This window comes from Streptomyces sp. NPDC048417, assembly GCF_040651615.1.
In the GTDB taxonomy this organism is placed as follows: domain Bacteria; phylum Actinomycetota; class Actinomycetes; order Streptomycetales; family Streptomycetaceae; genus Streptomyces.
In genome coordinates, this window is sequence record NZ_JBEZKI010000022.1 from 55,758 (window position 1) to 113,428 (window position 57,671).

Here is a 57,671-nt window from a genome sequence, read left to right on the forward strand (position 1 = left end):
CGGGCGCGGCGAGCACACCGACCGCCTGAGCAGGCTCGCAGGCGGCCGGCTCAGGCCAGGGCGAAGTACCGCAGCCACAGGTACAGGGCGCTGATCAGCACGGTCGCGGCCGTGACGACGAGGCCGTACTTGGTGAACTGCCAGAAGGAGATGGGCTGGCGGTTGCGTTCGGCGATGCCGAGGACGACGACGTTGGCGCTGGCGCCGATCGCGGTGGCGTTGCCGCCCAGGTCGGCGCCCAGGGCCAGCGCCCACCACAGCACGTGATGGCCGTCTGCCGCGCCGCCCATGTCCTTGACCAGGTCGGCGGTGATGGGCGCCATGGTGGCCACGTAGGGGATGTTGTCGACGACTCCGGACAGGACCGCCGAACCGCCCAGCAAGGTGAGCGTGGCGCCCAGTTCCCGGCCGCCGGTGGCGTCCGCCAGGGCGCGGGACAGATCGCCGATGACCCCGGTCTCGATCAGGGCGCCGACCATCACGAACAGACCGGCGAAGAAGGCGAGGGTGGGCCACTCCACCTCGCCCAGGACCTCCCGGGTGTCCACCTTCGACACGGCAACCAGCAGACCGGCGCCGAGCAGGGCGACCACGCTCGGTTCGTAGTGCAGCACGGGGTGCAGGACGAAGCCGGCGACGACGAGCGCCAGGACGGCCAGCCCCTGCCACAGCAGCCGTGGGTCGCGGATGGCCTCGCGTTCCGTCAGTGTCATGACCTGTGCGGCGCGCTCCTCGTCGTACACGAACACCTTGCGGAACATCACCCGGCACAGCGCCAGCAGCACCACTGTCAGGACGGCGGCGATGGGGGCGAGGTGGACCAGGAAGTCGTTGAAGGTCAGTCCGGCCCGGCTGGCGATGATGATGTTGGGCGGGTCGCCGACCAGGGTCGCGGTGCCGCCGATATTGGAGGCGAACACCTCGGCGATCAGGAACGGCGCGGAGGGGAGGGCGAGGCGCTCGCAAACCAGCAGGGTGACCGGGGCGACCAGCAGCACGGTGGTGACGTTGTCGAGGAGCGCGGACGCCGTCGCCGTGATCAGTATCAGCATCGCCATCACCCGGAACGGTCTGCCCTGGGCCCGCTTGACCGACCAGATCGCCAGGTACTCGAACAGGCCGGTCTGGCGTAGCACGCCGACGATCGCCATCATCCCGAGCAGCAGGAAGATCACGTTCCAGTCGATGCCGGTGTGCTCGGAGTAGAACGCCGCCTTGTCGTCGGTGGCGCTGATCACGAGCATCAGTCCGGTGCCGCCGAGGGCCGCAGCCGTCCGGTGGACGCGCTCGCTGATGATCAGTACGTACGCGCCCACGAACACGGCCACGGCCGCCCAGCTCTGCCAATCGCTCATACGGCGGCCTTTCTCTCCACTTCGGTCGGCGGGTCCGCCGGGTCCTGCTCATCGTCGGGGATGCCGACCAGGTCCTCGACATCGAACATGCGGGCGATGGGTACGTCGGTGCTGGAGTGCGCCACGATCGAGAAGGCGATGCACACCGCGATCAGCGTGTACGCCTCCTCGGCGTGCGGAATGCCCGACTGCAGCACCAGCAACCCGTACACCACCGAGGCGAAACCCTTCGGCCCGAACCACGCAGCGGTCAGCTTCTCCCGCCGTGCGAATCGGGTGCCGGTCAGCGAGATCAGCAGCGACACCGGGCGGATCAGCACGGTCGCCAGCACCACCGCCACGTATCCCCGCCACGACAGGTCCGCGAACAGCGTCGGCGTCAGCAACGCCCCGAACACCAGCAGCGCGGCGAACTTCGCCAGCTCCGCCAGCGCCTCACCCAGCGGCTCGAACGCGTCCTTCGCCTCAGGGGAGACGGCGGCGAGCACGGCGCCCGCGGAGAACGCGGCCAGGTAGGGGTTGGCATGGGTGAGGTGGCACAAGCCGTACAGGATGACGCCGGTGGCCAGCGGCAGCAGTGGCTGCAGCTTCGGCTCGGCGCCCAGCAGCCGGAACCGTACGAGACCCCCCACGAGCAGCGGGAGCAGCACGCCGAAGGCCAGGCCGAGGCCGAGTTCGAGCGCGATCCGCCCGATCGACGCCTCGTCGGTGTGACCGGCGGCGGTGGGTCCGGCGGCGGCGATCAGGAGCAGCACGACGGGCAGGGCCAGTCCGTCGTTGATGCCGCTCTCGATGTTGAGCAGCTCGCGCAGTTTGGCCGGGACCTCCTTGCGGCCCACGATCGCCGAGGCGAACACCGGGTCGGTCGGCGCCAGCACCGCGCCCACCAGGAACGAGGTCGTCCTGTCCAGGCCCACCAGCCAATGGGTCACCAGCGCCATGAACACGAACGCCAGAGGCATGCCGAGCCCCAGTGCGCGGGCGGGATTGCGCCAGTTGGTCCGCAGCTTGGCGAAGGACACGTGCTGGCCGTCGGTGAACAGGACCGCGACCAGGGCCAGATCGGCGGTGACCGACACGATCTCGCTGGCCGGCGTGATGTGGATCAGCCCCAGGAAGCCGTCACTGACCAGTGCCCCACCGACGAGAAAGAGGAGGGAGGTGGACAGCACGGTACGAGCGGCCAGACCGGACAGCAGCACCGCGATCAGCAGCGCCACCCCGAAGACAGCGACGAGCACCACCGGAAACGCCCCCGATCGGAAGAGAGATCACACCTCTGTTCGCCGACCAGGCTTCCCGGCACACCGGTGGAAACCCTACCTGTTCTTGATACGTCTTTGACAGAACGCTTACGCGCACCGTCGCAGCCGGCAGATTGCCGGAGCCCGGCAGCGAGCCTCGCCCGCGTACGACTATGTCGCGGCCCTCGATGACCGGGCGGCGGCCGCACCGGCTGCCACCGGCATGGTGAGGACCATGGTGAGCCCGCCGCCCGGGGTGTCCTCGGCCACGAGAGAACCGCCCATCGCCTCGGCGAAGCCGCGGGCGACCGCCAGGCCGAGTCCCACTCCGGTGCCGCGCGGAGCGTCGCCATGGCGCTGGAAGGGTTCAAAGACCCGTTCCTTGGCCTCGTCGGGTATGCCGGGACCACGGTCCACGACCCTGACCTCTACGCGTTCGGCGATGGCGTCGGCCGAGACCAGGACCGGTTCGCCGTCGGGGCTGTACTTGACCGCGTTCTCGACGACGTTGGCGAAGGACCGCTCCAGCAGCCCCTTGTCGACGGCGATCATGGGCAGGGTCTCGGGGATGTCGAGGGTGACGGCCGACTCGGGGTCGGGGATGCCGAGGAGCGCCATCGGGACGACCTCGTCGAGGTCGGCCTCGACGATGAGCGGGGTGACCGTGCCGGTCTGGAGGCGGGACATGTCCAGCAGGTTGCCGATCAGGTGGTCGAGTCGGACGGTGCCGTCCTCGATTGCGGCCAGCAGTTCCGCACGGTCCTCTTCCGACCACTCCACGTCGTCCGCCCGCAACGACGTCACCGATGCCTTGATCCCCGCCAACGGGGTGCGCAGGTCGTGGCTGACGGCGGCGAGCAGCGCCGTACGGATCCGGTTGCCCTCGGCCAGCGCATGAGCCTGATCCGCCTGCTGCCGGAGGCGCCGGCGGTCCAGGACGACGGCGGCCTGGGCAGCGAAGGCGGCGAGCACCCTGCGGTCCTCGGCGGGCAGGACCCGGCCGGTGAGGGTGAGGGTCATGTGGCCACCGGCCGGCACGTCCACGTCCGCGTCCTCGGGGCTCCGGCACGGGCGCGGGCGCACGCTGCCCGCGCAGGTCCACGGATCGTGCTCGCCGGCCCGCTCCAGCAGGGCGGCCGACTCCATGCCGAAGGTCTCCCGTACCCGCTCCAGCAGCGCGTCGAGGCCGGTCTCGCCGCGCAACACGTTGCCCGCAAGATAGGACAGGATCTCCGACTCGGCGCGCAGCCTGGCCGCCTGCCGGGTCCGCCGGGCGGCCAGGCCGACGACCGAGGCGACGGAGACGGCGACCGCGAAGAACACCGCTATGGCGACGACGTTCTCAGGATCCGCGATGGTCCAGGTGTGCACCGGCGGCGTGAAGTACCAGTTGAGCAGCAGGCATCCGGCGGTGGCCGAGGCGAGTGCCGGCCGGAGGCCCCCGAGTAGGGCCGCCGCGACGGTAAGAGCCAGGAAGACCAGGACGTCGGTGGTGAAAGCCGGCCCGGTGCCGATGTGCGTGAGCACGAGGGCGAGCAGGAGGGGACCGGCCACTCCGACCCCCCAGCCCCCGATCGTCCGCCCCCGGCCGAGTTGTGCACCCCCGGGCGCCGGCAGCCCGCGCCCCCGGCCCGCCTCGTCGTGGGTGACCAGATGGACGTCGAGATCGGGCCCCGACTCGCGGGCGACCGTCGCGCCGACGCCGGGCCCGAGGACGTACTGCCAGCTCCGGCGCCGGGACACACCCAGCACGATCTGGGTGGCGTTGACACCGCGCGCGAAGTCGAGCAGGGCCGCGGGTATGTCCTCGCCGACGACGTGGTGGAAGGTGCCGCCGAGGTCCTCGACCAGGGTGCGCTGGACGGCGAGTTCCTTCGGGGAGGCCGAGGTCAGGCCGTCGCTGCGGGAGATGTAGACGGCGAGCACCTCGCCGCCGGCACCCTTCTCGGCGAGCCGCGCCGCCCGCCGGATCAGCGTCCGCCCCTCCGGTCCGCCGGTCAGCCCGACGACGATCCGCTCCCGCGAACCCCAGATCGCCGAGACCCGGTGCTCGCTGCGGTACTGCTTCAGGTACTCGTCGACCCGGTCGGCCACCCACAGCAGCGCCAGCTCGCGCAGGGCGGTGAGGTTGCCCGGCCGGAAGTAGTTGGACAGGGCCGCGTCGACCTTGTCCGACGTGTAGATGTTGCCGTGCGCCATGCGCCGCCGCAGCGCCTGGGGCGACATGTCGACCAGCTCGATCTGGTCCGCGCGCCGTACCACCTCGTCGGGCACCGTCTCGCGCTGGCGCACCCCCGTGATGGACTCGACGACGTCGCCGAGCGATTCGAGGTGCTGGATGTTGACGGTCGAGATCACGTCGATCCCGGCCGCCAGCAGCTCCTCGACGTCCTGCCAGCGCTTGGCGTTGCGGGAGCCGGGGACGTTGGTGTGGGCGAGTTCGTCCACCAGGGCGACGGCGGGGGCCCGGCGCAGTACGGCGTCCACGTCCATCTCCGTGAACACGGCGCCCCGGTACTCCAGTTCCCTGCGCCGGACCTGCTCCAGGCCGTGCAGCATCACCTCGGTGCGCTGCCGCTCGTGGTGCTCCACGAAGGCGACCACACAGTCGGTGCCCCGCTCCACCCGCCGGTGCGCCTCGGAGAGCATGGCGTAGGTCTTGCCCACGCCCGGTGCCGCACCGAGATAGATCCGAAGCCTGCCGCGTGCCATCGTCTCGTCCCTGTGTTTCGTGGCCGTCGTGTCGGAGGTCAGGCGCATCGACCCCTGCAGATCAATCCTGCTCATGAGGGAACCCGCTCCGGTAGGCCCTCACCGAACGACGCCGGTCCCGACGCACCAATACGCTCGTGCAGGCCGCCACGACCAGTACGGCGGCGGCGACGGGGATCAGGAAGGACGTCATGGCCTCTCCTTCTCGACGGCCACGTGCCGGGTGCCGGGGACGGCAGCCCGGTCGATCGCCGTCTCGACGGCCGCGATCCGGTCGGCGAGCAGTGCGAGGGCGGAGACCGCGCGGGTGAGCGGGTCGCTCTCCGGGCCGCCGAGGGACTGGCTGCGGACGTACGCGGCTTTCACCTCGCTCCACCGCACGGCCTGCTCGGCGGTCAGTGTGCCGCGCAGCTCGGCCAGTTTCAGCAGGTTGGCCTCGGCACCGGAGGTGAGGGTGCGGGCGTCGGCGGCGTAGTGGTCATGGAGGACGGCGGCGAGTTCGGCGCGGTCCATGACCGGCTGGATGCGCTGGGCGATCCTGTTCATGGTGCGGTAGGAGCCCTGGAGCCGGAAGGGCGGTTCGGTGCGGGTGGCGTCGGGCTGGGCGGCCGAGGCGATGTAGGCGGCGTTGACCGCGAGCACCGTTTCCCTGGCGGTCAGCAGCTGGCGCAGCACCGCCAGGATCCGCTCCAGCTCGGCAGCCGGGTACGGATGGACGAGGCGGTCCACGCGGGCCGCGGGGTCGCCCTCCGCCATGCGGACCAGCAGGTCGAGGTCGGCCCGGTCACGACCGGCGAGCGGGGCGAGGACCGGGTTGGCGGTCAGGGCGTTCTCGACGAAGCTGAACGCGAAGGCGTCCTCCCTGCCTGTCAGGACGTCGCCGAGGTTCCACACGTCGGCGCGGTTGGCGAGCATGTCGGGGACCTGGAAGCGGCCGCCGACCCCGGTGTAGGGGTTTCCGGCCATGCAGACGGCGAAGCGCTTGCCCCTGAGGTCGTAGGTGTGCGGCTCACCGTCCCGTACGCCCTCGATTCGGCGGGTGGCGTCGCACAGCGGGATGAACCTCTGCAGCAGTTCGGGCGAGGTGTGCTGGATGTCGTCCAGGTAGAGGAGGGTGTTGTTGCCGGCCTCCAGCGCGAAGTTGATCTTCTCGACCTCCCTGCGGGCGGTGGCGTCCGGGGCCTCGGCGGGGTCGAGTGAGGTGACCGCGGGCCCGAGCGCCGGGCCGTCGACCTTGACCAGAAGCAGGCCGAGGCGGTCGGCGACGTACTCGACGAGGGTCGTCTTGCCGTAGCCGGGCGGGGAGACAAGCAGGAGGAGGCCGCCGGTGTCGGTGCGCTTGCTCCCCCCGGTGGTGCCGAGCTGTCCGGCGAGGCTGTCCCCGATCAACGGCAGGTAGACCTCGTCGATGAGCCGGTTGCGGACGAACGTCGGCATCACCCTCGGCCGGTGCTCATCCAGCCGGATCCGCGTACGCTCGGCGACCACCAGTGCCGTGCGCCGCCGCTGGTAGGCGCGGTGCGCGGGGGCTTCGTGGGTACGGAACTCGCGGGTGCGGGCCAGGAGTTCGTCGATCCGGACCGTGAGGGTACGGCGGTCTACGCGCGGGTGGGTTCCGAGCAGCCCCGAGACGGTCTCGGTCAGCGGTGCGTCGGACTCGTAGCGGGGCAGATCCGGACAGAGCTCGGCCGCCACCGCCTCCGCGAGGTCTCCGGGGCCGACCTCCACCCCAGTTGCCGTGGTGTACGACGTCAGCCACGCCTCGACGAGTTGCCGGCGGTCGGCCAAGGCAACGAGGGCCGTGAGGTCGTCGTCGTACGCCGAAGTACCCACGGCACGGCGGAACTTGTCGAGCAGCGTGCGGGCGCCGGTACTGATGACGAACCCGGCGGGGCCAGAGGTGAGTTCCTCGAAGAGGTAGCAGGCGGCGGCGGTCGCGGTCGGGCCGCCGATCGCCGCCGCCAGTTCCCCTTCCAGGTCGGCGATGGCCGGGGCGAGGCCGAAGGTGTCGCGTGCGCGGGCCAGGGAGCAGACCCGGCGGGTCCAGGCCGTGCGCTCGTGGGCGGTGGTGGCGTGGGCCCAGAACAGTTGGGCGGCGGCGCGGGCGGCCGGCTGGTGGCGGAGCGCGCCTGCGCCGTCGTGCAGGCGCAGCAGGGCCTTGAGGATCAGTACGGCGTCGTGGTCGTGGACGCCCCGCTCGTACCCCTCGTCGTGGGCCGCCTCCGCCGCCTGCCGGACCAGGTCGGGCAGGTCGGCCTCCGCGAGCACGGCCGGGCCGTGCTCGTCCAGGAGCCGGGAGGCGAGGTGTTCGGCGCGGTAGACCTCCGGGGACTCCGAGGGCAGCGGGCGGTCCCAGTAGGGGCGGGTGGCCGCGAAATCCGGATCGGTGACCGGCGCGCGGTAGTCGGTGCCGGTGACGGCGAAGGCGAGGCCGTCGCCGTGCGGGACCAGGGTGAGTTCCAGGGGCTGGGTGTTCACGGCGAAGCGGTGGGTGCCGAGGCGGAGCGTACGGCCGCCGTCGGCGTACAGGTCGCCGCGGTCGCGCAGGGCACGCAGGGCCTCCTGGCGGGCTGCCTTGAGGCGGCCGTCGAGTTCCTCCGCCCGTACCTGGTCGCCTAGTTCGCGCAGTTCGCCGATGGTGCGGCGGATCTTGGCGGGCAGCGGGTCTGAGGTGAAGTACGTGGTGACGGCGTCCGTGTCCGTGAGGGTCGCGGCGCGCCGGGTCACCGTGCCGAGGTCACGGGCGGCGGAGTCGGCGAGGCGTTCGGCGCGGCGGGCGCGGGCGTCGGCGAGGCTCTGCTTGCGGACGGCGAACGCCTCGTGGACCTCGTCGCGCCTGTCGGCGAGCGTGCCGAGGAAGTCGTCGAACTCGGCGAACCGGGACTCCAGGTCCTCGATGTGCACGAGAACCCGGGCGAGCTGCTCGTCGCACGTCTCAGGACTGCCGGCGGCGGCGAGAGCGCTCGTGACGGTCTGGCTGAGCAGGGCGGACTCGGCGGCGAACGCGGCGCGTCCCTCGCGGTCGAGGAGGTCGCGGCGGCGGCCGTCGAGGGTGGCGCGGGCGCGGTTGAGACCGCCGAGGACTTCGGAGATCCGCTCCAGGACGGCGGTACGCACGGTGGCATCGCCGAGATCGAGCCCGGCGACGACGTCGGTCACCGTCCGCAGCCCGTCGGCGAGTTCGTCGAGGCGTGCGGAGACCGGCGCGGCCTCGGCGACCGTGACGATCGCCCCGGCGTCGGCGGTGAGCCGCTCGACGTCCGCCCGGTACTCGGTGAAGGCGTCCTCGCGGGCGAGGTGGGTGACGGCCCGCCGGCCGAAGGCGGCGAGGTCGGCCTCGGTGGCGGTGGCCAGCTCGTCGATACGGGCGGTGTCCGCGTACCGCATGTCCCTGAGGGTGAGCAGGTGGCCCTGGGCACGGCGGAGTTCGGTCAGGCCGGCCACCCAGGCGGCGGCGCCCCGCGGGGCCTCGCCGCGCAGACGTCGTACGACCGCGGCGATCCGCGCGTCGGCTTCGGTGAGCGCGTCGGCGGCCTGCCGGGTGAGGGCCTGGACGGCCGCGAACTCGGTCAGCACCTGTTCTGCCGTGGCGCGGACCTGTGTGAGCGGCTCGTTCAGGTCGCCGAGTTCCGGGTCGCCCAGCCAGTGGTGGACGTCGGCCGCGCGCACGCACGCGGCGGCCAGTGCTTCGTACACCTCGGTCGTCGGGGTCGTCTCTGCGACGGATCGGGTGATGGACAGGCAGTCGGAGATGCCGCGCACCAGGTCGGCGTTGCCGACCCGGGCGAGCGGCCCGGCGCCGAGGGGCTGCGCGGCCGCGTGGGTGTCGGAGACGTACGGGGAGTTCCACAGCTGGAGCGGGTGCACCCGCCGGGCGTCGTCGCCGTCGGCGTGCAGGACGGCCAGCGTGCCGTCCTCGAACAGGGCCCAGCCGTGGCCGGACAGCGGGGCGGCGACCTCCTTGCGGATCATGTTGTACGGCAGCAGCAGGCTGCGGCCCGTGACCCGCGAGTGGAAGGCGTACAGCACGTCCTCGCCGTTCGGCGAGCGCACCTCGCGCTCGAACTCCAGGCCGGTCACGTCGAGGTCGTACGTCCGGTGGGTGCCGGTGGCCAGGCAGTAGCCTCCGGGAAAGACGACGCCCTGGTCCTCGGGCAGGCGGCGGCAGGCCAGGCCGATGCCGTCCAGGCGGACGACGGTCCTGGTCAGCGTGTTGAAGACCAGGTGGCGGTCGGAGCCCTCCTTGTAGGGGCGGATCCGCAGCAGGACCAGCGAGCCCACGCGGGCGTAGGCGATGTCCGCGTCGGCGAGGGACTGCAGCGGCTCGTCGACCGGCTCGGAGTGGATACCCTCGTCCGTCTCGGTGTCGTTCTCGACCTTGACGGTCAGCGTCCCGCCGAGCGTGTCGACGAAGACCTCGCCTTCGACGGAGACGTGCGGGTGGCGGCCCAGGACGTGGTCCTCGCGGGTCGTCGCGGTCCACTCGACGTCGTGGGAAGGCGGCAGGACGTGGTCGCGGTCGCCGCGCGCGTCCACGAACGACGCCCCGCCGTCGTCGGTGAGTGCCCAGCGCAGGACGCGGGTGTCGCCGGCTTGGTCACCGGTCTGGAAGACGGCGAGCAGCTTGCCGTCCACCCGGTGGAGCCGGAGCAGCCGGGCCTGGCGGTAGTAGCGGTGGAGGTCGGCCATCTCGCGGACGAACGCGGGGTCGTCGAGCAGGCCGGGGACGGCGTCGTCGGGCAGCCGGTTCAGGTGCCGGTCGTAGAGCGCGAAGACGTCGCCGACCGCGTTCCCGGACCCGGGGTTGTGGCCGAGGAGGAGGGTGTCGCCGACGGCGACGAGGTCGCGGGGCACACTGGCGTGCTCGGTGCGCAGCCGTCCGGTGCCGGCCAGGTCGAGGCGCGACGAGTCGAACTCCTCGGTGCGTCGGGCGTTCAGGGCCTCGGCGCGACGGGCGAGTTCGGCGGCCTGGGCGGTGAGCCGGACGCGCAGCACCTCGTAGGCGCCGGCGTCCGGCTTGTGGGTGCCCTGTGCCTCGTACGTCCCGGTGTCCTGGCCGGTGCTCATGGATCCCTCTCAGCAGATCGAAGGAGGTACGTGGTGCGGAGCCGCCGTCCCCTGTGCGGCGGCTCCGGACCACGAACCGGTCAGCCCCTGGCGCTCCCGTTGAGGGCGGCGAGGGAGGTGTCGGCGAGCCCCAGCTCGCCCGCCCTGTCCAGCAGTTGCTGGAGCCGCCCGGGGTTCGCGGCGCCCGACGTCATGAGCTTCGTCAGCAGCGCGGACACGGTCAGGTCCCGGATGCCGGCCGCCGAGACGGATCCGAGGGCGCGGCCGAGGTCGTCGGGAAAGCTCGCGGTGCCGTCGAGCCAGGGCCCGGCGAGCGCCTGCGCGGTGTCGGAGTTCTGGACGAACCCGTCGACGCTCTTGCCGAGCGAGATCGCGGAGACGAGCCGGTCAAAGAAGAGGGACTCGCCGCCGACGATGTCGATGTCGGCGTTCTCAAGGCCGGTGGCGAGCACCGTGGCCTGCGCCTCGGCGATCTGCCGTTGCGCGTCCAGCCCGGCGAGCCGGATGTCCTTCTCGGCCGCCAGCCGCAGCCGGTACTCCTCGTGACCGCGCGAGGCGTCGTCCAGGGCGGCCATCGCCGCCGCCTTCTCGGTGAGGCCGGCGGCCTCCGCCTTGAGCTTCTCGCCGATGCCCTCAGCCTCCGCGAGCACCTTGGCCCGGGTGCCCTCGGCCTCGGCGCGCAGCCGTGCCTCGGACGCGGCGGCCTCCGCCCGCCCGGCCTTCTCGATGACCTCGGCCTCCTTGTCGCGGACCTGCACGGCGGCCAGTCCCTCGGCGGCGGCCTCGGCCCGGACGCCCTCGGCGAGCCGCAGCTTGGCCTGGGCGTCCAGGTCGGCGGTCTTCAACCGGGCCTCGGCGAGGGTGATCTCCTGTGCGGCGCGGTGCACGGCTGCCTGCTCGGCGGCCTCGGCGGCCTTGATGTCCTTGACCAGCTTCTCCTGTGCCTCGGCCTCGGCGGCGATGACGACCGCCTGCCGCTCCCGCTCGGCCTCCTCCACGGCCCGCAGCTTCTTGATGGCTTCTTCCTGCTCGGCGACCGTGCGGTCCACGGCCACCCGCTCCCGGACGACCTCGGCGATCTCCCGCTTCTCCGCCTCGACCTCCTTGTCGGCGGCGATCCGGGTCAGCTGGGTCTCCCGCTCCCGGGCGATGACCTCAAGGAGGCGGTCCTTCTCGACCCGCTCGCCCTCGACGGCGATGACCCGCTCGCGGTTCTTCGCGGCGACGGCGATCTCGCGGGCCTGGTTCTCGCGCTGGATGCCGAGTTGCTCCTCGGTCCTCAGGAAGGCGCCCTGCGACCGGAGCCGCTCCTCCTCCGCCACCCGCGCGGTCTCGGCCTCCTCGCGGGCCCGCACGGTCTCTATCTCCCGGCGCTGCTTGATCTCGGCGTCCGCCTGCCGGCGCTCCAGCTCCAGGATGGCCTCGCGCGCGTCGACGTTCTGGCGGGTGATCTCCTTCTCCTCCGTGCGCTGGGCCTCGTTGGTGCGCACGTGCTCCACGGCCGTCAGCTCGGTGATCTTCCGGATGCCCTGGGCGTCGAGGACGTTCGCCGGGTCGAGCTGGGACAGCGGCGTCTGCTCCAGGTAGTCGATCGCCGCGTCCTCCAGGTGGTAGCCGTTGAGGTCCACGCCGATCAACTCGATGATCTTGTAGCGGAGTTCCTCGCGTTTGGTGTAGAGGTCGGTGAAGTCAAGCTGCTTGCCGACGGTCTTCAGCGCCTCGGAGAACTTCGCGTGGAACAGTTCCTGGAGCGTCTTCTGGTCGCTGGCTCTCGCAGTGCCGACGGCCTGAGCGACCTTGACGACGTCCTGGGCGGTCTTGTTGACCTTGACGAAGAACGAGATCCGGATGTCGGCGCGGATGTTGTCCCGGCAGATGAGCCCGTCCCGCCCGGCCCTGGTGATCTCGATGGTCTTCACCGAGATGTCCATCATCTCGGCCTTGTGCAGCACCGGCAGCACCACCTGCCCGGTGAACGTCACGTCTACCCTGCGCAGCTTGGAGACGATCAGCGCCTTGCCCTGCTCCACCTTGCGGAACAGCAGGGAGACGACGGCGACGGCGAGCAGGCAGACGGCGATGAGCACGCCGATGCCCATGGTCATGGGAGTCATGGCATACGTCCTTGAGGCGTAAGGGAGTTCGAGCGTTCCGGCGGGAAGGAAGAAGAGAAGGAGGGGGGAAGGGAACCGGGCGGGCCGTGGCTCAGGCGGCGCGGTCCCACTTCGCACGCGAGGGTGCCACCGTTTTGTCCGGGTCGTCCCGTTCATCCGGGAAGAACCGGTGCAACGGCCGCACGAGCAGGCGGGTGGCGGGCCAGGCGAGGAGCAGCGCTCCCGCGGGGGCGACCAGACGCAGCGGCCCGGCGACGGGCCCCGGGGGCCCGATCGCGCTGACCACCACCACGGCCGAGACCCTCAGGGTCCAGGCGAGCACCGTCAGCAGCGAGAGAGCGACCGCCACGGGCACCCCGCCCATGGGCCACGCCCGCGGTTCCACGTCCGCGTCAAAGCTGCCGGCATCGGTCAGATGCGCCAGGGGCAGGAGCCAGAAGCACACCACCGCCACCAGGGCCGTGGTGGGCAGGATGGTGGGGAGGCCGGTGGCGGCCACCAGAAACGTCCGCATTTCCCGCCCCCTCTCGGCCCGCGCCGCTCGTGTCCGTGGGGGCACGGATCAGATCCGGGTTCCGGTGCGGGCACCTGCCGGTGTCCGGCACCGGAACCGTCCGTGGTGCTCCCCGCGAGCCATGCTCCACGACCGGAGCCGCCCCGCGCATTGCCGGTGTCCGGCAGTGTTCATTAGGGTCTGGATGCCGGTGACCGCTAAGAAACCATCAGCGGCGCGTCAAGATTCCGGGGGACGACGTGACAGACGGGCACATACCCGAGCGGTACCTCGACGGCTACGACCGGATCCTCGCCGAGGTCTCCGCCACCGGCCGACGCCTCACCCGGGACGAGATCGCCTCGCGCCGCGCCCTGGGAGAACAAGCCGCCGAGGCCGGCCACGGCCTGCGCGCCCTGGTCAGCGCACACCTCGCGGCCGCCCGCAGGGCCTGGCCCACCGCGTCCGGCTCGGCCGACGAGGCGCTCGCCGCCGTCCAACAGGTCGTCGACGCCTTCGCCGAGGGCTTCGAGCGCGCCCAACTGCTCGCGGTACGCCAGGAGGAAGCCGCCCGCCGGGAGTTCATCGACGACCTCCTCTACGGCCGCAGCAACCTGGGCCGCCTCTCCGAACGCGCCGAACGCTTCGGCCTGCGCCTGTCCCACGCCCACGCGGTCGCCGTCGCCCAGGGCGCGACCGCCTACGGCGAGGGCGACCCGGTGCCGCGGCGGGTGGAGCAGGCCGTCATCGCCCGGTTCGGTGACCGCAGCGTCCTGCTGACCACCAAGGACGGCCGACTGCTGTGCATCGCGCCCGGCCACCAGGCCGACGTCCTCACCCACTTCGCCAAGCAGGCGCACGCAGCCACCGACGGCGGCCGGGTCGCCATCGGCCGCCCCCAGCCCGGCCCCGGCGGGGTCGTCCAGTCCTACGAGGAGGCACTCAACGCGCTCGAAATGGCCGAGCGCCTCAACCTCGACGAGCCGGTCCTGCGCGCCGCCGACCTGCTGGTCTACCCCGTCCTCACCCGCGACCGGCAGGCCATGGCAGACCTCGTCCAGGGCACCCTGGGCCCGCTCGTCACAGCCCGCGGCGGCGCCGAGCCCCTCCTCGACACCCTCACCGCCTACTTCGACTCCGGCTGCGTGGCCACCGAGGCGGCCCGGCGCATTTCCCTGAGCGTGCGCGCCCTGACGTACCGCCTGGATCGCATCCACAAGCTCACCGGGGCAAACCCCGCGGACCCGACCCACCGGTACATGCTCCAGACGGCGGTCATCGGGGCACGGCTGCTGGACTGGCCGGCAACAGCTCTGTGATGCCCTGGACGCCGGGATGAACGAGGGCCGACCTCAGCAAAGGACCGCTCCGCGGGTACGCGGCAGGCCGACGGCGCCTGATGGCTGCTCGTCGTTTGCATGACCATGACCTCGTCATTACATCGGGGACCGAACCATTGCACTATCGTCCTATTGGGACCCGCGGTGACGCCGCCTACGCCGCAACCCGAGCGGTCGAGGAATGTCCAAACGGCGCCGCCGCGGGTCCCGCGAGGGACATCACAGCAACCCCGACCGCAGGGTGAGCCATGCCGATCGAACCGGACGAGGACATCGCGATCCGCCACGTCATCGACCACCTCAGGACCGCCTACGGCGACAGCCGCACATCCGACGAGGTCGAGGCCGCGGTCGCCACGGCGTACGCCTCCTTCAACAGCCTGCCCATCCGGGCCTACCTCCCGGTGCTCGCGGAAAGGCGGGCTCGCCGGATCCTGGGCGAGGACTCCCCCGCGCCCGAGGACATCTGACACTCCGGCAGACCAGACGGGACTGAACGGCACTCGCGACAGGCGGAGGCACGAACCGCCTTCGACGCGACCGCAAGACGCGCCACATCGCACGCGGAGGCGACCTTCACCCCGATTGCACATTCAGGCCCGACACAGCGGTGCGCGCGGTGCACTCGCTAGACACAGCAGGTCCGGAGTCCGCCCGCCACACCTCCACACGTCCACGATTCGTTCACATGTACGCCGACGCCTGAGAGTTGTACGCTGCAAAGGTGGAGGGGGATAAGTATCGCTTCGGAGATTTCGAGCTCGACGTGGCCGGGCATCTGCTCCGCCGGGCCGGCGAGCCGGTCCATGTCGAGCCCCGTGCCCTGGACCTGCTGTGCCATCTGGTCGAGCACCGGGACCGGGTGGTGCCGAAGAACGAACTCCTCGATGAGGTGTGGGGAGACCGCTTCGTCAGCGAGGCGGCGCTCACCACGGCGCTGCGGACCGCGCGCCTGGCCCTCGGGGACACCGGCAGTCGGCAGGACCTGATCCGCACCGTCCACCGGCGGGGCTACCGGTTCGTGGCCGCAGCGACGGTTGTCGGGGACGAAGCGTCCGTCGGCACCACACGGCAGGCCGGCTCCGATTCTGCACCGGCCGACGGCCCGAGCGGCCCCGACAGCCAGACGATCCGGTTCTGCCGGGCCGCCGACGGCACCCGCATCGCCTACGCCACCGCCGGCTCGGGCCCGCCCCTGCTCAAGGCCGCCAACTGGATGTCGCACCTCGACCTGGAATGGACCACCTCGGTGTGGTCCCACTGGCTGGGCGGACTGGCACGCAACCGCCGACTGGTCCGCTACGACGAACGCGGCTGCGGCCTCTCGGACTGGACCGTGCCGGGCTTCACGTTCGACGACTGGGTGGACGATCTCCACACTGTGGTCGAGGCCACAGGGCTCGACCGCTTCCCGTTGCTCGGGGTGTCGCAGGGCGGGGCGGTGGCCGTGGCCTACGCCGTACGTCACCCGGAACGGGTCAGCCGGCTCGTCCTCGCCGGAGCCTACGCCCGGGGCCGACAGGTCCGGGCCCGGACCGAGGCCGAACGCGAGGAGGCGGCCCTCGACCTGGACCTGGCCCGTGTGGGATGGCTCCACCAGGACCCCAGGTTCCTGCGGGTCTTCGCCTCCCAGTTCCTGCCCGAGGGCACACCGGAGGACTGGGCCGAGTTCACCGCCTTCCAGCGGCAGACGACCTCACCCGCCAACGGGGTCCGCTTTCTGGAGGAGTTCGCCAGGATCGACGTCTCCACCATCGCCCACCAGGTGGCCTGTCCCACGCTGATCATCCACTCCCGCGACGACGAGCGGGTACCGGCCGCACAAGCCGGTGAGCTGGCCGCGCTCATTCCCGACAGCCGACTGGTCCTGCTGAAGAGCCGCAACCACCTGCTCACCGCGTTCGAGCCGGCCTGGGACGAGTTCCTCGCCCACATCGACGCCTTCCTGGCCGAGTGAACCGGACGCCAGAGCCGGCACGCGTGCGCTGAGGACGCCCTCAGCATGCCCTCATGGAAGCCTCAGACCTTCCCCAAGCCCCGGTACCGCGACCGGCCCGATTCTTGGAACACGCCGGGCCGAAGGGCACTCGACCGAGAACGTGCTCCGACCCGGCATCCAGGAAGAGCCACGACGCCAGAGAAAAGGACTGAACATGCGAGTCGACAACACCAGGACGTCCGGCCGGGCCCGGAGCCGACGGGGGCTGGCGCTGCTGATCGCCTCGGGGGCCGCGCTGGGCTCCCTGCTGCTGGGCACCGTTCCCGCGCAGGCCAACGGCACCACCAAGGAGGTCTCGGCCGACGGCCAGTCGATCACGTTCGCGACCAGCGACAGCAGCCGGAACGTCAGCGGAGGCGTGACGTTCGTGGTGAACGCGGACGGCAACTGGTCCATCACCGGAACCGCCCACAACTCGAACCTCCTCGTCCGCACGTTCCACTGGACGTGTGACCTGACGTGGGACGCCGCCAAGGTCACGCACGTGACCGCGAAGAAGGCCGCGCCGGGCAAGACGACCCGGACCATCAGCTCGGCGGCCTACGACCCCGACGTCCAGGGCGACTTCGTCGCCATCGCCGACCACGGCAGGGCCGACTGCGACATCGTCATCGGCTGAGCTCCTCCACCGGAAGTCCGGTGCGTCCTCCGCGGATCCGTCGTGGCTGGTCGCGCAGTTCCGCGCGCCGCTTCGAAGAGCTGCCGGACAGCACCGGGCTTCACCGCACGTGCTGGTCGAGCCGTGTCCGCCACCAGAGCCCGGATCGCCGACGCCACGTCGTCATGCCGTGGTCAATCCGTCACGGCCGGGCCGGCAGCCGCGTCCGAGGACATCGAAAGCGAACGAGCCCCGGCATGGACAGTCCGGCCGCCCGGGAAACCGAGTCGCTCTCACAACTCGATCTGACCACGGAGAAGGAGCCACCCGCCCCACAGTGAGCCCGGCCCGCGCGCAGCCGGTCGGGCTCACCGGCGAAGGTCCGGACCATTGACCCTACGGCTTGGGTGAAGCCGTGGCAGGATCGCGATGACGTGATCGCCCTCCTCCACCCGGTGCACACCGCTTATCTGCTGGAGGTTGGTGCAGAGGTTGCGGTGGGTCAGCATCACGCCCTTGGGCACGCCCGTCGTACCGCTCGAATACGGCAGCACGGCCACGTCCACAGCGGGATCGACCGAGCACTCCGGCACGTCACCGTCGCGGAGCAGCCCCAGCACCGGACGGTGGCCGTCGGCCTCGTCACAGACGAGGATCTCGATGTCCCGGCCAGTCTGCCGACGCGCCAGTTCCACGGCGGCCCGCGCGGTCTCGACCAGCGCCGACACGCTCACCATCAGCCGCGCGCCGGAGTCGGTCAGTTGCCCGGCGATCTCGGCCGGCCGGGCCAGCGGGGACAGTGGGGTCGCCGTTCCGCCCGCCATGGTGGTGGCGTAGAAGACCACGGGGAAGAGGATCGTGTTCGGCATGTGCAGCGCGACCACGTCGCCCTTGCCGAGGCCCTCGGCGGCAAGACCGGTCGCGAGCCCGCGCACCGTCTCGGAAAGCTCGCCGTAGGTGAGTGTCCGTCCGCTGGCCACGTCCACCATGGCCGGCCGTGTGCCTCGGCGGGCGGCGTCGCCGAGCACCCATTCATGAACGGGGCGGTCGACGACGTCGACGTCCAGGTACCTGCTCTCGTAGATCATCGAATCTCCTCCGGATGGGGCGCCTCCCGCTATCGCCGGTGATCCGCGACCGGGCGCCGCCCTGGCTCTAACCGGGTCGGACCGACCCGGACCGCTAGAGCATCGGGCCCACGGCCACCCCGTGACTTGGTGGAACCCTGAGGCTTCGCTGAGGAGGACCCGGAGACGGCGGTCCGCAGGGCGTCACACCGCCTGGGTGCCGACGATGTGTCAGGCCCCGGTGAGCAGGTGCCGGACGACATACCCGGCGGAGTCGACGCCGGAGCTTCCGCCCTCCACCAGGGCGGCGACGGCGATGTCGGAGTCGTACGCGGTCAGCCAACCGTTGGTGTGGTCGCCCTCCTCCGCGGTACCGGTCTTGGCACCGACACCCGCCAGACCGCTCAGCCGCGGTGCGGCGGTGCCGCTGGTGGCGACGGTGCGCATCATCGACTGCAGGTAGCCGGCCGTGCGGGCGGAGATGGGCCGGGGTGCAGTGTCCTGGTGCTGACCGGGCAGGATGACAGGCTGCCTGAAGCCGACGCCCCGGACGGTGGCCGCCACGGACGCCAGGAACAGCGGGGTGGCCGTGACCTTGCCCTGACCGATGAACTGGGCCGCCTGGTCACCGCCCTGGACGTCCGGCGGGATGCTCGGGTCGGTGGTGGCGACCCCGCCGCCGATGGACCAGCTGCCCATGCCGAAGACGTTCACGGCCTCGTCGTGCAGGGCGGAGGCGTCCCCGTCCTGCACGAGGTAGTGGAAGCCGTCCTTGATGAAGCCGGTGTTGCAGGACACCGTGAACGACTGTGCGATGGTGGCGGACGGGTTGGCCGTCACCCCCGAGTCGTTGTGAAACACCTGGCTGTTGGCCGTCAGCGAGTCCGTGCAGGGGGCAGGACTGTTCGGTGTCAGGTCCGCCTGGTCGAACAGGGCCGCGGACGTGACGATCTTCATGGCGGAGCCCGGTGACTTGATGCCGTTGATGGCGATGTCGCCGTCCGCGCCAGTGTGGGCGAGCGCGAGGATGTGGCCGGTTCGCCAGTCGAGCGCGACCGTCCCGGCGGGCTTGCCCTGAAGGTGGGCGTCGGTCACCGCGTTCTCGGCCACGGCCTGGAGGGACGCGTCGATGGTCGTCTTGATGACAGCGGCCTTGCCCTCGGTGAAGACCTTCAGCGCCTTGACTCCCTCGCCGCTCGCGTCCACCACGGCGACCCCCGTGCCGGGGCTGCCACCGGTGGGGGTGGCGTTCTTGCGGATCGTCGCCACGATGTCGTGCAGGGAGGAGAACCGGGCGAGGTCCGTCCTGCCATCGCTCGCCACGACCTTGGCGGGGGTCGCATCGGCGGGGAGCTTGCCCGCGGTCAGCGCCTGGTCGTCCCCCATACCGGGATAGAGCACCGAGTTGTTCCAGTGCACCGCCAACTGGCCGTTGGTGCTCTGCCGCACCGCCACCGCGCTCGCGTAGGTCCAGGTGCCGCCGGCCACCTGGGCCGTGACGTCGAAGGTGACCTTGGTGGCGCCCGGCGTGACGGCCGACGGCCCCGCCGACGTGACCTGCCTGAAGGCCAGCGACTTCAAGTGCAGCCCGTCCGCATATCCCCGCAGGGCCGAAGCGGCCGTGGCCGATGCGTCGGTGCGGCTTGCCGCCTCGCCGAGTTGCTGTTTGGTCCAGCTGTCGAGGAAGGCCCGGGCGAGCGCGACGGCCTTGGCATCCGACGGCGGTTCGCTTGAGACGGCCTTCGGGTCGAATCCGCGCGCGGCTTTGGTCTCGCCGTTCTGCGCCGTCCCGGAGGACATCGCCTGCACGACATTGTAGGCACCGATTCCCCCGAGGACGACCAGGGCCGTACATGTTCCGGCTATCCCGATCTTCGCAGCTCTCTTCATATCGGTGGATCGTAATGTTTATTTGCACTGTGCAAGCGTCTTTCGGGCAGATCGTTACCGGACCGTCAGGTCGTCCGGTACGCATGAGGCCAGGCGGGAAATACCCAGAGCAGGCACAGGAACGAAGGCGACCCGTCTACTGACATGTCGGACGGGTGTCCTGGGTCCGCCGACTACCCTTGGCCCATGCCCACGCAGCCCCGCTCCGACATCCACGTCTCCCGGTCCACCGGCGAGACGCCGGACGCCCGGCGGCTCACCGACGCCGTCACCCGGCTGCGCCGCGCACTGAGGGCGTCCATCCGAACCGACTACCCCTGGGAAACCCTCCCCATGGCCCAGGTCGAACTCCTACAGGTACTCGGCGAACACTCCCCCGCCCGCATCAGCGACCTGGCCACCCGCCAGCGCCTGGCAGCCAGCACCGTCAGCGGCCTGATCGGCCAGATGATCACGGCAGGGCTGGTCGCCCGCGACGTCGACCCGGCCGACCGCCGCGCCTCGGTCGTCACCCTCACCACCGCCGGACGCGAACAGCTCGCCGCCTGGACGACCGCCCACGAGCACCGGATGGACGCGGCACTGACCGCACTCGACCAGGACTCCCGCGCGGCCATCACGAACGCCCTGCCCGCTCTCTTCCGACTGGCCGAACAACTCGACGAGCCGGCGGACACCTGACCGGATCCTGGGTGCACCGGCTCCCGGCCGCACCGCCGTCCGCACCCGGTGGCGTAAGCAGGCAGCGCGGGCTGTAGCGAACGGCGGAGGATGTCCGCCGAGTCCTACGGACACCCTCCCCCGCAGGTGACGCCTCCTCAGGCGGCCACGGGCGGACGGACGCGTGCCGGGCCGCGGTGAACAGGGACGCACACGAAACGGCGGGCCGGGAAGCATCAAGACTTCCCGGCCCGCCGGCGCTCCTGCCGCGAGGTGTCAGCCACTCTCTCCCAGCCTGGCCGCCCACCTCCGCTCCACCTTGGCCAGCCTCCAGTACGCCAGCGCAGCGGCCCACACCACGACGAACAGACCGACGATCACGTAGCCAACGTTGTCCAGGTCGAGACCCGCGATCCAGTCGGTCACGGCGTCGCGCAAGTCGAGCTTCTCGTGCAGCACACCCACCAGCTCGATCGTGCCGATCAGGAAGGCCACGGCGATGGACAGACCGGTGATGGTGAGGTTGTAGAACACCTTGCGGACCAGGTTCGAGAAAGCCCACTGGTAGGCGAAGTTCATGAAGGTGCAGTCCAGCCTGTCGAACAGGCTCATGCCCGCAGCGAACAGAAGGGGAAGGCAGAGGACCGCGTACCACGGCAGACCCGCCGCCGCACCCGATCCGGCCATCACCATCAGCGTGACCTCGGTCGCCGTGTCGAAGCCCAGGCCGAACAGGAAGCCGATCGGGTACATCTGCCGCGGCCAGGTGATGGACTTGGCGAAGCGGCCCAGAATCCGGTTCATGAACCCACGCGAGTCCAGGTGCCGTTCGAGCTCCTTCTCGTCGAACTTCCCTGCCCGCATGGCCCGGAACACCTTCAGGATGCCCATGAGGGCCACCATGTTGAGCGCGGCACTGATGTAGAGGAACGAACTGGAGACGGTCGTACTGATGACGTCCAGCGTCTGGTGCGTGCTGGAGTCATCGTTCATCAGCGTGCCGGCGATGGCAGCGCCACCCGCCACCAACGCCGCCATCGCGACCACCACGCTGGAATGGCCGAGAGCGAACCAGAAGCCCACCGCCCCCGGACGCCTCGCCCTCCTCCTGGCCCTCCACCACACCGGCCCACTCGCCGTCTCCGACTCGCCGTCGCGACCGGCATGAAGGACCCCGCCGTCTTTCCCAGTCCCTGCGCCTGCTGCGAGCCGTCGGCGTCGTCGCGAGTGAGAAAGAGGGCCGCGTCGTGCGGTACCGGGTCGTCGACCCCGTCACCAGCGGACTGCTGGCACACTGCGCCGCCGGCACCGACTGAGCGGCGGTTGTCGATGCGGCGAGGCGCTGGCCTAGGCGGTCGTCACAGCACCGCAGTAGACCGCCCGGCACAACCGGGAACGTCCAAAGCCTCCTGGAACCAAATGACACCCCAAGCAAACTGCTCTCACAACGGTGAGTGCGTTCCCGCCTGCCGCACCGGAGTCCGGTGCCTGGGAGAAATCCGGAAGAGCGCCACCGGCGCCGCAGAAGCCGCGAACCTGCTCTCGCGGACGGAGCGAGGAATTTTCACGCAGCAATGGTGAGCGGCGCTTCCAGGCGTTCCCAGGCGCCGAGGACGGCCTTGTGGGCGTCCGGTTGCAGATGGGCGTATCGCAGAGTGGTCTGGAAGCTCTCGTGGCCGAGAAGGTGCTGGACCTCGTAGAGCGAGACTCCCTTCTGCACCAGCCACGAGGCGCACGTGTGGCGCATGGAGTGGGGCGGGTAGTGCGGGACGAGGTGTTGCTCGCCATCGTCGTCGAAGTGGTACGCGCCGTCGATGGCCGGCCACCAGGTCTGCCGCCGAAGGCAACCCGGCACTCCCACATCGAGGAGGCCGAAGCCGTATGACCCGCAGGACCAGAGACCGGGATACCGAACGCGCCGCAATCCAGGCCGCCGCCGTGCGGCTCCTGGCCGGCACCCCACTGAGGTCGAAGACCGGGAAGCTCACCGGAACTGAGCTGATCGTCGAGTGCGGGCTACGTCGGGACATCGTCTACGGCGACCACAAGGCCCTGGTGGAGGAGTTCCAGGCTCGCGTACGCAGCCAGTCCGCCACCCCAGAAGTCGTGCGCAAGATCGCCGAGCAGAACGCCGCGCTGAAGGAGCAGGTGGCGGCACTCAAGACGGAACTGGCTGCCGAACGCGAGCGGAACAAGGCCCTGAGCCGCATCGCCGCCGAGCTCTCTCTGGAGCTGCAACAGGTACGCGAGGAACTCGACTCCGCGCAACAGGTGGCCCAACTACCCCGAGCCCGTAGCCCGCAGCCGCGAACCCGAAGGCACCAGTAGCGGTCGCGGCCACGGCTGCAGCTCGTCGTGCTCAGTCAGGGACCACAGCCTGCGATCAGGTATGCCAAGCTCAGCCTGTGGACACCACGGCCAAGATCCTCAAGACAGCCTGCGGCCAGCTCGGTATCGACTCGACGGACGCCGAAGTGATCCGGCAGGCCGAGAATGCGATCTACCGACTCCCGGGGGCCATCGTCGTGCGCATCGCCCGAGTCGGCCAACACAAGGTCGCAGCACGGGAGATCCGCGTCGCACGTTGGCTCGCCGCGAACGGAATACCGGCGGTCGAGGCTCTCCCGCTCGACCAGCCCGTATTGGTCGAGAGCCGGCCGGTCACCTTCTGGAAGGAGCTGCCGCCCCACCGCCCCGGCACCCCCGTCGAGACCGCCACCATCCTGCATCAGCTCCACCATCTCCCTGTCCCCGACGACCAGGGCTTCGGCCGTCTGGCTCCCTTCGTGCGGCTCCGGGAACGACTGAACACAGCAACAGTTCTCAGGCCCGACGACCAGGAATGGCTGCTGGGTCACCTCGCGGGCCTCGAAAACCAGTGGGCGCAGGGGCTGCCGGAAGGGCTGAGTGAAACAGCCGTCCATGGCGACCTGTGGAGCGGGAATCTCGCAGTATCCGACGATGGCGTGATACGCCTGCTCGACCTCGAGCGGTTCTCCGTGGGCCGCCCCGAGTGGGACCTGGTCTCCACCGCCATCAAGTACACGTCCTTCGAGATGATCAGCCAGGCCGACTACCGCGCGTTCGCCGAGACCTACGGCGTCGACGTCACCGGGTGGCCCGGATACCCGCTTCTCCGCGACATCCGGGAACTGCGGATGATGTGCTACCTCGCCCAACTCGCCACGGAGCAACCACAATTCACATCCGAGGCCCAGCTGCGCGTCGACTGCCTCCGCGGCCGCAGCGGCCCACGGCCCTGGACCTGGACCGCATCCCCGTGACCATTCCGCACCAGTCATGGGCCGCGACGCAGGCCGGGAGGCAGCTGTCCCGCGCAGCAGTCGACCTCGGCGTCGCCCGGCGGAGGGAAGGCCGGCATCGCGGGCCGTGCGGCGCCCACCGGTGCCGGTGACAGGAGGCGACGAGCTTGTTCGGCGATGCTGTTGGACCTCATGGCCGCGGTCGGACAGCCGCTGCGGCAACTGGGCGGCATCGAGGTTGGGTGCAGATCTTTTGAGGGTGTCTGGCACGAGCGTGACCTGCGGGTTCGTAATCCAGCACCGCTACGCCGTGTCAGTTACGCCCGGCCGTTCGGCGCCGGCGCGGACGAAGGGGTTCCATGAGAGACCCACGGGCAGGTCGGCCGCGCTGGGCTCCGTGGCGACGAGGGACTCGATCCGTACAAAACCGCAGGTGTGCCAGACCCTCAAAAGATCTGCGCCGACCGGGAAGGCGAACGCGAGTGAACCGCTGACGACGTGTCGTAAGTAGTAGATGACATCAAAACCGGGGTGTCTACAGGATCCCGGGACACGGGTAGGCGGCCGGGGATACCGAGCGATGTGGGCCGTCGAAGTTGTCGCGGGCCCGAGCCGCCATCACGTCACGGCGTCGGCAAGCATGAAGGCGGCCACGACCAGCAGGACCATTGCGAAAATGTGCTGCAGGCGGGGCCCGGCGACCTTCGCGGCCATGCGCTTGCCGTCCCAGGCGCCCAGGACCGCGGTTGCGATGAACGGGCCGATCAGCGCCCAGTCGAGCGAGGCGGCGGCGCCGGAGCGAGTGGCCAGGGAAGCCAGCGAGTTGGCCGTGATGACCAGCAGGCTGGTGCCGACTGCGGCCTCCATCTCGAAGGCCAGGACGGTGACCAGGGCGGGGACGGCGAGAAAGCCGCCGCCCACACCGAGTAGTCCGGTCAGCGTGCCCAGGCCGGCACCGGCCCCGGCTGCCTTGCCCGGCCGTACGCCGCCGCTTCCGGGACGGGCGGTGTCAGCGGGCCGGAGCATTTTGATCGCGGAGAAGACGGCTGTAGTGGCGAAGGCGACGGTGAGGACGGTTTGAGGCATGTGGGTGGCGGCGGCTCCAGCGGCAGCCGCCGGAAGAATCCCGGCGGCTGCGAATGCCGCTCCGGCCTTCCACCGCACGTGCCCGGCCCGGGCGTGCGCGTACAGGGCGGTCAGAGATGTGACGGTGACGATGATCAGGCTGGCGGTGGTGGCCGCGGCGGGGGTGAAGCCGAGCAGGTAGATCAGCGCGGGCACGGCCAGGACGCTGCCGCCGCCGCCGAGGGCGCCGAGCGTCAGGCCGACGACGGCTCCTGCGATCAGGGCCAGGATCAGGACGGTCATGCTATTCGCCCGCTGTGTCCGCTGTCGCCGGACACCGGCAGCCCGGTTCCGGTGACGCGGGGGTGGGCCTGTTCGGGGCCGAGACGGCCAGGACCGTGGCGTGAGAGGAACATCGTGTGCCTTCTGTGCAGGTGGAGCAAGGGATTCAGTGCTGGGTGATGCTCAGGCCCGTGTCGGCGGCGGCCTCGAAGCCGTCATCGATGGCGATGACCTTTCGTCCGGTCGCGTCCAGGAGGGAAGCGGCAATCGCCGCGCGCATCCCGCCGGCGCAGTGCACCCACACCGTGCCGTCCGGCACCTCGCCGACTCGGCCGTGCAGCTCGTGGATCGGAATGTGCGCGGAGCCCTTGATGAAGCCGTTCGCGCGTTCGGAATCCCGGCGCACATCCAGTACCACCACGTCCTCGCCGCGCTCGTGTGCATCGGCGAGGTCGGCGAAGCTTGCGCGGGGGAAGGAGGCGAGCTGTTCCCCTTCACGGACCCAGGCGGCTGGATCTCCGGTGGCGGCGGCGGCCGGGCGGTCGATGCCGACCCGGGTCAGCTCCCGCTGCGCGTCGGCAATCTGCGCAAGGGTGTCGCCGAGCAGGGTGACCGGCTTGCCCCACGGGATCAGCCAGGCCAGATAGGTGGCCAGCTTGCCGGTGCCCTCGAAGTTGAACGATCCGGCCACATGGCCGTCGGCGAAGGCGACCCGGCTGCGCAGGTCCACCACCCACTCACCCGCCGCCAGCCGTTCGGCGATCTGTGCGGCGTCGGCGGGCTCGGGCGGGGTCAGGTCGACGGGCGCGGGGCCGGCGGCGTTGGCCGGGCCCATGTGCGTGTAGTAGGCGGGCACGTCTTCCAGCGCGGCCAGGACCCGCTTCACGAAGGTGTCCACGTCCAGGGTGAGAGCGTCGTTGCTGGTGCGTTCTTTGCCGATCGTGGTCGCATCGCCTTCGGCCTGGGAGGAGGAGCAGAAGCTGCCGAAGCCGTGTGTGGGCAGTACGGGTACCTCGTCGTCGAGCGTTGCCGCCAGCCGGTGGGCGGAGGTGTGCTGCGCGCGGGCCAGGTGCTCGGTCAGCCGCGGGTCCACCAGGTCCGGACGCCCCACGGTGCCGATCAGCAGCGAGCCGCCGGTGAAGGCCGCCACCGCGCGTCCGTCCTCCTCCAGTGCATATGAGGTGTGGTGCGGGGTGTGGCCCGGGGTGGCTATCGCACGCAGCACCAGGTGCCCGTCCACATCGAACGTGTCGCCATCCGTGACGGGAGTGCGGGCGAAGGAGACGTTGGCGTCGGCCGGGACCAGGTAGCGGGCACCGGTGAGGCGTGCCAGTTCCAGCCCGCCGGTGACGTAGTCGTTGTGCACGTGCGTCTCCGCCACGTAGGCGATGTGCACCCCTCGCCGGGCGGCGGCGGCGACCACCTGGTCGACGTCCCGCGGCGGATCGACCACGACCGCTGCTCTCGGACCACCGGCCAGGTAACTGCGGTTGCCCAGCCCCTCGAACTCCAGGGTGTCGACAAAAAACACGGTATGACTCCTTTCTGAGATGGCGTACCCGGGCAATTCCCGTCTCGGGAAATCGCCGTCATTTGCACAAACGATCACCGCCTGAAATGGCGGTAGGGAATTTCCCGAAGGGTGCGAGGCGGATGGCGTGCCCGGCCAGCCTCATGCCGGCGGGCGTATGTGACGGTTATCCGCCGGTTCTGCTTTCGTCAGTCCTCACGTGCCGCAGCTTTGGCACGGTCGCCGTTGTTCACCGAGTCCTCGCGGTCAGGAAGGGAGACCGGCAGCCCTGCCGCTTCCCATGCCTCAACGCCGCCTGTCACGCTATAGACGGAGGACCGGCCTGCGCGGATCGCCTGCGCGCTGCCCTGCATGCTGCGATTACCCGTGCGGCATACGAAGGCCAGTGGGCCGTCAGGCAAATCTGACAGCGAGGCTGGCAACGTGCTGAGCGCGGCGTGGACGGCGCCCGCCGGGTGACCCGCTGCCCATTCATCGTCTTCGCGGACATCGACCAGCGTGAGCTCCCCGTCCACGACGCGGCGACGCGCCTCGACCGGAGACAGGCCAGCGAGCGTGTGACCGTCGCCGGAGCCCGGGCTCTGCTTCGTGGCGGGCAGGACCGTCCGGATCGCCTCGTAGTTCGAGGCATGGGCGACGGCTATCTGCTGTCCCATCATCGGGCAGACGTTCATCGCCTCTTCCCAGTGAGCGGTGGACTCCCATTCCGCAACGTTGACGAGAGAGAATTTGCTCCCCGGAACGATCGTGCGGAACATGTACGTCCGAATGAAACCGGGCTGAGCTGCCATCACGTCCGCAGCGTCCTGCCAGGCGTCGAGATACGCGCTTTCCTTCTCCTCGTCGATCTCGATCGGAATGATCACAACGTGGCGATTTTCCATCTGCCGCCTCCTCTGTCCTGTAAGGCAATTACGACTTCTGGCGCACCGCTCGAGCCGGAGAGGTTCCAGGCGAATGAGGGAACACGGCCGAGTCCGAGAGATACCGGCTTTGGCTTGTGCGCCAGCACTTTCTGGATGCAGCCTGCGTGCACATGTCTATGAGAGGCAAATAGCCTTGCTGAACTCGCAAGTCAGTCGGTGCGGTCCGATACGCCGTCGGCGGATCGGGTGGCCACCACTGGCACAGCCGGGGCGCTGCGTCTGCCGCAAACGCAGGACGTGTCCGTGATCAGCACTGGCGGACGTGGAGCTGTTCGCCGCTGGTGGAGAACAGGGCCAGGACTTCGGCTGCCGCGTCGTGGTCGGCACTGGTCAGGGCGTGGGGTATGCGGGTGTCGAATTCGGCGGCTTCGCCGGCGCGCACGCGGGTGGTCGCGGTGCCGAGGGTGAGGTCGATGGCACCGGTCAGGACGTACAGCCATTCGTAACCGCCATGCGTGCGCAGCGAGGGCTTCGGGGCGATCCGCAGGGGTGGGAGAACCATCTTGAACGCCTCCACGGGAGCTCCGCCGCGGGTGAGAGGGACGAAGGTGGTGCCGTTGTTGCGGATCGGCTTGACGTGGACGCGGGGGTCACCGGTGGGCGGGGCGCCGATCAGGTCGTCCAGGGCGACCCGGTAGACGTGGGCCAGCGGCAGCAGGAGGTCCAGGTTGGGGCGGCGCCGTCCGCCCTCCAGGCGGGAGAGGGTGCTGGTGGAGATGCCGGTGCGTTCGGCGACGTCCGAGAGCGTCATGCGGCGGGCTTGGCGGGCGTCGCGCAGACGGGGCCCGACCGAGCCGAGCACGGCATCTGTGTCGTGAACGAGCTGGTCGTCCGTCGGCGTGGTGGACATGGCTCTCTTCTTCGTCGGGTGGGGAGGTAGGGGCTCCGCTCGCTGCGGGTGTACGGGGGCGAGGCGGTTCAGGTGGTGCGGGTCAGGCGCCACACATGGTCGGTGCAGGTGCCCGAGCGCCCCTCGGGTGAGGGGGCGGGCCGCTGGACGCCGGCGAGGGTGTCCACCTTCCAGGTGGGAGGCAGGGCAAGGGTGGCCAGCAGGCCCTCCAGGGTGGGGAAGACGACATCGGCGGGCTGCTGCGCGGCGGTGCTCCAGGTCGGCCATCCGGCGTGCATGACGATGATCAATGTGCCGCCCGGTGCGACGGCCCGGGCCGCCAGCCGCAGGATGGCCGTCTGGTCCAAAGCGACCGGTGACTGCAGGTACTGCGCGGCGACGAGGTCGAAGCTGCCGCCGGGAAACGTCTGCCCGAGGTCGTGGTGCTGAAAGGTGACCTGCCCGGACAGGCCCACCTCGATCGCCTGGGCGGCGGCCCGTCGCAAGGCTGTGGCGGAGATGTCGACAGCGGTCACCTGCCAGCCACAGGACGCCAGCCACAAGGCGTCCGCACCCTCGCCGCAGCCCAGCTCCAGTGCACTTCCCGGTGCCAGATTGGCCGCCTCGCGGACCAGCAGCTCGTTCGGCTGACCGCTCCAGACGCGTCCGCATTTGCGGTAGCGGTCCTCCCAGAACCGGGCCGGCTCGATGCTGTCGGGTGTGGTCATCAAGATCTCCTTACAGGCGCGGAAGGCGGCCCCCCGTGGCCAAAATCCTCACCCGCCGCTCAGTAGGCAAGCTGTGTTGCTGGTCCAGCAAACGGCGGAAGCGGGGACGGGGTGCAGGTTGTCGTCAGGCGGGCGCGTGGCTGAGCTGTCCGAAGAAGCTGCGCAGGTCCGCGACGAGGAAGCGGGGCTGTTCGACGGGGGCGAAGTGGCCGCCGAGCACGAGCAGGCCACGGAAGGTGACTGCGTAGGCGGTAACCGCCCCAGGTGCGGCCCGCGTCACCCATTCCGAGGTCGTTTTGCATACCCGGGGCGCGACGGCTATCAACATCGCCATCAGCGAGCCAGTCGTAATGGCCGCCAGAGCCATCCAGCCAGGTCTTGCTCCCCGTTTCCCGGGAGAGTGCAGCAGGCGAATTCATAGGCCCGGCTCCTTCTTCAAACGAACTTGCTGAATACGCAAAACGCGAGCCGATGATCCGGTTCTTTGCAGAAATAGCAAGTCAGTTTGCTGTGAAAGGTGTTGCGGGGTGACGATGCCGATATGGATACCAATGAGCTGAAGATCACCGAAGGCCGTACCTGGGACGTCGTCGTGGTCGGCGGGGGCTTCGCCGGCCTGTCCGCCGCGCTGCTGCTGACTCGCGTACGGCGCTCCGTCCTCGTCATCGACGCAGACGAACCCCGCAACGCCCCCGCCGCGCGAGTCGGCGCCCACAACATCCTGGGCCGCGACGGCATCTCCCCCCTGGAACTCCTTCGCATAGGCCGGGAGGAAGTCGCCTCCTACGGCGGAGAAGTCGTCAACGGCCGGGTCGAGCGAGTCGAGCATGGCGGCGGCAGCACCTTCACCATCACCACCCAGGACGGACAGCGCGCCCGTGCCCGGCGCGTCCTGGTGACCACCGGCCTGATCGACGAACTGCCCGACATCCCCGGCCTGGCCGAGCGGTGGGGGCACGACGTGATCCACTGCGTGTACTGCCACGGCTGGGAGGCCCGCGACACCAAGGTCGGTGTCCTGGGCAACTTCCACCAGGCCCTGCTCTTCCGTCAGATGACCGACCAGGTCACCCTCTTCGCCCACCACGCACAGGCAGCGCTCACCGACGAACAGCGGGAACAGCTCGCCGCCCTCGGCATCGAAGTGATCCACGGCGGCGTCACCGCTCTGGAGACCGACACCGAACAGGACAAGCTGACCGGCGCCCGCCTGGCCTCCGGCGCCGTCATCCCCCTCGACACCCTCGTCGTCGCCCCCACCTTCACCGCCCGCGGCGGCTTCCTCGCAGACCTCGGCCTCACCCTCAACCCCCACCCCGCCGTCCCCGGCGTCCAGGTCGCCGTCGACCCCTCCGGATTCACCGGCGTCCAGGGCGTATGGGCCGCCGGGAACGTCAGCGACGTCCTCGCTGCCGTGCCCCAGTCCGCCGGCGCCGGAAACACCACAGGTGGCGCCATCAACATGGACCTCATCCTCGAAGACGCCCGACGCGCCACCGAGGCCCGCGAAGCAGCATCGGCAACACCGTTCGACGGCCCGATGGAAGCAGAAGTGTCACGACGCGTTCTGGGCACCCGCGCCCACGGTCTGGAAGGCCCCGCATAGCAAGCGGCGAGGCGCTTCCGCAACACGTCGTCATCGCCATCGCCAGGCCCTGCCCGTGAGCACCACCTCCTGATCCAGCATCCCGAAGCCCAAGAACGCGTGCAGCAGGAAGCCGACGCCGCCCACAACGTTGCTCCAGCGCCGCACGGGATCGCCCAACCCGACTACACCAGGCGGGCCATCACCGAAGCCCTGCGGATGTATCCCGTCCCGTATATCCTCATGCGCCGGCCTAACACCGACGTCAGCCTCGCAGGCCACACCATTCCCAAAGGCGCGATCGTGTTGTACTCCGCCTACGCCCTACAACGCGATTGACAGCGATCCCCAGTTCTACCCCGATCCTGCCCGCTTCGACCCCGACCGCTGGCTCCCTGACCGGCCGCAGCCGCAGCGAGGCGCCTACCTGCCCTTCGGCGCCGGCGTGCGCGGATGCATCGGCGAACCTCTTGCCTGGGCCCAGGCCACGATCACCCTGCGCACCCTCGCCCGTCACTGGCATCTTCACCCAGCCCCGGACCGCATCGTGCGGCCAGCCGTTTCCGGAGTCCTCCTCACCCCCAACTAGTGCCGCATCAGAAAACGTTCGCCCGGTCGTGTTGCGGGGGCTGAGTCGCTCCGGAGCCAACGGATGGCATCGGCGTGTCTGGGGCCTCGGATAGGCTCAAGCATGCGATCTCGAACAGGCGGCATGTGGTGGGGGACAACGATCGAAGCGCCGGACCCCAGCGTAAGACCGGGTCGAAGTCCGCGCATTCGATGTCCTCACCGACGCGTTCCCACAGGGCTCCTTCGGCCTCATTCACGCCCGTAACCTCCTCGCCCACCTCCCAGAACGCGAACAGGCGCTCTCCCGGATGGTCGAATGGCTCGCTCCCGGCTGCTGCCTCTACCTCGAAGATCTCTCCATCTTCCCGATCGACTCGTCACCCCATCCGGCCTACCGCAGGGTCGCCCACGCAGCGGCCGAGACCCTGTCCCGAACAGTCGGCACGGACGTCACCGGATGGGCCGTTCCTTCCCTGGCCCCTTGGTGCGCCACGGCTTGACCGAAACCGGGCTGCGTATCGACTGCCCCACCATGACCGCCAACAGCCCCGCCGCGGCCCGGGTTGCGTCGCTCGATTGACCAGCTTCGCCCGCTCATGCTCCGCACCGGAGCGATCACCGAGGACGGCATCGCCCGGGGCCTGGAATGCATCAGTGACCCGGCATTCATCGTCGCCGCCCATGCCATGATCGCCGCTTGAGGACGATCAAAGCCGGAGGCGGATCGAGGCGCCGGAGGATAGGCCGCTCACGCGACCGCTCCGTCCGGGGCGGCTGAGCGTTTTACATCTGCCCTTGCCCCTACACCGCGCGTGGGCACCAAGCCCGGATTCCGACGTTTCCCCTGAAGGACACCACAATTAGGAGCACGACAGCATCGCTCCCGACAACTCACTTGCCTAGTGAACCCTCCATGCATCCCCGTGGACTACACACTCGGGCAGGCCCTTCGGCCTCGAAGCCCATTGCTGCTTGAGATCTTCAAGCCGGCCGTTCAGCCACTGCCGGTCATCGTCAGAAATTGTGCTCGCTGCGTCGATGCGCTCAACCAGCCGGACGAACGGGTCCAGCTCACCCAGTGGCAGGTCTGGTTTCGGCAGGGCGTGCAGTTGCTTGAGGAGCACGACGACGTCGGTGACGGTCCCGATTTCGTGTGGCGGCAGCTCTTGCCAGAACGTCACCGGGTGCCCGCTGGCTGCTACCGGCTGCCGCAGGTCAAGGGTGCGTACGGCGGGCACGCCCTGGGCGGCCAGCCAGCGGGCGACCTGAACCTCGCGCGCTGCGGCGGCGAACTGGCCGGGCCGAGCGATACGCACCACCGTCCCCCCGGGCAGGCGCCATATGGCGTTCTCAGCGATCCGTATCGGTTGGGCGTTGGTCGCGTCGAGGCCGGCGGCGAAGCACGCCTCCTCAAGTACGGCTTGGGTGGGCGTGGGCGAAGTGGTCACGCCTGCACCGTAGCCGCGATGCGTTCGCGCAGGTCGCTGGCCTCGGGGAGCTTCCGGTGACGGCCTGCGAACCGGGCGAGTTCGCCCAGGTCATCGGCGGCCCGGCAGGAGGTCAGCCTGCCGACGTCGTCCAGCGCTCGGTGGCCGAGCACGACCGCGTGCCGCGGATCGTCACCCTTGGCCATGACCAGGGAAGCGAGTTTTGTCTCGGAGATGGCGCGCGAGCGGGCGAAGGCGTTGCCGTGGCCTTTCACCGCGATTTCGAAGCGGCGGGCCGCCTGCCCGGCGTCCTGGTCCGCGTGGACCGCGAGATCGAACAGCGCGTGGGCGGTGTCGCCATGGTGCTGGGCGTAGTCGTAGTAGGCCATCCACGGCGGATCCTGCGCCGGGTCGGACTGTTCGAACGCGGCGTCGGCTTCTCCGACCGCGCGCAGGGTGTTGGCTACGTCGCGCATCTTGCCGAAGGCGCGGGCGCGTGCGGTGTGCAGCATGGCACGCTCGGTCGCGGTGAGTCGATCGGATCGCACCAGACCCTTCTCTGCGTGGGTTAGGCCAGTATCCGGATCTCCGAGCCAGATTTCCTGCCGGGCCATGAACGAGTATGTCTTGGCGCGCAGGTGCCACTCCCCGGCTTCTTCCGCGCACTCAGCGGCTAGCCGGAAGCTGACTCGGGCATCGTCGTGGGCGTACGCGTCGAATTGCGAGGCGCCGACGACGATCCCTAACCGGGCTACAGAGGCTAGGAGTTCAGGACGCAGGGGCTCGGGGCAGGGCACCGGCAGCAGGGAGGCGCCCCACATGATGGCACCGCGGGCGAGTTCTCGCACCGCGCCGCCGCCTCCGTACTCGTTGTCCTGGCGATGGATGACATCGGCCAGCGACTTCAGCTGCCCGATCTCGCGCGGGCGGATCTGAGTCGGGATCTCCCGGGGGGCGGCTGGGGTCACGAGGTGGACGAGGTCTATGGGGGCGATGGCGGCAAGGCCGCTCGTGGCGAGGAAGGCGCGACGGTCCACAGAGGCAGGGCTCCCGCTTGGAGATGTTGTACTACCTCTTCCCAGGATGCGGCCTTCATGGATCTGAACCGACGCCTCCGCCCTGCCAGGGGGTGCATTTTCCGTTTCGGGGCGGGGTTTTTCCGTTTGCCCGAACACCATCCCCCACGCCCGGGTGAGGACTCCGCCCGTGTGCAGGGCCTCGTCCAGTCGCTCAGCCAAGTCCTTCGAGCAGGTAGCAGTCCCCTTCTCGATCTTCTCAATGAGTGAACCGCTGACCTGCACTTTCGCACCCAACTCGGCGTGCGTGAGAGGGCCGCGCTTCTTGCGCCAGGTCCGCAGTTCATGACCGAACCAGTCACGCGGAGACGCATTCGGAGTCAACTGCTTCTCAGGTCTGGGCATGGGCTGTTCCTCGCTCGCGAAACGGAAGATCGAGGTTTCCGAATCAAGATCTGCACGCAGTTCTGTCGGCCTGGCTCAATGGTTGCTCACGGCCGCCACCCCAGTACACACCGCATCCGGCGCCGGTTGGAGAGATTTCGTCGAACGAGGGACTCCCCGTGAAGGCAGACCTGATGGAGGCTCAACAGCCCGTTACCGAAGGCACAATCGCTGCGGTCCGGACGCGTTCCGGAGCATGCGAAATCGACGTCGCTCTGACAGCCGCTGCCGTCTCGGGCGTGCGTGACCTCGTCAGTGCGTGCCTACGTCTGTGGGGCCTGACCGAACTCGACTGGCGGGTCACTCTCACTGCGTCCGAACTCCTGTCGAACGCCTTCCAGCACGCCCGCAAGGAGGATGAGTCCTCGGTTCCAGTGAAGGTCATCCTCACCCGCACCCCCGACGGGGTCTTCCTGTGCGTCAGTGACCCGCACCCCTGGCTCCCAGTTCCCATCTCGGCTGGCGACAACGACGAGGGCGGTCGCGGCCTGATGCTGATCAAGAAACTCAGCGACAGATACGGCTGCTCGTCCACTGCGCACGGCAAGGACGTTTGGGCCACGATCCTGCACTCCGCGTAGTCGCAGCAGTTTCCCTGCCTCTCACGAGAACCGAAAGGACCACCACCATGTGCCGGCACTCGCCGCCGTTCCCCAGGGCCGACGCGAAGGCCGACGGCGGTTCATCGCCAGCGACGCTGAGTTCGGAAAACTCGAATGCAGCTTCGGGTTGGGGCTCGGCCCTCGCGCAGAACCTCTTTTGGGAGGGAGACGTTAGCGAGGACGCTCGTACTTCCTGGTCTACCTTTCGTATCCCCGCGGGCAGGGCGTGATGTATGCCCATAGGGACTCCAGCGTCGAGGAGTTACGGCAAGCCTGTCTCCGGGCGCTCCGCTGCGTCGCGCCAGTAGTCGACGAGCATCTCGCCCGGCCAGGCCGGCTGGCGGACGGAGCCTCGAGGCCCCATCTCCTCGAAGTAGGGGGCCAGGTCAACCACTGGCGTCCCGTCGACTGCGTCGAGATCGGTCACCAGAAGGTCGCGGCCGTCCACGCCCAGCAGCCTCGGGTAGCTGACAGCCAACTGGTTTGGGCGCCGATGGTTTCGATGGACGAATGTTCCGGTCGCCGGCCACTGCGCGTTGCCCCTGGGACTCCGGGCGTGGAGCTGGACGTCTTCGGGCTGCGCGAGGTGGAAGCGCCACGTCACCGTCAGGTGGGAGAACTCGTCGATACCTTGCAGCGTTTCCAGGGGGTGCGCCTCGTCAAGTCGGATCACCGACTGGACCCCGCCCTGGTAGTCGTCCTGAACGCGGGTGTGGCCGCCGACGACCGTTGCGATCGATCCGACCTCGTACGTCGTCACCGGTATTGGCTCCTCTCCTTGCGAGATGCTGGTCCGCGGTCTGCCGTGGGGCATCGAACTTTCGTATCGCGATCAGCCTATGGCCCGCAGCATGCTGCGGGCCCGGCGGTCCAGTTCGGAGACGTTGCGGCCTCCGCGTTGCCGGACGGGCGAGAGGTCGCTCTGGATGCGGACGATGACGTCACGCGCCCGGCCGGACTGGACGCCCGTCATCGCGTCGAGTGCTTCGTTCCAGGTGGCGCATGCCTCGTCGAGGCTTCCCCGCTGGACCTGCACGGCGCCGAGGTAGCCGAGCGTCACGCTGTGGGTACGGGCGAACTGCTGGCGTCGGCGCGTGGCCACGCTGCGCTTGAAGTGGATCTCCGCGTCCCGAGGCTGGCCCATGTCGCGCAGAGCGCAGGCCGTCTCGTGGGCGAGGGAGGCTTCCTGGAAGAAGCTGACGCGGGCCGGTGCCTCGGTGGCGTCGGCGCGGGCGAGGTCCCTCTCCGCGCGGCTAATGGCCGCGAGGGTGCCGGCCCGGTCGCCGTCGGACGCGAGAGCACGTGCATGGACGATCGCCAGCAGCGCCTTTTCACGATGGCTGGCCTGGCCGTAGCGGTCGCGGGACATCGAGGCGTCGGCCAGGGCGAGCGCCCTGCGTGGATGTCCGAGGTCCACGGCCTGGTGGGCGAGGGCGCGCAGGACGTGGCCGCCGAGCGGTCCGTCTCCGGCTTCCGCCGCGATCCGAGCAGCGATGGTGAGGTAGCGCTGGGCGGTGCGGTGTTCGCTGGCGTCGAAGGCCATCCAACCGGCGAGGTAGGTCATCTCTGCCACGGCCGAGTACGTGTCGCGGCGGAGCTGATCCGTGCGGAATCTACCGCCGAGCAGCGGCACCGCTTCGTCGAGCAGGTGACTGGCAAGGGCCTTGCGGCCGGAGGCGCCGCCTCGCTGCTGATCACGCGCGGAGTAGTAGACCGTGAGGTCGCGGACGTCGTCGATGTCCACCTGGGTCACCGGGCGCAGCGATGCCGGTCGACGGTTCGCCGCTGCGGCAGGGGCGGCTGCCCACCACAAGGTTGTGGGCAGGGCGAGGCCAGCCGCGGAGTAGGCGGCGGTGGCCAGCAGCTTGCGTCGGTGCATGTCGAGATCGTCGCTTCCCAGCTCGGCCAGTGCGGTCAGAGGGTCGACGCTCCAGTCGGAACCGCTGTCGGTCGTGCCTGTCGGCCCTTCTTCCAGCCCGAGATCGGCCAGGGTGAGGCGGCGGCCGAGTCTGCGGGACAGCGTCTCGCGCAGGATATGCGGCGCTCTGCCACTCGGCTTCGTGCCCTGGACCCACATGGCGATGTGCGAGCGGGAGATCGCATCGAGTTCACGCACTCCGCTCTCCGCGGCCACGCGGGCAACTGCGGCGGCAGCTTGTGGCTGGGACCAGCCTGCTTCGCGCAGAAGTGCGGCGAAGGCGACGTTTCGTTTACGGGCCATGGACTGCCCCTCGGTTCCAAAATGATCTTTGACGCCTTTGACGGCCCTGCGGGCGGTGTGGGCATACCGCTCGGCAGCGATTCACGGTTCGCTCAACGTAGCTGCCAGATCACTCACTTCGCACGCCAGTCGCCGGTGACACCCGGCGACTTCGGCTCACTTTGGCTTGATCCGAACAGGAGTTGTGTCATGCGCCTTTCGCTGGACCCTCGCCGAGGCGACAGCCAGCTCGTAGGCGGACATGGGCGGCGAGAGTCCGTCACCGTGGTGCCGGCGCCGGAGCGCGATCACGTGGTGGCCGCGTCGGAGACTGTGACGCTCGTACTGGGCGAGGATTCGCCGCTGCCCGTGAGCGCTGCCGATGTGGAGGACCTCGTTCGTCTTCTGCGCGGTCATGTTGCCCAGTTGGGAGCACGGACCGCTCCGGGCGGCCCTGTCCTGCTGCGCGCGCAGCGGCTCTGCTCCGAAAGCATTCCCGAGGGCTACATGCCCAGCCGGGTGTACCTGGTCCAGCTCGCCGAAGCGACCCAGGAACTGGTCGCGTATGTGGAGCGCGTCGGCCCCGGGGCGATGCTCCCGAGGTGCAGGCGGCGTTGGCGGAAGCCGAGGATCAACGTGTTGCGCGGGGCGGTCTTCGCCGTTGCCCTGGTCTGCTTGGTCTGGGCCGCTTCGGTGCCGCGGGCATGACGGCGACCGGAGCCGTCGTCATCGGGCTGATCCTCGTACCGATGGCCTGGCTTGTTCTGCGCGGCGAGCGCGCAACCGGCCCTGCTGCGCCCGGCGAGGAGTCCCCGCCGTCTTCTCAGATCGCCCCTTCCCCGCCCCGGTGACACCGGTGCCTCTCGTTCCTACCGTTCCCGGCCGCTGCGGCGGCCCCGAAGCCGTCCCCGGATCCGCGGGGCCTACGGAGATCCACACGATGAAGCGCCTTCCGCGTATCGAGCAGTACGGCCTGATCGGCGACATGCAGACCAGTGCCCACGTCTGCGACGACGGTTCGATCGACTGGCTGTGCCTGCCCCGGTTCGACTCGCCGGCCGTCTTCGCCAGCCTGCTCGGCACGCAGAAACACGGCACCTGGCGGATCGCTCCGGCCGCTCCCGCTGGCCGTTCCAGCTCCGAAGCAGTCGCCGAGCGCCGGTACCGCGGTGACTCGCTCGTCCTCGAATCGGTATGGCGCACCCAGGCCGGTTCGGTCCGCGTCCTGGATTTCATGCCACCGCGCGACGGGGCACCGCAGGTGATCCGGATCGTCGAGGGCCTGACCGGCGAGGTCTCCATGGTCTCGGCCATACGTCCGCGGCCGGGGTACGGCGGCGTCAGCCCGTGGATTCACGAGGTCGGTGGGCGCATGGTCGCGGAGGCCGGCGCGGACGCTCTGTGGCTCGACACCTGCGTCCAGCAGGTGGAGAAGGACGGCGTCATCGTCAGTGCCTTCTCCGTCGCCGCCCGGCAGAGCGTGGCGTTCGTCCTCAGTTGGTGCCCGTCCCACGCGACGGCGCCCGCCGTTCCCGACCCGGAGGCCGCGCTCAGCGAGACGCTCACCTTCTGGCAGGACTGGACACGGGAGTGCACCTACGAGGGGCCCTATCGCGAACCCGTGGTCCGTTCATCGATCGCGCTGAAGGCGATGACGTACGGGCCGAGCGGAGGGATCGTCGCGGCGCCGACCACGTCGCTGCCCGAGGAGATCGGCGGAAACCGGAACTGGGACTATCGCTTCACCTGGTTACGGGACGCCTCCACGACGCTGGCCGCGCTGCTGGGAACCGGATACCGGCAGGAGGCGCAGGCATGGCGGCGATGGCTCCTGCGAGCCGTGGCCGGCGACCCGGAGAACCTGCAGATCATGTACGGGATCACCGGGGAGCGCGATCTGCGGGAGCGGGTGTTGCCCTGGCTGCCTGGGTACGAGGGCTCAACCCCGGTACGGGTCGGCAACGGGGCGGCGGACCAGCTGCAGCTCGACGTGTACGGCGAGGTGATCGAGACCCTGTACCTCGCGCACGAGAGCGGTGTGGCCCGCTGCGCCGACACCGCCGTGCTGCACCAGCGACTCGTCGAGCACCTGGCACAGCGCTGGCAGGATCCCGACGAGGTGATCTGGGAGATTCGCGGGGCACGCCGGCACTTCGTGCACTCGAAGGTGATGGCCTGGGTGGCGATCGACCGCACCATCCGCTTGGTGGAGGCCGGCGCCCTCCACATGGACCTGGACTACTTGGCCGAACTGCGGGCGAAGATCCACCACGAGGTCTGCACCAAGGGCTTTGACCCGGTGCGCAACACCTTCACCCAGTCCTACGGCTCGCAGGAGCTGGATGCCGCCACGCTGCTGATCCCCCGCGTCGGCTTCCTGCCGCCGGACGATCCGCGCGTCGTCGGCACCGTGGACGCGGTACGTCGTGAACTCTCCACCCCGGACGGGCTCGTACGCCGGTACCCGACGATCGGCGACCACGCCGGGGTAGACGGCCTGACCGGAGACGAGGGCACATTCGTCCTCTGCTCCTTCTGGCTCGTCGACGCCCTGGCCCTGACCGGCCGACTGGACGAGGCCCACGCCCTATTCGAACGCCTCCTCGCGCTGCGCAACGACCTCGGGCTCCTGGCCGAGGAGTACGACCCCGTCCAGCAGCGCCAGCTCGGCAACTTCCCGCAGGCGTTCAGCCACATGGGCCTGATCCAGAGCGCCCGGCTCCTTCAGCTCCTGGCGACGCAGTCCTCCCACCACCGCCGCGCGGTCGCGGTTCCGACGCCTCGCTCGACCTCACGCAGCACACGCCAGACCTGCGCAGACCTGACGCCGCAGCACGCTTAGCCATCCCCACCATGACGAGGATTCCCATGCCTGACAGCGCCCTCCCGGCACGGCCGGCCGCTACCGGCCACCGCAGACGGCGGCCTCCGATCGACGCGTTCACGCTGCACCGTGTCCGCCGCGCCATGGCACTGCCCCTGGTGCTCCTTGCCGCGCTGCTCGGTGCCGCCTTCCCCCTCGGGTCGGTGTCCGCGGTAGGCCCCGGCTGGTTCCTGGTCGGTCTGGTCTGCGGACTGGCTGGGGTCGCCACGGTGGCGGCTCGCGGAGCGCGAACGGCCGCAGGGGCCGTGCAGACAGCTGCGGAGGAGGCCCAGGTAGCGGCACTGACCGCGGTCGCGGGGGCAGCGGCAGCCGTCGAGAAGTCGGTGCAGTGGTCGGCGGACGAGCTGTGCCGCGGGGGACGCCCGCCGCTGCCGGACCTGCAGGCGCCACCATCGGCCAGTCTGAACGCCGAGATCAACAAGGCGTTGAGTGCAGTCCAGGCGCAGGCCATCGCGTCGCTGATACGTGTGCACGACGAGTCCCAGTCCGTCGTCCTCCTGGAAGTGCTGCGCCGTCTGGCCATGCGCGAGCACGCCCTGGTCGGCAAGGCGCTTCAGGCACTGAGCCAGCTGGAGATGCTGACCGACGACCCGGAGCTGCTGGCCAAGATCTTCGAGATCGATCACCTCGTGACGCGGATGCGTCGCCAGGTCGAGAGCACGGCGGTGCTGGGTGGGCAGTCCCTGCGCAGCGTGCGCCGGCCTGTTCCCGTCGCGACGGCGCTGCGCGGCGCGGTCTCCGAGGTCGTGCAGTATCCGCGTGTGGCCGTCGCGGCCGGGTCTGTGGGCGCCGAGCTGGGTCTTCCCGGACATGTGGGTCCGGACCTGACGCACCTGCTGGCCGAGCTGATCGAGAACGCCTGTGAGTGCTCCGATCCGGCGACGAAGGTGATGGTGCGTGCGCAGCGGGTGGCGAACGGGCTGGCGGTCGAGGTCGAGGACCGGGCCATCCCCATGCATCCGCAGACGCGGGCACAGATGAACCACCTGCTCAAAGCCCCCGACGAGGTCGATGTCAGCGGCCAAGTCCGAGCCGGCCAGCTCGGCTTGCTGGTCGCCGCGAAGATCGCCCAGTCACACGGGCTGTCCGTTCTCCTGCAGGAGAACGTGACAGGAGGCACCACCGCCCTGGTCGTTATTCCGGCACGGCTCCTCGTAGCGATTCCCTCCGTCGACGATGCGAGCGCGCTGTCAAAGGAAGCCCGCCCCTCCGCGCCGCAGCCGCGGCAAGAGGCCGCGACTCCAGCCATCCCGACGGCAAGCCAGGTCACACGCCCCGGCACCGCAGGGGCACCGGGAGCCGCAGAGGCAGGTAACTCTGCTGATGCGCCCGCTCTTCCCACGCGTAGACGTCAGGTCGGCTCGTTCCATCCACCACGCGAGCGGGAGCAAGCCCCCGTGTCCGCGGCGACGCCAGGGCTCGCAGCCGCCTTCCGCAACGGTATCCAGGCCGGCGGGGCCGCCGGTCCTCCCACCGCTTCGACAAAGCAGCCCAGGCCCTGAACCTCGCCCCTCCTTCCACGTTCCCGGCGGCCCGCTACATCCGCTGGCCCTTCCCCCTTCTGGAGCGATCCCTATGAGCACCCACCCCGCGATGAACAACGCGACCGGCGACGCGCCCGCATCCGAGACAACGGCAAGCGGACAGCGGGACAACATGGCCTGGCTGCTGCGGCAGTTCGCCGCCGATGTCCCAGGCGTCACGCACGCCGTGCTGCTGTCGCGGGACGGGCTGCGGCTGCTGGACAGCGACGTCGACAAGGACTGGGCGGACGAATTGTCGGCCGCGCTCAGTGGAGTGGCCTCACTCGCGGCGAACATCACCGGCCCCAGCCACAAGAAGCGGCCGGCCAGGCAGGTCGTCATCGAGCGAGACGACTGCCTGTTCTTCGTCCAGAGCGCCGGTCGCAGCGCGGCCTTCGAAAACCACCCCGGCAACGAACGCGGTGTGGTGGACACGGTCCTCGCCGTCATGGCCACCACGGACGCCGACGTCGGCCTGGTGGGTTTCGAGATGGGGCGCCTCGTCCAGAAGTTCGCCCCCTACATGCAGATCCCCGTCCGCGTCGGCACGGGTGCTGATGTCCGGTGAGCACACACGGCCCCGCGGCCGAGGAGTCAACGTTCGTGCGGACCTACACCTTGACGCGCGGGCGCACCAAGCCGCGGCACCTGCTCGGTCTGGAGACCGTGCTGGACGCCGGACCGGGGCGGCCCGGCCCGGCGCAAGCCGAGGAATCCAAGGAGATCCTCGCCCTGTGCCGGGAGCGCCGGCGTTCGGTGACCGAACTGGCGGGCCGACTCCGCCGGCCCGTCACCGTCGTCAAGATCCTCGTCTCGGACCTCCTGGACGCCGATGTCTTGGTCGTCCCCGTCACCGCCCCCTATGCCGCATCCGACACGGACTCGGATGCCAGTCCCTCCACCCAGCTACTGGCGGCCCTCTCGGCGGGCCTGAAGAGGAAGTGGCCCGATGCCATCGCCTACCCCCAGGCCGGGTGACCCGGCCGTGGGCCTGCGGACTCCGTCGCGCCCGCCTGCTGGTGCACCGACCGTGCTGAAGGTCGTGATCGCCGGGGGCTTCGGCGCGGGCAAGACCACCGCCGTGGGCGCGGTCAGCGAGATCACGCCGCTGAGCACGGAGGAGTACCTGACCGAGGCGAGCGCGGACGTGGACAGCCTGGAGGGCGTCGAGGCCAAGCAGACCACTACGGTTGCCTTCGACTTCGGTCGCCTCAGCCTGCCCGACGCGCCCGTGCCCCTGGAACTGTTCCTGTTCGGCACGCCCGGCCAGGACCGGTTCGTCGACCTCTGGTACGACCTCTCCCGCGGAGCCGTCGGGGCGGTCGTCCTGGTCGACACCCGCCGCCTGGAAAGCAGCTTCACCCCGGTCAGCTTCTTCGAAGACATCGGGCTGCCCTTCGTCGTCGCCGTGAACCAGTTCGACGGAGCACACCGCTACCACCCCGAGCAGGTCCGCGCCGCCCTCGAACTACCCGCCTCTGTACCGGTGGTCACCTGCGACGCCCGCGACCCGAACCACGTCGCCGGCGTCCTGCTGACCCTCGTCGGCCACGCCGTGAAGAACGCAGCGGCAAGTCCCGTTCGCCCCACATCCACTACCACCCTCCAGGACGCCTGATGTCATATCAGCCCAACGACCCCTACCTCGTACCGCAGACCGCCCCAGCCACGCTTTCACTGCCGCGACGCCGCATGCGGGACACCGCCCAGGGGACGTCCGTCCCGGCCGGCGCCGTCACCGGCCCGCAGGACCAGCAGGCGACCGAACTGGCGCTGCGGTATGAGCTGCTCCAGCGCCTGGGCGTGCCCACTGCTGCCAGTCAGGACTTCGACGAGATAGCCCGCGACATGGCCACGCAGGCCGGGTTCCTGTACGGGTTCGTCAATCTGTTCCTGGAGGAGCAGACCTTCGTCGGACTGCACCAGCCGCCCGCGGACAGCGGGTACGTCATCGTCGGCCGCACCATGAGCCGCGACCACGGCTGGTGCCCGGAGGTCATGGCCCGCAAGAAGGCCCTCCCGCTGCACGACGTGCACGCCAGCCCGCGCTTCAGCGGCAACCACGTGGTCGACGCGGTCGGGATCCACTCCTACTTCGGCGCCCCGCTCATCCACGAGAGCGGCACCGTGCTGGGCACGGTGTGCGTCATCGACCCCGAGAAGCGCCCCCTGAGCGAGGCGCGGCGCCTCAGAGACATCGTCATCAACGCCGGCACCCAGGTGATGGACCACATCGCCCGCGCCCCCGTCCGCTAGGCCGTTCCACACCCCCCACCCGGGAGCCGTAGGCGATCCCCGGCCGCTCCACGTCGCGACCTTCACCCAGGGAGAGGGAGACCATGTCCGCCACACCCACCACACCGCCACCGGCGCTGCGCCCCTACCTCACCGCCCGCCACGAACTGCTGTGGGACGAGGCCGACGCCTTCGCGGCCGAGCACGTCGCGCCGCGCGCCGCGCGTATGGAGGCCGCTCCGGGCAGGGTAGAGCGCAAGGTCGCCGACCTGATGGCCGCACGGGGCTGGTTCGCCGTCACCGTCCCGTCCGCCTTCGGCGGGCTGAGTGCCGGACACGTGGCCAAGACCATCCTGGTCCACCGCATCGCCTGCGTCTCGGCAGCTGCCGCGGCCATCCTGCAGGCCACCCTGATCCCCGTCGGCGCCCTGCTGCACTTCGCCACCTACGAACAGAAGGGCCGCTGGCTGCCCCAAGTCGTGGATGGTTCCCTGCTGTTGTCAATCGCCGTGACCGAACCGCAGGCCGGCGGACACATCGGCGGCATCGAAACCACCGCCGAACGCGCCGGCAGCGAGTGGGTGATCACCGGCAGCAAGATCCATATCGGCAACAGCCACCTCGCGGGAGCCCACCTCGTCGTAGCCCGAACCGCCGAGGCAGGCGTGAGCACCTCCCAGGCACTGACCGCGTTCATGGTCGAAGCCGACCGCCCCGGGCTCGCCGTCTCCGACCACCGCCCGGGCCTCGGTCTGCATGGCTTCTCCGCCGGCCGCCTCGAACTCGACCACGTCCGCGTCCCCGAAGACCACGTGGTCGGAGAGATCGGCCGAGGGCTGAGCGTGGCCCAGAGCAGCAGCATCCTGTACGGCCGTCCCAATCTGGCCGCCGTCAGCCTCGGCATTCACGAAGCGATCGTGGCCACCACCGCTGCTCGTCTCAAGACCCGTCCCCGCTACCGGGGCACCCTGTCCGACCTGCCCGTACTGCGGGACCGCATCGGCGGCATGGAGGCCCGCCTGCGCGCCGGCCGGATACTCGCCTACCAGTCCGTGCACCTCCTCGACCAGGGCCTGCCCTGCGACGCCGACCTGATCAACGCCAAGTACCTCGGCCACCAGTGGGCCGTGCAGTCCGCCCAGGACGCCATGGAACTGCACGGCGCCCACGCCCTCGACTGCGACTACGTCCTCCAACGCCTGTGGCGCGACATCCAGCACACCTACCCACCCGCCGGAACCGGCGAAGTCCAACGCATACGCCTCGCCGACGCCGCCTTGAACGAGGACCGACCCCAGTGGTCCGAATGCCTCGCCGCCGAGGCCGCCTGGGCACGTCCCGACCCCACCGCCGCATGAGCCCCCGTGCGCGGCACCCCGTGAATCCAGACCGCCGCGCACGGGCCCGTGCCGCCGGCCCCCGTCCCCCGCGGGGACCGGTGGCACCCATCCCAGTAACCGTCCATCCCAGCCGAGAAAGAGACATCGTGACCCCGCCCGTGACGACCAGCGCACCGATCACCCCCCTGACACCGACCCTGCAGCGCGTCGCCCAACACCTCGCGAACGGCCTTACACCCCAAGAGATCGCCACGAAGACAGGACTGTCGGCGGTCACCGTCCGCCAGTACATCCGCGACATCCGCGAGAGCCTCCACTGCCCGCCCCGCTGCAAGCCCCCGGTGATCGCGCACCGGCTGTTCACCACCCAGCGGGTGGCCCCTCCCACGACCGACAGGCCGACGCCGGAGCTCAGCTCGAAGCAGCTGCTGCTGCTTCGAGCCGTCGCTGAGCACAGCGATACCCGCGACATCGCCGTCGCCGCCAAGATCGCCCCGGCCGACCTGCGCGCCGCGCTCGACCAGCTCCTCGCCGACACGGGCGCACAGGACACCACCGAATTGGTGGTCCTGGCGCACAGCTGGCAGCTACTGCCGGCCGAGCAAGCCGCCCACGCGACGCGAAGCGGGGCAACCCAGTGACCCGCCCCACGACCCCCACGGCCAGCGAGGACCGCTCCGCCCCCGTCCCGTTCACGCAGGCGCCGCTGGCCGCCGTCTACGAGATGCGCATGCTGAGCACCGCGGCCGAGCGCGAGGAAGCCGCCGCCGTCGTCCAGGACCGCCAGCGCTGGCTCAACCTGCACGGCCTGCCCGTACCCGCCCGAGCCGACATCCCCGCGCAGTTCCGCGAGGCGCAGACCATGCCCGCCGGGCTGTTCGAGGACGGGAGGCTGCTGGCCTGCATGATCCCCGAGCGCGACCCCGACCTCGGATGGGGCCAGAGTCCGTGCCTCTTCCTCCAAAGCGTCCACACCCTGCCCGGCCAGTCCGACGACATCACCCGCCTGATCACCCTGTGGGCGTCCGACTTCGCCGCCCGAGTCGACCTCCACGTCGTACGGGCCGAGACCCTGGCCCGCCACGCCCTCGAAGCCGAGCCCCTCGCTGCCCTTCTGCGTCGGCTCACGGACACCGGCTGGGACGTGTGCGGATCCGGCCCCGGACGCGACGGCGATCGAGTCGCCCGCCTCGAACTCCCCGCCGAGCACCGCCCCGGGCTCCGCGCGCTGATCAGCTGCCAGGTCCACGCTCAGCCGGCCCCGGATGATCGGAGCAACGCGTGACAACCGACGAACCGCAGCGGCCCGACCTCGCCCGCGAGCTGATCGCCCGCGCCACGGAATCGGCCGCGCACCGGGCCAAGCGCGTGCGCGACCAGCTCGACGCCGTCCAACTCGGACAGGGCCGGCACACCGACCACGCCAACACCAAGGTGCTGCGCCGCATCCTGGCCGACCACGACTGGCCCGGGCACCGCCTCGTCGGCCCCGACGCGGCACGGGCCGCGTGGAGCATCGCCCTGCACAGCGACGACGAACCCGACTTCCAGCGCGCCGCCACCACCCTGCTGGGACGTGCGGTCCAGGCCGGCGACGCGCTGGTCCACCACTGGGCGCACCTTCACGACCGCGCGCTCATCACCAGCGGGCGCGACCAGGAGTACGGCACCCAGCTCCTGCTGCGCGCCGACGGCATCGAACTGTGCCCGCTGCGTGCGCCGGAGTCAGTCGACACACGCAGGGCCACCGTGGGTCTGCCGCCGATCGCTGTCGCTCTGAAGGCGGTGCGCCGCCGGTACACGCCTGACGGCTCTGCCGATGAAACCCCGACCGTCGTCCTCGCGGGGGCCGCGTAAAGAAGCGCAGCCCGCAGCAGCCTGAGGGGACGACACCCCCTTCCGGACGCGCGACCCTCAGGCGACTTCGCCGCCCATCGCCGTCCGGCAGCAGACCCCGGGGCCCGACCGGGCCTCGGCATCCCGCACCATCCATCACTCCTAGGAGGCATGCATGACCGCCATCCAGGCCGAGAGGCCGACCGCCCCCGCGCAGGCGGACCTCGTGAAGACCGACGCCGACCCGTTCGGGCTCGACATCACCTTCATCGAGGGCACGCCGGCGACCGAGACGGTCCTGATGTGCAGCACGGGCGACACCTGCGGCAGCTCCTGCCCCAGCGCCTGCACCACCTCGTAAGCCGGGACACCCCGGCGACGCGGGCCGGGCGGGGCTCTCCCCGTCCGGCCCGCCCCGCCCGTCACGCAGAAGATGAGGAGAGCCCTGATGACACGGCACCGGCCCAGCCTGTACGAGGCCGCGGGGCAGGCCATGCTGCGCGCCGCGGTGTACACGACCGAGCCCGCCATGCCGCCCTGGCCGGTGGCCATAGCGCCCGTGGACGAGTGGCGCGCGTGGCTGAGCACGGTGTGGTCCGACACTGACTTTCGCCGGACCGTGTCGCAGGCGAGCCCTCACCTGACGGACCAGGTGCAGGCCATCATCGACGGCCACACACCGAAGGTGCGCCGGATGCGCCGGGCGGCGCTGGCCACCGCCCGCTACGCGATCCGCTACGCCCGCCGCTCCACCCCTTATGGCCTGTTCGCCGGCGTCGCCCCGCTCGGCTTCGCCCAGACCACGACCGTTCGCATCGGCGACGAGCACCAGGCCGTGACCCGCCCCGAGCCGGTCAGGCTCGATGAGGTGCTCAGCGCCTGGGAGAGCGACGCTGCGCGCATGGCCGACGCCGAGGTCTGCGTCAACACCCTGATCTATCAGCGCGACCAGCACATCCACGTGCCCTCCGAGGGCGACGCCGAGTTCCGTCTCGCTCTGAGCCCCGCACTGCGTCTCGTACTCGGCCTGGCCCGATCGCCGATCGGGTACCGCCAGTTGTCGGACAAGCTGGCCGCGGAGTTCCCCGCCGTGAGCGGCACCGCGCGAGACCGGCTGCTCGATGAACTGCTGCGGGTGCGGTTGTTGCGCTCCTCGCTGCGCGCGCCCGCCACCGTCGCCGACCCCACCGACGTCTTACCGCCCGCGGCGCGCGCTCAGGCAGCCGGCCTGCGGACCGCGTGCGACCTGCGGCTGGACGCCGACGTGCGGCTGCCCGAGCAGGTGCTGACCGAAGTGGAGACCGCCGCGACCGTCCTCGCCCGCCTGGTCACCCATCCGACCGGGACACCGACCTGGCGGCGGTGGATCGAGCAGTTCTCCGAGCGCTACGGCGAGAACACCGCGGTGCCGGTGGACGTGGCCACCGATCCCGACCGGGGCGTGGGCTTCCCTGCAGGGTTCGTCACGGCGAGCGAACCGCCCCGGCCGATGTCCCGGCGTGACCGCCTGCTGCTGGAGCTGGCCGGAACCGCCGCCGCCGAAGGCAGCCGCACCGTCGCGGTGGCCGGGGCGATGATCGAGGAACTGGAAGCAGCGACTGGCGACAAGCCCCACGGCCTGGCGCCTCACCTCGAACTGGCAGCACAGGTCCACGCCACCTCTGTTCCGGCCCTGGACCGGGGCGACTTCCGGCTGCGCGTGCTCACTGTCTCCCGCTCGGCCGGATCGATGACCGGTCGGTTCTGGCACCTGTTCCCCGGCGCCGAGGAGGCGTACGCGAGCCTGCCCACCGTCGATCCGGAGGCGGAACTCGCGCAGCTCTCCTTCCACGCCGGACGTGCGCCGGCCGACCTGCTCACCCGCGCGCCCCAGGCCCTGCCCCGGATCGTCAGCGTCGGCGAATTCCGCCGCCCCGAACCGCACGTCCTCTTCCCCCGCGACCTGTCGGTCACCGTCGCCGACGGCCGCCCCCAGCTGGTGGAGTCCGCGACGGGCAAGCCGCTGGAGCTGCTGGCCCCCACCGCCATCAACTTCCTGTGGAACAACTACACCCCGCCGATGGCCCGCTTCCTCGGCGAGATCAGCCGGGCCGCGTCCCCGCAGGTGACCTGGTTCGACTGGGGTGCCGCCTGGACCCTGCCCTTCACCCCGGCCCTCACCTACCGGCGTACCATCCTCACCGCCGCCCGGTGGAAGATCCGCAGCCGCACGCTGCCCGCGCGCACCGCCCCACTCCAGCAGTGGGCGGACCAACTCCACGCCTGGCGTGCCCGGTTCCGCGTGCCGGAGCAAGTCCTGCTCGCTGAGGACGACCAGCAGCTGCCCCTTGACCTCACCCGCGACGTCGACCTGGACCTCCTGCGCGCGCACTTGGACGCCATCCCCTTCGGCATCGCCACCCTGCACGACGCGCCCCCGCCGGATGCCGACGGGTGGATCGGCGGCCGGGCCCACAGCATCGTCGTCCCCCTGGCCAGACGCTCATGACCACGACGACCGTGCCCCGTACGCAGGACCTGTCCGAGGGCGCCCTGGGGATGGCCCTGCTGGACATCGAGCGCCGGGACCTGTCAACCGCCCGCCGCCACCTCGCCCAGGCCACCGCCCTGGGGGTGAGCACCGGCGGCAACGCCAGCCTCTTCCACGGCGCACCAGCCTTGGAGTTCGTCCTGGACCGCGCCCGTGGGGCCGGCGACGACGTCGGCGCGGCCGTCGACCGGGTCGTGGACGCCCGGCTCGCCGCCGCCCACCGCCGTCAGGCGGCCAGCGCTCTGCCCCACCTCGCCGAATGGGACCTCATCCGCGGCCTGACCGGACTCGCCGCATTGCTGCTGTCCCGCCGCCCGTTCGCGCCCCGGCTGCCCGACGTGCTCGCCTGCCTCGTCGCGCTCGCCCACCCCGCCCGTGGTGAAGGCCGGATGCTGCCCGGGTGGTGGTCGCCGGTCGGCCCTGACGGGAAGGAGATGGTCGGCGGGCACGGCAACAACGGCATGGCCCACGGCATCGCGGGGCCCCTGGCCATGCTCTCCCTCGCCCTGCGCGCCGGAGTCAGCGTCCCCGGTCAGGAGGAAGCCGTCGGCACGTTCGCGACCTGGCTCGACCGTCACGGCACCCACTACTGGTCCACCGCAGCACACCTGGACGCCGACCAGCCACCCGAGGCGGAACCGGCCCGCCAGTCCTGGTGCTACGGCCAGCCCGGCATCGCCCGCGCCCAGCAGCTCGCCGCGCTCGCCCTCGGCGACAACGCCCGGCGCCAAGCGGTTGAGGACACCGTCGAGACCATCCTGACCGACCCGCTGCGGCTCGCCCGCATCACCGACTCGACTCTCTGCCACGGCTGGGCCGGGCTGCTGACCCTCACCCGCGCGGTCGCCGCCGACAGCCCCGCACCCGCACGCTTCACCCCGATCATCCAGGACCTGCACCGACGGCTGGCCGCCGACTGGGAGCACCTGCCCAAACCCGGATTCATGGAAGGCCGCGCCGGAGCCCAACTCGCCCTGAACGCCACCGACACCACCGGCTGGACCCGCGTCCTCCTGCTCGCCTGACCTTCTTCTCCCCGCCGCCTCGCAAGGAGTTTTCTGCCCATGACCTTCGACGACGAGAACCTGCCGATCCCTCCGGACATGTCCTGGTGGCACGCCTCCGTGGCCTTCCCCGACCCGCACACGGACGCCGCCCGGGCCTTGGCGACCGCGCTGGCCGGGCGCCGCTTCCACTTCCTACGCAAGGACGCCGGCGTGCGCCTGCGCACCGAACAGCCCGCCACCGGCCTGCTGGACCAGCTCGTCGCCGACCGCGTGATCACCGGCTGGACGGGCGGGATCTACGAGCCGGAGACCCATGCCTTCGGCGGCCCCGAGGGCATGGAGGTCGCGCACGACGTGTTCTGCGCCGACAGCCCGGCCGCGCTCGCCGAGACCGGCACCCCCGGCGCCCGCGAGCGCAGCGTGATGCTGCTGTCCGCCATGATCCGCGAGGCCGGGCTGGACCCGTTCGAAGCCGGAGACGTGTACGCCCGGTGGGCCGCCCTGCGGCCCCCCGTCACCCCGCCCCAGGGGACCGCGCTGGAGCAAGCCATCTCCGCGATGCGGCGGCTGATGAACACGGACGCCGCCCTGCGCCCCGACGCGGAGGCTGGCTGGGGCGAGCGCGTCGCCGCGTTCGAGGACGCCGGCCGACACCTGCGCCGACTCGCCGCCGACCGCCGACTAATACGCGGAATCCGGGGCGTCATCGCCCATCACGCGATCTTCGCGTTCAACCGCGCGGGCGTGCCTGCCGACGCGCAGGCCGCCACCGCGTGGCTCGGCCGTCACGTCGCCTTCTCCACCGGAGAAGGAGCTGACGTGTCTACCCGCAAGTCCGCCTCCGCGGACCCTAGCCTCCCTCGAATGGAGACCACCGTGACACCCGTAACCGACCCCAACCAGCTGCGCGAAGCCCTCGCCCAGCGGCTCGTCGACAGCGGCCACCTGCACAGCCAGGCGGCCATCGACGCCTTCCGCACCACCGACCGGCACGCCTTCCTGCCCGGCGTCGACCTGGAGAGCGCGTACAAGGAGGACGCGGTCCCGATCAAGCACGACGAACACGGGGAGATGATCTCCTGCATCTCCGCGCCATCCATCGTCGCCACCCAGCTCGAACAGCTCGGCGCCCAGCCTGGCCACAAGGTCATGGAAGCCGGAGCCGCCACCGGCTACAACGCCGCCCTCCTCGGCAAGATCGTCTCCCCCGGCGGGCAGGTGTGGACACTCGACGTCGACCAGGACCTCGTCGCCGGCGCGAGCCAACACCTCGCCGAGGCCGACGTCGACAACGCCACCGCGGTGATGGCCGACGGCGCGGCCGGCCTGCCCGAGCACGCCCCCTACGACCGGATCATCTTCACCGTCGGCGCCGGCGACGTCCCCGTGAAGATCCTCGACCAGCTCGCCCCCGGCGGACGCCTGGTCCTGCCGATGCGCATCCGCGGCAGCATCTCCCGCTCCTTCGCCCTCGAACGCGACGGCGACACGTGGAAGACCGTCTCCTGCGAGATGGCCACCTTCATCCCGCTCCGCAAGGGCGTCTGCGACGACGTGTACACCCTCGTGCCGATGGCCGGCGAGGGCAACGTGCGCCTGGAGACGTTCAGCGAGCAGGACGTCGACCGCGACGCGCTGCGTACCGTCCTCGACCAGCAGCAGACCAAGCTCTACACCGGGGTGAAGTTCCGGCAGGGCTCGGCGTGGGAGTGGCTGTACCTGTACCTGGCCTGCGTGCTGCCCAACGGCCTGTCCCGGCTCCCGGGCCAGCGCCCCGGGTTCACTCCGCACTTCGGGTGGGGGTCCATGGCCGCCCTCGACGGCGGGTCGCTCGCGTACCTGACCATCCGCGAGGGCGAGGACGAGAAAGGCCGGTACTGGGAAGTCGGCGTGATCGGCCACGGCGAGGGCGGCGCCAACCTCGCCGAGCGCGTCGTGAGCGAGATCCGCGCCTGGGACGCGACCGGCGGCAACGACGCCCCCGAACCGGGCTTCCGGATGGCCGTCGCGGACTCACGTGACCGGCTGACGGCGGACGACCCGCGCTTCGTCGTCGACAAGCCCTACAGCCGTCTCGTCGTCGACTGGGCGCGCAAGGGCTGAGCCGATGATCCCCGCGATAGCCAGCCGCATCCCCCTGGTCCGCCGCACCAAGGCGCCCGCGCTCCCCTTGGAGGAGCGCATCAACCATCTCACCGGGCTGACCGTCGCGCCCGCAGGTGCGGGCCACCATGACCTGGTGGCCCGCACCTGCGGGGTCCTCAACTACGCCGCGCTCATCGCCTCCGACGTCGGCCTGCCCGACCTGGCCGAGGATCTGTGCTGGCGGCAGCACCAGGTCTTCGCCGACGCCGGACGCCTCAGCGGACGGGTCGCCGTCATGTCGCTGATGCCGCTCGTCAACCTCTCCCGGTTGCAGACTCGCGCTGGCCACGGCGAACTCGCCTACGGCTTGTTGTACTGCCTCAACGACGCTGCCCGACACCGGAACAAGACTGACATCGACGGCCGCACCGTCGACCTGTCTGCTCTGACCGGCACGGACGAGGACCACCGCACGGTGTGCCAGGAGCTGTACGTCACCCTGCTCGTGGACGGCGCCCGAGCCCTCGCCCAGATCGGGCGGTGGACCGAGGCCGCCGACGCCATGGCCCAGCACCGCGGCATCGGCAACCGGCTCCTCGACGGCCGCCAGATCAAGATCATGGCCCTGATGGAGCAGGGCCTGGACCAGCAGGCCCGCGACCTGATCGACACCACCCGGCCCGCCGAGCCTTGGGAGAGAGCCATCGCCCTCCTCCTGCACGCCCACTGCCGACCCGTAAACGCCCCCGTCCCTGAACCCGACCTCGACCGCACCCTGGATGAAGCCGTCCAACTCCTTACCCACCCCGATCCGCCGACCGCCGCCTTCCAGACCCGGACGGGCCTGTCAGCCCTGGAACTGGACCGCACCGGACGCCATGCCGCCCGCGTACTCGACTCCCTCGTCAGCGTCGCCCGACTCGACGCCTACGCCGCACGAGACGCACTGCACCACCCCGTCGCCGCGTCCGCCCTGGACGACCGGGCGACAGACACGCTCAACGCGGTGATTGCCACGGCCGGACTGGGATCCGGCGTCCTGTCCGCCAACCACCAGGAGGCTCTGACGGGCGCGGTCGGCCACGCCGAGACAGAACTGGAAAGGCTCCTGCAGGCCGAACCAGATCCCAGCTAAGAGGGGACGACCCGGGATGCCCCGCCGTACTGCCCACGCTGTTTGGCGGTGTCGGCGTTTCGGCCATTTCCTGCCCGCAGCCGCTCCAAGCCAGACCAGGGATCCCGTGCCCGCGGGGTTCCGTGACGCAGGAAATAGCGGGCTCCCCAGCACGACCGAATGACGTGTGTTCGATATCGCAGCCGTGTCGTTAGACCTCACGACTCTGCCGCAGCGACCGTCCTAGGGGGAACGATGACCTCGGCCATCACGCAGGATCAAACGCCACAACCGCCCAAGGGGACCGCGCCGGACAACGAACTGCAGGAGGCCGGTGTTCGAGAGGAGGAATACCTCTACCGGGACGAGTCGCGGCTCCAGGCCGGCTCCCTGCTGACGTCGCGCACCATGGCGCGGCGGCTTCCCTCCCTCGTGCGGCGCTCGGTGCGGATGGCCTGGCGTGTGGACCGCGGCGCGGCCATCGGCCTGCTGGTGTGCCAGATCGGGACCGGCGTCCTCGCGGCCCTGGGCCTCCTGGCCGTCACGGGCACGATCACTGCGCTGATCGCCTCGGGCGACATCACCGAGCGGCTGTGGGACGCCGCCCCGCAGCTGGCCGTGATCGCCGCCGTCGCCGGCCTGCGCGCGCTGCTGGGCATCGCCGTCGTCTGGCTGACCGGCCGTCTGCGACCGGTGCTCGGCCGGGCAGCGGAGCTGACGATGATCGAGGCCGCGCTCGGCGCGGAACTGGCCGCGAACAACAAGCCCGGCTACAACGACGCCTACGACATCGCGGACCGCGGCGCCCAGGTCACCCCCGACCTGGTGGAAGAGGCACAGGATGTGCTCGCGGCGACCGCGACGCTCGCGGCCGGCGCAGCCGTTCTGACCGTCCTGCACCCCCTGCTCCTTCCCCTGCTCTTCCTCGCCTGCCTGCCGCAGGCCGCCGCCTACGTCCGCTCCGCCCGCGTGCTCTACCTCGCCGGGCTGGAGACCTCCGGGCGGCGCCGGATGCTGGGCAAGCTGCGCTGGCACATGGCCTATCAGGAGTCCAGCGAGGAGATGCGAGCGTGCCTGGCCGGCCCCTTCCTGATCGGCCGGTACCGGCGGCTGGCCGCCTCGGTCAACGCGGCCGAACGAAAAGCCGCGAACACCGGTGCCTGGATGGGACTGGCCGGAGCCGTGGCCGGCGGGATCGCCTCGACCGCGGTGTGGGCAGCGCTGCTGTGGCTCCTGGCCTCCGGGCGGATGAGCCTGGCGGCCGGCGGCGGCGCCGTCTTCGCTCTCCAGACCGCCACCGGCTCGGTGCGCGGCATCATCAACGGCGGGGCCCGCCTGGTGCGCACCGGCTGGTACGTGCAGGACTGGCAGAACTTCCTCGACAACGCCCACGGCCAGGCCATGACCGACTCCCGCGGCACCGCGCCCGTGGCCGTGCCCCCGGAGCGTTTCGAGGTCCGCGACGTCACCTACCGCTACGACGGCGCCCCGAAGGACAGCCTGAGCAACGTCTCCCTGCACGTGCGGCGCGGGGAGATCGTGGCGCTGGTCGGGGAGAACGGCTCCGGCAAGACAACCCTCTCGCGCCTGCTGTGCGGGCTGCTGCTGCCCACCGAGGGCGACGTGGCCTGGGACCACGCCTCCACCGCGAACCTGGACCCGTGGGGGTCGTGGGAGCACGTCGCGCTGGTGCCGCAGAAGTTCACGTACCTGCCGCTGACGATGCGTGACAACATCACGTTCGGGCAGGGCGACACCAGTGACGCGGCTCTGCTCGCCGCCTGCGAGGCGTCCGGCGCCGCGGAGATGCTGCCGGGCCTCCGCTCCGGCCTGAATACCCTCCTGACCAGTGAGTGGTTCGGCGGACAGCAGCTCTCCGGCGGGCAGTGGCAGCGCCTGGTCCTCACTCGCGCGTTCCACCGGCAGGCGGCGCTGCTGGTGATGGATGAACCCACGGCCGCCCTCGACGCCCGGCAGAGCACCGGATCTTCGCCGGCCTGCGCGAACTGGCCAAGGACCGCGCCATCCTGCTGATCACGCACCGGCTCACCAACGTGGCTGTCGCCGACCGGATCGTGGTCCTGGATGAAGGGCGGATCGTCCAGGAGGGCACCTACGCCCAACTCACCCACGAGCCCGGTCTGTTCCGGACCCTGTGGGAGCTGCAGCGCCGGATGAGCGGTGTTGCCTCCTGATCACCGCTCACCGGTCCGCGCTGCGCACTCGCCCGTCCACCGTCGCGAAAGGCAGAGCCACGTGACCTCTCCCGTCTCCCCTTCGGATCACGTCTCACCGCGTACGGCTCTGCCCGCAGCGCAGTACGCCGCATCCCGGCATGCGGCGTGGCTCGGCACCGCCGCGATCATCAGCGACGAGGTCGGCCGGGTCCTGCTGGTGCACCCCACCTACCGCAAGGACGACTCGTGGCTGCTGCCCGGAGGCGTCGTCGAACCCGGCGAACACCCGCACATCACCTGCCGGCGCGAGATCACCGAGGAACTGGGCCTGGATCTGCCCCTGTCGGCCGTGCTCGCCGTCCACTCCTTCTCCCCGCACCACCCCGACCTCCAACCCGGCACGCCCTGCCCCGGAGAGGTCCGGTTCATCTTCGACGGGGGAACTCTCACCCCCGACCAGGTGGAGGCAATCCGCCTGCCGCACGAGGAGCTGTCCGAGTACGCCTTCCTGGAGAGCCGGGACGCTGTGCAGCGGCTGCGCCCCGTGGACGGGCAGATCATGCTCGCCGCCTACCGTGCCCGGCTCGGGAACACCGCCACCGCTCACCTCGCCGACGGCCGGCACATCCTCGACGTCCCGGCGCTGGACCGCCACGACGTGCACGTCCGCTACCGACCCTTGTGGGACAGCCCTCTCAACCGCGGCCCCGTCCTCGGGCAGCTGCCCGTGCAGCAAGCCTGGGCGTGGTGCTTCGTCCCCGACGGCCGGGTCGTCCTCGTGGCCGACCCCGGCCCGCGGGGCGCGCTGCCGATGCTGCCCGGCGGCACCGTGGAGAGCACCGACGCGACGCCCGAGGACACCCTGCACCGCGAAGCCGCCGAGGAAGCCCAGCTCACCCTGGCCGATCCGGTGCGACTGGGCTGGGTGCTGGACAAGACCGGCGAGGTCTACGGCGGCATGGGGCCCAACGCCCGGCTGCGCCTGGCCGCCCGGGTCACCGCCATCGGGCCGGCGGCCGTCGACCCCGCCACCGGCCACCCCTTCGCCCGCCTGCTCACCACCCCCACCCAGGCAGCCGCCCTGCTGGGCTGGGGCCCGCCCGGCGCGCGGCAAGCCCAGCTCGCAGGGGAAACAGCACGGGATCGGTGGGGCCTGCCCACTGCCCACGCCGCCCCCATCGAGGAGATCCCGGCGGAGGGAATGCGGCTGAGCTGACCCGAACGACCGCCCCGCCTCGACTCGTCCCGCTCCACGTCCCTCTGAGGTAGCCCCATGCCGTTGTCGCACGACCACATCCGCACCACCGTCGAGACCTACCTCGCCCGCCACCCGCACGAGCGCGAGCAACTCGGCGGCCTCCTGGACGCCCTCGACCGTCCCACCGACATCGCCAGCCGCTCCACCTTCACCGGACACGTCACCTGCGGCGCAATCGTCGTCGACCCGCTCGGCCGCGTCCTGCACGTGCTGCACCTGGCAAGCGGGAAGGTCCTCGCCCCCGGCGGACACACCGAGTCCGCCGACGAGTCCCTGGCAGCAGCGGCGCTGCGGGAGCTGCACGAGGAGACCGGGATCCCACCCCAGGCCGTCACGCCGTGGCCCGGCTACGAGGCCGTGCCGTTCGACATCGACATCCACGACATCGACGCCCACCCGGGCAAAGGCGAACCCGGCCACCAGCACTTCGACCTCCGGTTCCTCTTCCGCCTGCACACTGCGACAGATGTGCCGGTGGTGCTGCAGGAAGAAGAGGTCGGCGGCATCGAGTGGCGGCCCGTGGACAGGGTGACCTCCCCGTCCCTGCGCGAGAAGCTGCTCAAGCTCCCGCCGAAGACCGAACCGGATACGGCCAACGCCTCCGCCCTGATCTACAACGACCGCGGCGGGTACCTGCTCCACCTGCGCGACTACTTCCCCGGCCGGATCTGGGAG

At 70.4% G+C, this 57,671-nt stretch carries 49 protein-coding genes and 3 pseudogenes (2 of these 52 cut by a window edge); 32 read left to right on the forward strand and 20 right to left on the reverse strand.

The genetic code is table 11. The features are described from left to right. Positions 1-29 carry the 3' portion of a CBS domain-containing protein gene (locus tag AB0D59_RS31550; RefSeq protein WP_362572626.1) on the forward strand. The gene continues 454 nt to the left of window position 1, outside the view, so only the last 29 of its 483 coding nucleotides appear in the window; its start codon lies beyond the left edge, outside the window; it ends in the stop codon at positions 27-29. Positions 30-50: 21 nt separating this feature from the next. Here AB0D59_RS31550 and AB0D59_RS31555 read toward each other — a convergent pair whose 3' ends face one another. The 6 genes from AB0D59_RS31555 to AB0D59_RS31580 all read right to left on the reverse strand — a co-directional run bounded on the left by AB0D59_RS31555 (position 51) and on the right by AB0D59_RS31580 (position 13,006). Beyond that, positions 51-1,355: an ArsB/NhaD family transporter gene (locus AB0D59_RS31555; protein ID WP_362572629.1), complete on the reverse strand. Its 1,305-nt coding sequence runs from the start codon at positions 1,353-1,355 to the stop codon at positions 51-53. Beyond that, on the reverse strand, positions 1,352-2,599 hold the full coding sequence (locus AB0D59_RS31560) for a cation:proton antiporter (protein ID WP_362572632.1): 1,248 nt from the start codon (positions 2,597-2,599) through the stop codon (positions 1,352-1,354). The genes AB0D59_RS31555 and AB0D59_RS31560 overlap by 4 nt, the downstream gene beginning before the upstream one ends. A gap of 171 nt (positions 2,600-2,770) precedes the next feature. Beyond that, positions 2,771-5,311, reverse strand: coding sequence for an ATP-binding protein (locus tag AB0D59_RS31565; protein ID WP_362573013.1), 2,541 nt, complete (start codon positions 5,309-5,311; stop codon positions 2,771-2,773). Positions 5,312-5,500: 189 nt separating this feature from the next. Continuing rightward, a complete protein-coding gene (locus AB0D59_RS31570) occupies positions 5,501-10,378 on the reverse strand; it encodes a DNA repair ATPase (RefSeq protein WP_362572635.1) in 4,878 nt (1,625 codons plus the stop codon). 80 nt (positions 10,379-10,458) lie between these two features. Further along, complete coding sequence (locus AB0D59_RS31575) at positions 10,459-12,492, reverse strand: SPFH domain-containing protein (protein WP_362572638.1); 2,034 nt, start codon at positions 12,490-12,492, stop codon at positions 10,459-10,461. 91 nt (positions 12,493-12,583) lie between these two features. After that, entirely contained in the window at positions 12,584-13,006 is a 423-nt protein-coding gene (locus AB0D59_RS31580) for a hypothetical protein (RefSeq protein ID WP_362572641.1), read from the reverse strand. Between the two features lie 239 nt (positions 13,007-13,245). Here AB0D59_RS31580 and AB0D59_RS31585 point away from each other — a divergent pair, with 239 nt between their 5' ends. The 4 genes from AB0D59_RS31585 to AB0D59_RS31600 all read left to right on the forward strand — a co-directional run bounded on the left by AB0D59_RS31585 (position 13,246) and on the right by AB0D59_RS31600 (position 16,943). Further along, positions 13,246-14,304, forward strand: coding sequence for a helix-turn-helix domain-containing protein (locus tag AB0D59_RS31585; RefSeq protein ID WP_362572643.1), 1,059 nt, complete (start codon positions 13,246-13,248; stop codon positions 14,302-14,304). A 269-nt stretch (positions 14,305-14,573) separates the two neighbouring features. Next, positions 14,574-14,795, forward strand: a complete 222-nt coding sequence (locus AB0D59_RS31590; protein ID WP_362572646.1) for a three-helix bundle dimerization domain-containing protein — start codon at positions 14,574-14,576, stop codon at positions 14,793-14,795. Between the two features lie 254 nt (positions 14,796-15,049). Further along, positions 15,050-16,282: an alpha/beta fold hydrolase gene (locus AB0D59_RS31595; RefSeq protein WP_362572649.1), complete on the forward strand. Its 1,233-nt coding sequence runs from the start codon at positions 15,050-15,052 to the stop codon at positions 16,280-16,282. A 196-nt stretch (positions 16,283-16,478) separates the two neighbouring features. Then, a complete protein-coding gene (locus AB0D59_RS31600) occupies positions 16,479-16,943 on the forward strand; it encodes a hypothetical protein (protein WP_362572652.1) in 465 nt (154 codons plus the stop codon). A 347-nt stretch (positions 16,944-17,290) separates the two neighbouring features. Here the strand turns inward: AB0D59_RS31600 and AB0D59_RS31605 are convergent, their stop codons facing one another. Beyond that, entirely contained in the window at positions 17,291-18,010 is a 720-nt protein-coding gene (locus AB0D59_RS31605) for an AMP-binding protein (RefSeq protein WP_362572654.1), read from the reverse strand. Positions 18,011-18,220: 210 nt separating this feature from the next. Beyond that, positions 18,221-19,879 (reverse strand): penicillin-binding transpeptidase domain-containing protein, encoded by a 1,659-nt coding sequence (locus AB0D59_RS31610; RefSeq protein WP_362572657.1) that lies wholly within the window; start codon positions 19,877-19,879, stop codon positions 18,221-18,223. Between the two features lie 186 nt (positions 19,880-20,065). On the opposite strand from AB0D59_RS31610, the gene AB0D59_RS31615 reads away from it, so the two are divergent. After that, the gene (locus AB0D59_RS31615) at positions 20,066-20,560 is read left to right on the forward strand and encodes a MarR family winged helix-turn-helix transcriptional regulator (RefSeq protein WP_362572660.1); all 495 of its coding nucleotides are present in this window, start codon (positions 20,066-20,068) and stop codon (positions 20,558-20,560) included. 255 nt (positions 20,561-20,815) lie between these two features. Here AB0D59_RS31615 and AB0D59_RS31620 read toward each other — a convergent pair. Beyond that, a pseudogene (locus AB0D59_RS31620) lies at positions 20,816-21,637 on the reverse strand (HoxN/HupN/NixA family nickel/cobalt transporter); the annotation flags it as partial. Between AB0D59_RS31620 and AB0D59_RS31625 the strand changes: the two are divergent. After that, positions 21,627-21,855 (forward strand): annotated as a pseudogene (locus AB0D59_RS31625) (ArsR family transcriptional regulator); the annotation flags it as partial. The pseudogenes AB0D59_RS31620 and AB0D59_RS31625 overlap by 11 nt on opposite strands. 248 nt (positions 21,856-22,103) lie before the next feature. Here the strand turns inward: AB0D59_RS31625 and AB0D59_RS31630 are convergent. After that, a complete protein-coding gene (locus tag AB0D59_RS31630; protein ID WP_362572662.1) occupies positions 22,104-22,394 on the reverse strand; it encodes a site-specific integrase in 291 nt (96 codons plus the stop codon). 26 nt (positions 22,395-22,420) lie between these two features. On the opposite strand from AB0D59_RS31630, the gene AB0D59_RS31635 reads away from it, so the two are divergent. Continuing rightward, the gene (locus AB0D59_RS31635; RefSeq protein WP_362572665.1) at positions 22,421-22,867 is read left to right on the forward strand and encodes a hypothetical protein; all 447 of its coding nucleotides are present in this window, start codon (positions 22,421-22,423) and stop codon (positions 22,865-22,867) included. A 77-nt stretch (positions 22,868-22,944) separates the two neighbouring features. Further along, a complete protein-coding gene (locus AB0D59_RS31640) occupies positions 22,945-23,823 on the forward strand; it encodes an aminoglycoside phosphotransferase family protein (protein WP_362572668.1) in 879 nt (292 codons plus the stop codon). A 597-nt stretch (positions 23,824-24,420) separates the two neighbouring features. On the opposite strand, the gene AB0D59_RS31645 is transcribed toward AB0D59_RS31640, so the two are convergent. From AB0D59_RS31645 to AB0D59_RS31670, 6 genes are all read right to left on the reverse strand, one after another. Next, a complete protein-coding gene (locus AB0D59_RS31645) occupies positions 24,421-25,170 on the reverse strand; it encodes a sulfite exporter TauE/SafE family protein (protein WP_362572671.1) in 750 nt (249 codons plus the stop codon). Between the two features lie 145 nt (positions 25,171-25,315). Beyond that, positions 25,316-26,680, reverse strand: a complete 1,365-nt coding sequence (locus tag AB0D59_RS31650; RefSeq protein ID WP_362572674.1) for an MBL fold metallo-hydrolase — start codon at positions 26,678-26,680, stop codon at positions 25,316-25,318. Positions 26,681-26,868: 188 nt separating this feature from the next. Next, positions 26,869-27,564: a rhodanese-like domain-containing protein gene (locus AB0D59_RS31655; RefSeq protein ID WP_362572676.1), complete on the reverse strand. Its 696-nt coding sequence runs from the start codon at positions 27,562-27,564 to the stop codon at positions 26,869-26,871. 289 nt (positions 27,565-27,853) lie between these two features. Beyond that, positions 27,854-28,456 carry an XRE family transcriptional regulator gene (locus AB0D59_RS31660; protein WP_362572679.1) on the reverse strand — a complete coding sequence of 201 codons (603 nt, stop codon included), beginning with the start codon at positions 28,454-28,456 and terminating at the stop codon, positions 27,854-27,856. A 68-nt stretch (positions 28,457-28,524) separates the two neighbouring features. Beyond that, positions 28,525-29,163 (reverse strand): class I SAM-dependent methyltransferase, encoded by a 639-nt coding sequence (locus tag AB0D59_RS31665; RefSeq protein WP_362572682.1) that lies wholly within the window; start codon positions 29,161-29,163, stop codon positions 28,525-28,527. A 124-nt stretch (positions 29,164-29,287) separates the two neighbouring features. Continuing rightward, the gene (locus AB0D59_RS31670; protein ID WP_362572685.1) at positions 29,288-29,530 is read right to left on the reverse strand and encodes a hypothetical protein; all 243 of its coding nucleotides are present in this window, start codon (positions 29,528-29,530) and stop codon (positions 29,288-29,290) included. A 174-nt stretch (positions 29,531-29,704) separates the two neighbouring features. Between AB0D59_RS31670 and AB0D59_RS31675 the strand changes: the two genes are divergently transcribed. From AB0D59_RS31675 to AB0D59_RS31685, 3 genes are all read left to right on the forward strand, one after another. After that, on the forward strand, positions 29,705-30,769 hold the full coding sequence (locus AB0D59_RS31675) for an NAD(P)/FAD-dependent oxidoreductase (protein ID WP_362572687.1): 1,065 nt from the start codon (positions 29,705-29,707) through the stop codon (positions 30,767-30,769). A 72-nt stretch (positions 30,770-30,841) separates the two neighbouring features. Beyond that, positions 30,842-31,087, forward strand: a complete 246-nt coding sequence (locus AB0D59_RS31680; protein WP_362573016.1) for a cytochrome P450 — start codon at positions 30,842-30,844, stop codon at positions 31,085-31,087. Next, entirely contained in the window at positions 31,083-31,337 is a 255-nt protein-coding gene (locus AB0D59_RS31685) for a cytochrome P450 (RefSeq protein ID WP_362573019.1), read from the forward strand. The genes AB0D59_RS31680 and AB0D59_RS31685 overlap by 5 nt, the downstream gene beginning before the upstream one ends. 880 nt (positions 31,338-32,217) lie before the next feature. Here the strand turns inward: AB0D59_RS31685 and AB0D59_RS31690 are convergent. Then, on the reverse strand, positions 32,218-32,766 hold the full coding sequence (locus AB0D59_RS31690; protein WP_362572689.1) for an aminoglycoside phosphotransferase family protein: 549 nt from the start codon (positions 32,764-32,766) through the stop codon (positions 32,218-32,220). Continuing rightward, positions 32,763-34,166: a helix-turn-helix transcriptional regulator gene (locus tag AB0D59_RS31695; protein WP_362572692.1), complete on the reverse strand. Its 1,404-nt coding sequence runs from the start codon at positions 34,164-34,166 to the stop codon at positions 32,763-32,765. The genes AB0D59_RS31690 and AB0D59_RS31695 overlap by 4 nt, the downstream gene beginning before the upstream one ends. Before the next feature lie 158 nt (positions 34,167-34,324). On the opposite strand from AB0D59_RS31695, the gene AB0D59_RS31700 reads away from it, so the two are divergent. Beyond that, positions 34,325-34,786, forward strand: coding sequence for an ATP-binding protein (locus AB0D59_RS31700; protein WP_362572695.1), 462 nt, complete (start codon positions 34,325-34,327; stop codon positions 34,784-34,786). A 283-nt stretch (positions 34,787-35,069) separates the two neighbouring features. On the opposite strand, the gene AB0D59_RS31705 is transcribed toward AB0D59_RS31700, so the two are convergent. Both AB0D59_RS31705 and AB0D59_RS31710 read right to left on the reverse strand, forming a co-directional pair. Continuing rightward, on the reverse strand, positions 35,070-35,567 hold the full coding sequence (locus tag AB0D59_RS31705) for an SAM-dependent methyltransferase (RefSeq protein WP_362572697.1): 498 nt from the start codon (positions 35,565-35,567) through the stop codon (positions 35,070-35,072). 72 nt (positions 35,568-35,639) lie between these two features. Continuing rightward, positions 35,640-37,028, reverse strand: coding sequence for a Tat pathway signal protein (locus AB0D59_RS31710; protein WP_362572699.1), 1,389 nt, complete (start codon positions 37,026-37,028; stop codon positions 35,640-35,642). 189 nt (positions 37,029-37,217) lie between these two features. Here AB0D59_RS31710 and AB0D59_RS31715 point away from each other — a divergent pair, with 189 nt between their 5' ends. The 19 genes and pseudogenes from AB0D59_RS31715 to AB0D59_RS31805 all read left to right on the forward strand — a co-directional run. Further along, positions 37,218-37,715 (forward strand): DUF6415 family natural product biosynthesis protein, encoded by a 498-nt coding sequence (locus tag AB0D59_RS31715; RefSeq protein WP_362572701.1) that lies wholly within the window; start codon positions 37,218-37,220, stop codon positions 37,713-37,715. A 232-nt stretch (positions 37,716-37,947) separates the two neighbouring features. Next, a complete protein-coding gene (locus tag AB0D59_RS31720; protein WP_362572703.1) occupies positions 37,948-39,849 on the forward strand; it encodes a glycoside hydrolase family 15 protein in 1,902 nt (633 codons plus the stop codon). A 26-nt stretch (positions 39,850-39,875) separates the two neighbouring features. Next, positions 39,876-41,393 carry an ATP-binding protein gene (locus AB0D59_RS31725; RefSeq protein WP_362572706.1) on the forward strand — a complete coding sequence of 506 codons (1,518 nt, stop codon included), beginning with the start codon at positions 39,876-39,878 and terminating at the stop codon, positions 41,391-41,393. Positions 41,394-41,466: 73 nt separating this feature from the next. After that, complete coding sequence (locus AB0D59_RS31730; RefSeq protein ID WP_362572709.1) at positions 41,467-41,982, forward strand: roadblock/LC7 domain-containing protein; 516 nt, start codon at positions 41,467-41,469, stop codon at positions 41,980-41,982. Next, a complete protein-coding gene (locus AB0D59_RS31735; RefSeq protein WP_362572712.1) occupies positions 41,979-42,392 on the forward strand; it encodes a DUF742 domain-containing protein in 414 nt (137 codons plus the stop codon). The genes AB0D59_RS31730 and AB0D59_RS31735 overlap by 4 nt, the downstream gene beginning before the upstream one ends. Positions 42,393-42,444: 52 nt before the next feature. Next, positions 42,445-43,032, forward strand: a complete 588-nt coding sequence (locus tag AB0D59_RS31740) for an ATP/GTP-binding protein (protein WP_362572715.1) — start codon at positions 42,445-42,447, stop codon at positions 43,030-43,032. Then, the gene (locus AB0D59_RS31745; RefSeq protein WP_362572718.1) at positions 43,032-43,670 is read left to right on the forward strand and encodes a GAF domain-containing protein; all 639 of its coding nucleotides are present in this window, start codon (positions 43,032-43,034) and stop codon (positions 43,668-43,670) included. The genes AB0D59_RS31740 and AB0D59_RS31745 overlap by 1 nt, the downstream gene beginning before the upstream one ends. An 83-nt stretch (positions 43,671-43,753) precedes the next feature. Continuing rightward, on the forward strand, positions 43,754-45,007 hold the full coding sequence (locus AB0D59_RS31750; RefSeq protein WP_362572721.1) for an acyl-CoA dehydrogenase: 1,254 nt from the start codon (positions 43,754-43,756) through the stop codon (positions 45,005-45,007). 128 nt (positions 45,008-45,135) lie between these two features. Continuing rightward, on the forward strand, positions 45,136-45,630 hold the full coding sequence (locus AB0D59_RS31755; RefSeq protein WP_362572723.1) for a LuxR C-terminal-related transcriptional regulator: 495 nt from the start codon (positions 45,136-45,138) through the stop codon (positions 45,628-45,630). Continuing rightward, positions 45,627-46,274, forward strand: coding sequence for a hypothetical protein (locus AB0D59_RS31760; protein ID WP_362572726.1), 648 nt, complete (start codon positions 45,627-45,629; stop codon positions 46,272-46,274). Before AB0D59_RS31755 ends, AB0D59_RS31760 begins: the two co-directional genes overlap by 4 nt. Continuing rightward, positions 46,271-46,846: a DUF6624 domain-containing protein gene (locus AB0D59_RS31765; protein WP_362572729.1), complete on the forward strand. Its 576-nt coding sequence runs from the start codon at positions 46,271-46,273 to the stop codon at positions 46,844-46,846. The genes AB0D59_RS31760 and AB0D59_RS31765 overlap by 4 nt, the downstream gene beginning before the upstream one ends. Positions 46,847-47,000: 154 nt before the next feature. Beyond that, positions 47,001-47,186, forward strand: coding sequence for an FxLD family lanthipeptide (locus tag AB0D59_RS31770; RefSeq protein ID WP_362572731.1), 186 nt, complete (start codon positions 47,001-47,003; stop codon positions 47,184-47,186). A gap of 87 nt (positions 47,187-47,273) precedes the next feature. Next, complete coding sequence (locus AB0D59_RS31775; protein ID WP_362572733.1) at positions 47,274-49,313, forward strand: lantibiotic dehydratase family protein; 2,040 nt, start codon at positions 47,274-47,276, stop codon at positions 49,311-49,313. Further along, a complete protein-coding gene (locus AB0D59_RS31780) occupies positions 49,310-50,380 on the forward strand; it encodes a lanthionine synthetase C family protein (protein WP_362572736.1) in 1,071 nt (356 codons plus the stop codon). Before AB0D59_RS31775 ends, AB0D59_RS31780 begins: the two co-directional genes overlap by 4 nt. Positions 50,381-50,419: 39 nt before the next feature. Next, positions 50,420-52,465 carry a methyltransferase, FxLD system gene (gene fxlM / locus AB0D59_RS31785; RefSeq protein ID WP_362572738.1) on the forward strand — a complete coding sequence of 682 codons (2,046 nt, stop codon included), beginning with the start codon at positions 50,420-50,422 and terminating at the stop codon, positions 52,463-52,465. A 4-nt stretch (positions 52,466-52,469) separates the two neighbouring features. Beyond that, positions 52,470-53,582 carry a hypothetical protein gene (locus AB0D59_RS31790; protein ID WP_362572740.1) on the forward strand — a complete coding sequence of 371 codons (1,113 nt, stop codon included), beginning with the start codon at positions 52,470-52,472 and terminating at the stop codon, positions 53,580-53,582. A 234-nt stretch (positions 53,583-53,816) separates the two neighbouring features. Next, positions 53,817-55,756: pseudogene (locus tag AB0D59_RS31795) on the forward strand (ABC transporter ATP-binding protein). Positions 55,757-55,817: 61 nt separating this feature from the next. After that, positions 55,818-56,954, forward strand: a complete 1,137-nt coding sequence (locus AB0D59_RS31800) for an NUDIX hydrolase (protein WP_362572743.1) — start codon at positions 55,818-55,820, stop codon at positions 56,952-56,954. A 57-nt stretch (positions 56,955-57,011) separates the two neighbouring features. Further along, positions 57,012-57,671, forward strand: the beginning of a protein-coding gene (locus AB0D59_RS31805) for an NUDIX domain-containing protein (protein ID WP_362572746.1). 822 nt of this gene lie beyond the right edge of the window; 660 of the gene's 1,482 nt are visible here — the first part of the coding sequence; the start codon lies at positions 57,012-57,014; its stop codon lies off the right edge, out of view.

Coding starts and splice junctions, on each gene's coding strand:
- AB0D59_RS31750 (WP_362572721.1), top strand. CDS start 43,754: ATGTCCGCCACACCCACCACACCGCCACCGGCGCTGCGCCCCTACCTC.
- AB0D59_RS31725 (WP_362572706.1), top strand. CDS start 39,876: ATGCCTGACAGCGCCCTCCCGGCACGGCCGGCCGCTACCGGCCACCGC.
- AB0D59_RS31665 (WP_362572682.1), bottom strand. CDS start 29,163: ATGACCACACCCGACAGCATCGAGCCGGCCCGGTTCTGGGAGGACCGC.
- AB0D59_RS31615 (WP_362572660.1), top strand. CDS start 20,066: ATGCCCACGCAGCCCCGCTCCGACATCCACGTCTCCCGGTCCACCGGC.
- AB0D59_RS31715 (WP_362572701.1), top strand. CDS start 37,218: ATGCGCCTTTCGCTGGACCCTCGCCGAGGCGACAGCCAGCTCGTAGGC.
- AB0D59_RS31635 (WP_362572665.1), top strand. CDS start 22,421: ATGACCCGCAGGACCAGAGACCGGGATACCGAACGCGCCGCAATCCAG.
- AB0D59_RS31790 (WP_362572740.1), top strand. CDS start 52,470: ATGATCCCCGCGATAGCCAGCCGCATCCCCCTGGTCCGCCGCACCAAG.
- AB0D59_RS31555 (WP_362572629.1), bottom strand. CDS start 1,355: ATGAGCGATTGGCAGAGCTGGGCGGCCGTGGCCGTGTTCGTGGGCGCG.
- AB0D59_RS31570 (WP_362572635.1), bottom strand. CDS start 10,378: ATGAGCACCGGCCAGGACACCGGGACGTACGAGGCACAGGGCACCCAC.
- AB0D59_RS31610 (WP_362572657.1), bottom strand. CDS start 19,879: ATGAAGAGAGCTGCGAAGATCGGGATAGCCGGAACATGTACGGCCCTG.
- AB0D59_RS31720 (WP_362572703.1), top strand. CDS start 37,948: ATGAAGCGCCTTCCGCGTATCGAGCAGTACGGCCTGATCGGCGACATG.
- AB0D59_RS31730 (WP_362572709.1), top strand. CDS start 41,467: ATGAGCACCCACCCCGCGATGAACAACGCGACCGGCGACGCGCCCGCA.
- AB0D59_RS31645 (WP_362572671.1), bottom strand. CDS start 25,170: ATGACCGTCCTGATCCTGGCCCTGATCGCAGGAGCCGTCGTCGGCCTG.
- AB0D59_RS31580 (WP_362572641.1), bottom strand. CDS start 13,006: ATGCGGACGTTTCTGGTGGCCGCCACCGGCCTCCCCACCATCCTGCCC.
- AB0D59_RS31660 (WP_362572679.1), bottom strand. CDS start 28,456: ATGTCCACCACGCCGACGGACGACCAGCTCGTTCACGACACAGATGCC.
- AB0D59_RS31675 (WP_362572687.1), top strand. CDS start 29,705: ATGGATACCAATGAGCTGAAGATCACCGAAGGCCGTACCTGGGACGTC.
- AB0D59_RS31590 (WP_362572646.1), top strand. CDS start 14,574: ATGCCGATCGAACCGGACGAGGACATCGCGATCCGCCACGTCATCGAC.
- AB0D59_RS31565 (WP_362573013.1), bottom strand. CDS start 5,311: ATGGCACGCGGCAGGCTTCGGATCTATCTCGGTGCGGCACCGGGCGTG.
- AB0D59_RS31605 (WP_362572654.1), bottom strand. CDS start 18,010: ATGATCTACGAGAGCAGGTACCTGGACGTCGACGTCGTCGACCGCCCC.
- fxlM (WP_362572738.1), top strand. CDS start 50,420: ATGACCTTCGACGACGAGAACCTGCCGATCCCTCCGGACATGTCCTGG.
- AB0D59_RS31710 (WP_362572699.1), bottom strand. CDS start 37,028: ATGGCCCGTAAACGAAACGTCGCCTTCGCCGCACTTCTGCGCGAAGCA.
- AB0D59_RS31695 (WP_362572692.1), bottom strand. CDS start 34,166: ATGCCCAGACCTGAGAAGCAGTTGACTCCGAATGCGTCTCCGCGTGAC.
- AB0D59_RS31775 (WP_362572733.1), top strand. CDS start 47,274: ATGACACGGCACCGGCCCAGCCTGTACGAGGCCGCGGGGCAGGCCATG.
- AB0D59_RS31780 (WP_362572736.1), top strand. CDS start 49,310: ATGACCACGACGACCGTGCCCCGTACGCAGGACCTGTCCGAGGGCGCC.
- AB0D59_RS31655 (WP_362572676.1), bottom strand. CDS start 27,564: ATGGAAAATCGCCACGTTGTGATCATTCCGATCGAGATCGACGAGGAG.
- AB0D59_RS31770 (WP_362572731.1), top strand. CDS start 47,001: ATGACCGCCATCCAGGCCGAGAGGCCGACCGCCCCCGCGCAGGCGGAC.
- AB0D59_RS31575 (WP_362572638.1), bottom strand. CDS start 12,492: ATGACTCCCATGACCATGGGCATCGGCGTGCTCATCGCCGTCTGCCTG.
- AB0D59_RS31745 (WP_362572718.1), top strand. CDS start 43,032: ATGTCATATCAGCCCAACGACCCCTACCTCGTACCGCAGACCGCCCCA.
- AB0D59_RS31670 (WP_362572685.1), bottom strand. CDS start 29,530: ATGGCTCTGGCGGCCATTACGACTGGCTCGCTGATGGCGATGTTGATA.
- AB0D59_RS31600 (WP_362572652.1), top strand. CDS start 16,479: ATGCGAGTCGACAACACCAGGACGTCCGGCCGGGCCCGGAGCCGACGG.